Below are 55,147 nucleotides of genomic sequence, written 5' to 3' on the forward strand. Positions count from 1 at the left end.
GACGCGCCGACCATGGCCACGATATCAGGATCGTTTTCCATGTCGTGCGACAGGACGGTCAGCATGACCTGGGTGTCGTTCTTGAAGCCTTTGGGGAAGAGCGGGCGGATCGGCCGGTCGATGAGGCGCGAGGTCAGCGTCTCCTTATCGGTCGGACGGCCTTCGCGCTTGAAAAAGCCACCGGGGATCTTGCCGGCTGCGAAGTATTTTTCCTGGTAGTTCACGGTCAGCGGGAAGAAATCCATTCCTTCCTTGACCTGTTTCATCGCCACGGCGGTCGCGAGCACACTTGTCTCGCCGTAAGTGACCAGAACCGATCCGGTCGCCTGGCGGGCCATACGGCCGGTTTCAATGGTGAGCTGGCGTCCAGCCCAGTCGATCGTCTCTTTTTGAATATTGAACATGTTCTCTCGTACGTACGGACAGGACCATGACCATCATGGCCCCTTAAGGAAACGCCGGTCACCTCTGGGTGACCGGCGTTGAAGGGAAGCAGAGCCTAGCGGCGCAGGCCCAGCTTTGCGATCAGGACCCGGTAACGCGGTTCGTCAATGCGGGCCAGATAGTCAAGAAGGCGGCGGCGCTGGGAGACGAGCTTGAGCAGGCCCCGGCGCGAGTGATTGTCCTTCTTGTGAGTCTTGAAATGCTCGGTGAGGTTGGCGATGCGCTCGGAGAGCACGGCCACCTGAACCTCCGGCGAACCGGTGTCGTTGGCCTCACGGGCATATTCCTTGATGAGCGCAGCTTTGCGCTCTGCAGTGATTGACATAAGTCATCTCCTCAGTGCCGGTCATTTCCGGCCTTGCCAGGGCACCGTCCAGCAAGGTCGGCAGTCATGCGCGGTGCTTATGGACGCAAAGTGTGCCGATAGCAAGGCGTGTAAGGGGATTTCGCTGGTCAACTCCGCGCGAGGATCAGGCACCGGACGCCGCGAATACCCGCCAGGGCGAGAGCTTGCCTGCCTGAAGGTCGCCAATGGCCACCGGATTATCGCCGTCCATGGCCAGCACCGAGCGCGAACAGTCCCGGTCACCTACCCAGCGCTCACAGCGCAGCGCCCGCAGTGCTTCCACCCGGCGCGGCGGCACCACAATGGCCCGGCCCTGGCGTAAGTAAGCCACCTGATCAGGGGTTACATCCAGTACCGGCAGATCGCTGGCAGCGGCATGGACCGGCTCGAGCGCTTGCGCCTCGCGCCCCTCAGCTTTCAGTCCATCGAGATCAGCCAGCGTGAGGGCATCAGCGATATCAAACGGCCCGACCGCGACCCGGCGCAGCGCGGCGACATGCCCCTCCGCGCCCAGCGCCGCCGCGATATCGCGCACCAGAGAGCGCACATAGGTGCCTTTGCCACACTGCATTTCCAGAACAGCCAGGTCCGCCGACGGCGTATCGAGCAGGGACACCGCATCGATGCGCACCGTGCGCGCGTCCAGCTCTACCGTCTCGCCTGCACGCGCCAGATCATAGGCACGCGCGCCATCCACGCGAATGGCCGAGAAGGCAGGCGGTATCTGGTCTATCTCGCCGACAAAGCGCGGCAGGACAGCCTCGATGGCCGCGCGTGCAGGGCGCACATCGCTGGTGGCCGTCTCCTCGCCCTCGGCGTCCAGCGTATCGGTGGAGATGCCCCAGCGGATTGTGAAGCGATAGGTCTTCATGCCGTCCTGCGCGAACGGCACGGTCTTGGTGGCCTCACCCAGCGCAATCGGCAAAAGCCCCGTCGCCAGCGGATCGAGCGTGCCGGCATGGCCGGCCTTGCGAGCGTCAAAAATGCGCCGCACGGCCGACACGGCCTGCGTGGAGGTCATCTCGGCGGGCTTGTCCAGCAAGACCCAGCCATCGACCGGATTACCCTTTTTCCTGCGTGCCATATCCGCTCAGTCCAGATCGCGCTTTACCTGCGGGCGCGAGAGCACCGCGTCCACATGGGCGGCTTCCTCGAAGCGGTCATCGGCTTCAAAGCGCAGCTTGGGCGTGAAGCGCAGATCGATACGGCGGGCCAGCTCGCGCTGGAGATAACCTGACGCATGGTCGAGCGCCTTGGCCAGCTTCACCCGGTCGGCCTGACCCATGGCCGCGACGAAAACAGTCGCATGGCGCAGATCGGGGCTCATGCGCGCCTCGGTGACGGTCACCGGCAACCCTGCCACGGCCGGATCATGGATCGCGCCTTCGGCGATGATATCGGCCAGCGCGCGGCGCACCAGTTCACCGGCGCGCAGCTGTCTCTGGGACTGGGCTTTCATGGATCTGCACCTCGTTTCCGCGCAGGACGGGCCGGGATTGAACCGGGACGCCCTTGAGAAGGGGGCGGGTGATACGCGCTTGCAGGGGCGCTGGCAAGCCGGTCAGCCACGCACCACCATGATAGCACCGGCCACCAGAAGGAGCACGCCACCGATACGCACCAGATTTGCCGGGCGCACATCAAGGCCCAGAAGCCCAAAATGATCCATGGCCAGCGCTGCAATCAGCTGGGCAGCGATAAGGACCGCGAAAAACGCGCCCACCCCGATTTTCGGGGTTGCCCACATGGCAGTTGTCACGAACAGCGCGCCCAGCGCCCCTCCGGCGATCCACAGATGGGGCGGGACCGAGGCGAGAGTTTCCCGGCTCGGCAGACCATTTCTCAGCACAAACACGCTTACCACGGCCAGCATGACAAGCGCCCCGGCACTGAAATTCACCAGCGCGGCGCGCAGGGGCGAGCCCAGCAGAGCGGCGAGCTGGGCGTTGAAGGCAGGCTGCGTCGCCACCGCCGCGCCAGCAACAACAACCATGATGATCGGAAAAACAAGAGAGGCGTTCATGCGGCTTCCTCTGTATTCTGCGGCGGTCTGGCTTCAACACGTCCCGGCACCGGTGCGTTCCCTGAAAGCAGGGTTCGCCCCGCCGCCAAGGAAAAACCCCGCCGTTGCCAGCCGGGGTCTGCCAATCGTCCGTCAAACCCGGAAGGCTCAGAGCTTGCGCTCGATCTCCTCCACGGTGAAGCACTCGATCTGGTCGCCCTTTTGCAGGTCCTGATAGCCGACAAAGCCCATGCCGCATTCGGTACCGGCACGCACTTCATTGACCTCGTCCTTGAAGCGCTTGAGCGTGGACAGCTCCCCTTCATGGATGACGGTGTCATTGCGTAGCAGGCGCACACCGCAGCCGCGGCGCACCACGCCCTCGGTCACGCGGCAACCGGCCACCTTGCCCAGCTTGGTGATGTTGAAGACTTCCAGAATCTCGGCGTAACCGATGAAGGTTTCGCGTTTCTCCGGTGCCAGAAGACCTTCCAGCGTCTTCTTCACGTCATCAATGACATCATAGATGATCGAGTAATAGCGGATCTCGACCTTCTCGGCCTCGGCGAGGTCTCGCGCCTGCTTGTTGGCGCGCACATTGAAGGCAAAGATGGGAGCGCCCGACGCCTTGGCCAGCTGCACATCGGCCTCTGACACACCGCCCGGAGCCGCATGGATGACGCGGGCGCGCACTTCCTCATTGCCCACTTTCTCCAGCGCGCCGGTCAGCGCCTCGGCAGAGCCCTGCACATCCGCCTTGATGAGGACGGGCAGCTCCTGCACCTCGTTCTGCTGCAGGCGGGCCATCATCTGTTCCAGCGATGTGCCGCCACCGCCCGTGCCAGCCGATTTGTCGCGGCGCTGGCGCATGCGGTAATCGACGATCTCGCGGGCACGCGCCTCGCTTTCCACCACCGAGAAGGCTTCGCCGGGCTCCGGCGCGCCATCCAGGCCGAGAATCTCGGCTGGCAGTGACGGACCGGCTTCGCTCATCTGCTGGCCGCGCTCATTGGTCAGCGCGCGCACCTTGCCCCATTGCACGCCCGCCACAACGATATCGGCGCGTTTCAGCGTGCCGCGCTTGACCAGAACGGTGGCAACCGGGCCACGGCCCTTGTCGATCTGGCTTTCGATCACAATGCCTTCGGCGGAACGGTCCGGATTGGCTTTCAGCTCCAGCATTTCTGCCTGCAGCGAGATCGCATCGGTCAGCTCATCAAGGCCGATCTTCTTCAGCGCCGAGACCGGCACGAACTGGACATCGCCGCCCATGGATTCGGTCACGATCTCGTGCTGCAGGAGCTCATTGAGCACCTTGTCCGGCGTGGCATCGGGCTTGTCGATCTTGTTGACCGCCACGATCATTGGCACACCGGCCGCCTTGGCGTGATTGATGGCTTCCACCGTCTGCGGCATCACGCCGTCATCCGCCGCGACCACCAGGATCACGATATCGGTGGCTTGCGCGCCGCGTGAACGCATCGCCGAGAAGGCCGCGTGGCCGGGCGTATCCAGGAAGGTGATCTTGTCACCGGATTTGAGCTGCACCTGATAGGCGCCGATATGCTGGGTGATGCCACCCGCTTCCCCGCCTGCCACATCGGTGGAGCGCAGCGCATCGAGAAGCGAGGTCTTGCCGTGGTCAACATGGCCCATAATGGTCACGACCGGCGGGCGCGGCTGCTTGGTGTCTTCAGGGTCATCGGCCGAGATGAAGCCCTCTTCCACATCCGCGTCCGAGACGCGCTTCACGCGGTGGCCGAACTCTTCAACGATCAGCTCGGCATCATCGGCCTCGAGATAGTCCACGGCGCGGACCATCTGGCCCTGCTTCATCAGGAATTTCACCACATCGGCGGCGCGCTCCGCCATCCGGTTGGCCAGTTCCTGCACCGTAATACTTTCCGGCACGACGACATCGCGCGCAACTTTTTCACGCTCGGTGCCGCCTTGCGTGCGGCGCTGTTTCTCGCGTTCGCGGGCGCGGCGCATCGAGGCGAGCGAGCGCTGACGCCCCTCATCATCCTCGACCAGATTCTGAATGGTCAGGCGGCCCTTATGGCGGCGCTCACCGGAATCCTTGGAGCGCGAAGGCGCGGCCTTGGCAGCCGGTGCCAGCTTCTTCTTGGCGCGGCCCTCATCATCATCGCTATCGCCGCCGCGTGCCTCGTCCTTGGCGCGCGCCTCCTTGTCGACAACCTTGCGCTGGGGCTTGGCGGTGTCAGGATCAACAGGCACAGGAATATCGGCCGGATCGGGCGCTGCAGCACGTTCTGCTTCCGCCTGCTTGCGGGCCTCGGCCTCCTTGCGGGCTTCTTCCTCGCGCTTGCGCTGGTCTTCAAGGGCCTTTCGGTCCTCATCGGCCTTGCGGGCAAGTTCGGCCTCTTCGGCCTTTTTCTTCGCGTCACGCTCGTCCGCTTCGGCGCGGGCGCGCGCAATGGCGCGCTGGCGGCGGATCAGCTCTTCCTCGGAGAGGCCCAGCTGCTTGGCCTTGGCGGCCAGCGCCGCGCGGGCCTTGTCGGCATCGCTGGCAGCAGGCTTGCCAGACGGTGTCCCGGCATCCTTGCCCGCAGGCGCACCGGCAGCGCCCGGAGCAACCCGCTTGCGCTTCTTCTCCACGACAACGGCCTTGGAGCGGCCGCGCGCAAAGCTCTGCTGCACGGTGCCCGATCCGGTACGTGCGCCGAGGGTGAGGGGCTTGCGGCCCGAAGGATTGCGTTCGTCAGCGTCGCTCATAAACGTCTTTCATCGCGGCTCTTGCGTAAAAAGGCATATCGAGGCGCTGCGCCGCAGCAACGCCCACTGCCTTGTCCATCCGGCTCTGGCCAAAGGCCCGCTAACCTAGCGGGCTTGCCTGCCGTTTCAACTCTCTCCTGCCGGGCCGTCCGGCATTTGCGGTCCAACCGGCCGGAACCCGCCCAGTTTTCCCATCAGCACGCCAAACGCCGCCGCCTCCGGTCCCGGCGAAAGCACCAGGTGCACAACGCCGGAGCGTCCCAGTGCCGCGCCAAGTTCTGCGGCGCTGAAACACATCGCCACAGGCAGGCCCGGCGCTGCACGATGCGCCAGCTGGTCCAGCTTGCGCCGCCCGTCCGCCGCGCCGTCACTGGCCTCGATGCGCCAGGCCGGCGAAGGCGATGCCGTGATGGCACCTCTGGCACCATCATACCCCATTGCGAGCCGTCCTGCGCGCCTGGCGAGACCCAAAATTGACAGTGCCCGTGCAGCCAGCTGTCTTTCGATCTCGTCGGCCAGCCCCTCAGGCACCGTCACCGGCCCTTCAAACGCCCGCTGGAAGGCCTTGCGCCGGATCGCGATGGCAACCGCTTCCCGGCCGGCACTGATCCAGGCGCCGCGTCCGGGCAGCTTCGCCGCGATGTCCGGCACGATCACGCCGTCCGGACCGGCCACCACGCGGATCAGGCTGGCTTCGTGAGCGGTTTCACCGCTCGCGATACAGCGCCGTGTCCGGGGCGTCTTCACGCGCGATTCCCGTGCGCCTCGGCTCACTTTGTCTCGTCTTCCTCCGCCGTCTCAGCGTCCTCACCGGCATTGATGAGGGTTTCAAGGTCCACACCCAGACGTTCCGCTTCGGCCTCAAGCGCGGCAAGGTCAAACTCGCCATCCTCGGCCAGCGCCTCCTCGACGGCTTCCTCGACAGCCTCCGCATCAGCTTCGTCAGCCTCTTCAACCGGCAGATCCTCTTCGGAAATCCACCCGGCCGCGACGCGTGCCTTCATAATCATGCGCTCGGCCTCAGCCGCATCGATATCGAACCCGTCAAGAATGCCCGGCTCGCGCACACGCTCACCATCACGGGTCTCATACCAGCCGCGCAGATCGTCCGGCGTCATGCCGGCCAGATCGTCGACCGTGAACACCTCGTTCTCGCCGAACTTCACCGCCATCGGCAAGGTGACGCCTTCAATGGCAAGGACATCGTCCTCGACGCCCAGCTCCTTGCGGCGGGCATCCTGCTCGGCGGCCTGCTTGTCGAGATATTCGCGCGCGCGGGTCTGGATTTCCTCGGCCGTCTCGTCATCAAAGCCTTCGATGACGGCAATTTCGTCCAGCTCGACAAAGGCGAGGTCTTCCACATCGGTGAAGCCCTCTGTGGCCAGAAGCTGGGCAATGACCTCGTCCACATCAAGGGCTTCCATGAAGATCGCCGTGCGCTCGGCAAACTCTTTCTGGCGGCGCTCGCTCTCTTCAACCTCGGTCAGGATATCGATGGACCAGCCGGTCAGCTGGCTGGCAAGGCGCACATTCTGGCCCCGCCGGCCAATGGCCAGCGACAGCTGGTCATCAGGCACCACCACTTCGATGCGCTGGTTTTCCTCATCCAGCACCACCTTGGCGACTTCTGCCGGCTGCAGCGCGTTGACGATGAAGGTCGCCGGGTCGGGGTTCCACGGAATGATGTCGATCTTCTCGCCGGCCAGCTCGTTGACAACTGCCTGCACGCGGCTGCCGCGCATACCGACGCACGCGCCCACAGGGTCGATAGAGCTGTCATTGGAAATGACGGCGATCTTCGCGCGGCTGCCCGGATCACGCGCCACACGCGGGATTTCGATAATACCCTCATAGACTTCCGGCACTTCCTGCGCGAACAGGGCGGCCATGAAATCGGGATGCGCGCGCGACAGGAAAATCTGCGGGCCACGCACCTCGGTGCGCACATCATAGATATAGGCGCGCACGCGGTCATTGGGCTGCAGGGCCTCGCGCGGGATGGCGTCATTACGGCGGATAATGCCTTCGGCCTTGCCCAGATCGATAATGGCATTGCCGTATTCGACGCGCTTGACGATGCCGTTGATGATCTCGCCGATACGGTCCTTGTACTCTTCGTACTGACGCTCGCGCTCGGCTTCGCGCACTTTCTGCGTGATGACCTGCTTGGCGGTCTGCGAGGCGACCCGGCCAAACTCGATCGGCGGCAGCTCTTCCTCGAACACGGTGCCGATCTCGGCATTCGGGTCGATCTTCTTAGCTTCTTCCAGGCTGATTTCCTGGGAGTCGTTCTCGACTTCCTCAACCACCGTGGTGTGGCGGGTCAGCTTCATCTCGCCGGTCTTGGGATGAATCGAGCAGCGTATGTCCAGCTCGCTGCCATAGCGCGAGCGGGCGGCTTTCTGGATCGCCTCCTCGATGGCGGCGAGCACCAGCGGCTCGTCAATCATCTTCTCCTGCGCAACCGCGCGGGCAATCTGCAGAAGTTCCAGCCTGTTGGCGCTGACCCCGATGGCCATGATGAGTATCCTGTTATCTGTTGGTCTTTGAGGTTTTGTCGGTTTGGGTGTCTTCAGTCACGGTTTCGGCCCCGTCCGTCCAGACCGGGGCCTTCCCGCCGCGCCCTTTGAGGCTCTCGGCGATCAGCGCATCGGTCAGCACAAGGCGGGCCTCGGCAATCCATTCAAACGGCAGCATGGCCGTCTCGTCCTCGCCCTCGAGGTCGATCAGCACGTTCTCGCCCTCAATCCCGGCCAGAATGCCGCGAAAGCGCTTGCGGTTCTCCACGAGGCGGTCGAGTTCGATCTTCGCTTCAAACCCGTCCCAGCGCTCAAAATGGGTGAGCATGGTCAGCGGGCGGTCAATGCCGGGCGAGGAGACTTCCAGCACATATTCGCCCGAAATCGGATCGTTCGTTTCAAACACGTCGGAGAGGGCGCGCGACAGCTTCGCACAATCTTCCACATCCATCGTGCCATCGGCTTTCTCGGCCATGATCTGCACGGTCTGGCGCTTGCCCGACAACACGCGGATGCGCACGATCTCATAGCCCATCGCGTCAGCGACCGGGTCCGCGAGCGCGGCAATGATCTCGTCCTGGCGGCTGCGTGTTCTCAAAACGGCTCCGGGGCGGCCAACTGGCCGAAAAGGCAATGAAAAAGGCGGCCCCCGATGAGAGCCGCCCGATAGTGCCATCCGGCACATCGAACCTGATGGGCGCGCTTATACGCCTGTGGCGCGCCAAATGCAATGGGGATGGGCGGCAGCCCTTGACCCCTGCCCCCGGTGCGTGGCGCATTTGCTGCCATGGCCCTTCGTGTCTTTGCCGCCCTGCCCATACCTGACGAGATCGCCGAGCGGGTGAGCCCGCTCCTCAAAGGCGTGCCGGGCGCGAAATGGCGCCCTGAAGAGAACTTCCACATCACGCTCGCCTTCTATGGCGACTGGCCAGAGGACGTAATTGCCGAGCTGGATCACGAGCTGTCCCTCATACGCATTGCTCCGTTCGAGCTGCGCCTGAAAGGCACCGGCCATTTCGGCAAGGCCAGCCCCACCCAGCTCTGGCTAGGGGTCGAGGGCGGCGAGCCGCTCGAACGCCTTGCCCGCCAGTGTCACCGCGCCGGGGTGAAGGCCGGGATGGAGATGGAAAAGCGCAATTATACGCCGCACCTGACGGTGGCCTATCTCAACATGGCCGAGACCCGGCGCGTGCAGAGATTTGAAGAACGGCTGAATTTGTGGGCGTCAGAGCCCTTCCTGGCCGACCGCTTCCATCTCTATTCCAGCCACAGCCGTGGCCGCGGCCCCAATGCCTACGAGATCGAGGCGGAATACCCGCTGGAGGGGTGAGGTCCCCTAACCCTCCAGCTTTTCCAGCGCCTTGCGCCAGCTATCAGGCAGGGAAACCGGGCGGCGGGTCTTGCGGTCCACATAGACATGAGTGAAATGGCCCTCGGCGATGGCCTCCTCCCCGCCCTCGTGGAAAATCGCGATCTCGTAGCGCACCGAGGAATTGCCCAGCCTTGCCACCCTGATGCCCGCCTCCAGCCGGTCGGGGAAGGCCGCCGGGGCGTGATAGCGGCAACCGGTCTCCACCACGAGGCCGATAGGATCACCGGCGGCAATATCGAGAAGCCCCGCCTTGACCAGCCAGCGGTTCACCGCCGTGTCGAAATAGGCGTAATAGGTGACATTGTTGATATGGCCGTAGACATCATTATCCGCCCAGCGCGTTTCGATACGCTCAAACGCGGCATAGTCAGGTCGCCGGGCGGGTGGTTCGCGCCCGCTCACAGGATTTCCTCATACATGGCAACTATATCGCCATAGGCCATGGGCCGCGGATTATTGGGCAGGAGCCGGTCATTGGCCGCCACATCCTCGGCCATGGCGGGAATATCATTATGGCTGATACCCAGCTGGGAAAGGCGGCGCTCAATCCCCACCGCATCGGCGATCCGCTCCATTTCCGCGATCAGCCCCGCAGAGCTGGGATCAAGGCCGATATGGCCGGCAATCTCGGCATAGAGATTCTCCGCGGCGCTGGCATTGAAGCGCAGAACGGGCGGCAGGACGACCGAGTTGGAAAGCCCGTGCGGCACATGGAACATGCCGCCCAGCGGATAGGCCATGGCATGCACCCCGCCCACGGGCGAGTTGGAGAAGGCCTGGCCCGCCAGCATAGCACCCAGCAGCATGCCGGCGCGCGCCTCGCGGTCTGATCCGTCCTTGCACACCCGCTCCAGATTGGCGTGAAGCATTTTCAGCGCCGCCAGCGCCAGCGCATCGGAGACCGGATTCTTGAAGCGCTTGCCGGTAAAGGCTTCGATGGCGTGCACCATGGCGTCAATGCCGGTCGCCGCCGTGATATGCTTGGGAAGCCCCAGCGTCAGATCCGCGTCCAGCACCGCCATATCCGCATAGAGCGGCGCAGCGGCAATGCCCCGCTTGGACGTTGCGCCGGTGGTGATCACAGCCACGCTGGTGACTTCAGAGCCGGTACCAGCGGTGGTGGGAATGAGGATAAGCGGCAGGCGCGGACCCTTCACACGGTCCATGCCATACATGTCGGAAAGCGGCTGGTCTGAGCCGAGCAGCAGGGCGACCACCTTGGCGGTGTCCATCGGACTGCCCCCGCCAAAGCCGATCACGGCCTCTGCCCCAAACGCACGCCCCTCGGCCACGGCTTCTTCGATGACGCTTTCCGGCGGATCGGCCACCACCTTGTCATAGACATGGACCTGAAAACTTTTCGCTTTCAGACCCTCCAGCGCGCCATTGAGCAGGCCCAGCCCCATCACACCGTTGTCGGTGATGACCAGCAGGCGTCTGGCGCCTTTCAGGGCAGGCGCGGCGTGACGCGCCAGCTCAGTGGCAGCGCCGGGCGCGGAAACAATGTGGGGAACAGTGCGGAACTGGAACGGAGTCATGGCGCGGCCCTGATGCTGAACGGTGAAGTTCAGCAAGGCTGGCCGCTTGCGGCGTCCAGTTCAAGTGGAAGGTTTAGCTGTGCCGGGGCCGGCTCAGGCGACGCCGATACGCGGCGGGCCACCATGGGCCGATTCCGAAGGGCCAAACGCCCGGTCCAGAAGATGGGTGGAATCCTGCGCCAGCTCGATCGCTGCCGACAGATGCTCCAGTATCTTCATGTTATTGCCCATGACGTGCAGGGCTTCGGGGCGCGTATCCTCGGAGATTTTCGTCGAGCGCGCCAGCACTTCGGCCCGCAGCTGGATGAGGATATCCTCAAGCTTGCGGCCGCCGGGGTTGGTTTCGGATACGAGAAAGCGGGTCATTTCCGCCGCCTCCTTTCTTGTTGCACCGGAACCGACTATGCCAGCGATGAGTCTTTTTTCCGTAAACAGCAATAGGAGCGATGATATGGCCCCGCAAAAGATCGGCGCGGACGCCGCCCTGAAACAGCTTGAAGGCTGGACCAGGGCTGACGGCACGCGCGACGCCATTACCCGCACGCTGAAATTTGATGATTTCAACGCCGCTTTCGGCTTTATGACGCGCGTCGCGCTGAAAGCCGACAAGATGGACCATCACCCGGAATGGTTCAATGTTTACAACAAGGTGGAAGTTATTCTCACGACGCATGACTGCGATGGCGTCAGCGCGCTCGACGTGGAGATGGCCAGATTCATCAACGCTGCTGCTTCCGCCTGAGCCGGGTTTTGGTTAAGCTTTCGTTAACCATGCCGGAGCGGGGGCAAACGGCCTCTATGTCGCCAGGAGGCATGGGCAATCAACGGGAGATTTATTCATGCTGACCATGCTTGCTGCCAGTCTTGCACTTTTTGGCGCTGACGATCACGCCATGTCGGTCGATGCGCTGATTGAACATGCGCTTCAGGTCCAGTCCGGCGACGTCACCTACACGGTGATGCTGAACGAGGACGGCACCTATTCCAGCGATGTAGGCATTTCGGGCACCTGGGAAGTGCAGGGCGACGAGCTGTGCACAAGCCGCGCGACCGGCGAAACCAATTGCCAACCCATTCAGGAGGGCTTGAGCCTTGGCGATAGCTGGGAAGGTGAGAACACGGCTGGCGAAACCGTCACCTTCACCATCGTCCCGCGCGCCTAGACAGATCTGCGCGGAGCCTATGGCTCGTGCAGCGCGATCGCGCGGATCAGGACCTCGGCGCCCCGCGTGCCGAGCGTCCTGTCGGTCGATTGCTGCAACAGGCGTGTAATCCTGACAAAATCAGGCACATCGCCCGCCCAGTAGCCCAGCCCCCCATAGCTGGTCAGCACGGTGGTATAACCATCGCGCAGCCGCAGCATGCTGGCGCGCGCCTGCTCGCGAAGCGTCTCGTCGGGAATATCCAGCGAGAACTGGACCTCCAGCACACCGCCAATATAGCCGCCCGCCCGCACCGAGGCCGATACCGGCTCCATGCGCACATAGCTTGGCGATGTCGACAGCACGCGGTCCGACGGCCCGGACTGTATCTCCGGCTCGTCCGCTGGCGGGCCTGACAGGGCAAGGGCGGCAGTCGCCAGAAGGGTCGCAAGCAGGGTTTCCATGACAGGGATACTAGCCCGTCATGCGTAAACAAGCGGTTGGCAAGGCGTGGCTAGAAGTCAGCACTGAGGCGCGACAGGGACGGATCAAGCGTGACGGCCTGCCGGTAATAGCCGCGCGCGGAGGCGGTTTCGCCACTGGCCCGGCTGGCATAGGCCAGCGACACAAGGATGCTGGCATTATCCGGCGCGCCGTGATGCGCGCGCTCCAGCGCATGGGCCGCAGAATGGTGCATGCCCAGCACCGTCATCACCTGGCCCTGTTCATACCGGCGCCATGGCGAGTCTTCTGCGGCAATCGCCCGGTCGATATGGGACAGGGCTTCACGATTGCGCCCCGCCCGGCGGGCATGGCTTGCCTGCTCATCATGCCAGATGGCCGCCAGTTGCGGTGTCAGCGCTCCGGGATTGAGGCCCGCCAGCTCTGTCTGCGCTGCGCCATGCTCTCCGGCAAGGCGGGCGCCGCGCGCAGCCATCAGCCGGTCCTGTGCAGCGCCCGACAGCACCGCCGCATCCTGCCATGCCTGACGCGTACCCGCCCAGTCGCCGGCCGCTTCTGCGCGGTAGGCATAGCTGCGCAGGGCGAAAAGCTGCTCATCGACGCTCAGCGTATGACGCTCGGCCAGCACGGCCTGCAGCGCCGTCACCGCGCGGTCATTATCGTCAACGTCAATTGCGCAGGTTGCAGCCGCCAGCCAGTCGCGCACATCCCCGCTAGAGCGGGCCAGCTCCACGAAAGCGCTATGGGCGGCCCGGCACTGCCCCTCTGCGGCCAGCGCATAGGCGCGCTCGCGCAGGGCATAGTCCTCGGCCACCTGCCCCGATACGCTCAGGCCGGCAGCCACCAGCACCGCGCCAAACGCGGTCTTGATAACGCCGCCAGCGTGAATGGAAGCGAGAAGCGCCATGTCCTGCCTCTGGCCTTAACCCTAAGACGGCAAGGTTTATACGCCTGCTGGCGCTTGTCTTCCAGAGAAATCGAAGCGGAATGCACAAATCGTGAACTGTCAGAAATTGACCACCACACGCCCAATAACGCTCTGGCCGGGCGTGTCGCCCATGCCTGCCCGGTATTCCAGCTCGAAATCGACCCGGTGGCGGTAGGCCCGGTACTGATCCTCGCCAAACCAGCGCGAGACCATCACCCCGGCGCCCGCTTCCAGCCGCTCACGCGTGACCAGGCTGTCATTGGAGATCTGGCCGACAGCGGTGAGGTAGGGCGTGACGGCCCAGCCTTCGCCTGCCCGGAAGCGCAGGCCATGGCGCACCGACGCATAAGCCGACGTGAACTGCGGATCGTCCGGTATCCAGGCCAGATCGCCATAGAGGCTGGTATAGGTCCAGCGGTCGGCAACCGGGTTCCAGTCACCCCCTTGCGTCCAGCCATAGGAGGCCCGCAGGAGCCAGGCATCGCGCGCCAGATCACCGCCAGCGATCAGGCGTTCGCCCGCCAGGTTGAAATCATGGCTGGCAAAGGGCTTCCAGCGCACGCCGAGACCAAGCTGCAGCGTATCATCGGCAAGCGAGAGCGCCCCGGCCTCAAGGCTCTGATAGGCGCGCCCATAAAGCGTCAGCCCCCGGCCTGCACGGTACAGCCCCTCCGGCCGCCAGCCCGCCTCCATGCCGATCTGGCTTTCAAAACTGCCCTGCTCAGGCAAGGCAAACCCGCCCGGAGCCACGTCATCGCGATAGGTCAGATAGCCGGTGAAATATGTGGTCCGCTCCAGCGTCTCCACCTCGCGGCGCAGGCGGTAGACCCGCATCGGATCCTCATTGCCGGTCTGCGCAACGCTATGACGGTCAATGGCATCGCGAAAAGCAGTGGCCGCGGCGCTACGCTGTCCGGCCGCCGCGCGGGCATAGCCCTCTTCCTCGCGCACGGTGAGATTTAGCTGCTCGCGGCCTGCCACATCGGCAAAGATCAGCGCCGCATCCTCATGGCGGCCTGCCCGCCGGTAGGCATAGGCATTGGCCAGCGCAATCTCGCGACTGTGCGGATCGGCGCTATAGGCCGCCTCCAGCGCGATGAGCGCCCCGGCATCATCGCCCGCCGCCTGCAGCCAGAGTCCCTTGTCGAAATGCCGGAAAGCGGCCGGTTCGATGGCAATGGCCCGGTCCATCCACATTGCCGCCTCGCGCGGCTGGTCAGCGGCAATCGCGCGCGCACGTTCCTCGAAAAGAAGCGCCAGCTCACTGCCGTCGAAAGCCGTTTCATCGAGCGCAGACAGCCGCGCGCGCGCTGCGCCCTCCTGGCCTGCAAGGCGTAAAGCCCGTGCGGCGCGCAAACCATCGCTGGCAGAGCGCGACAGGCTGGCCGCCTCCGCCCAGGCCCAGCGCGAGCGGTTCAGATCACCGGCAGCTTCAGCCTGGAAGCCGATGGAGCGCAGCACATAAAGCAGCGCGTCTGAGTCCAGGCCGCCAATCGTGTGGGCATAGAGATAGGCTTCCAGCGCCGTGGCCGGATCACCCAGCGTCACGGCGCAATCGCCTGCCATGATCCAGCCCTGCGCGGTACCGGCGTTGACGGCCTGCTGGCGCAAATGCTCATAGCCGCAAGCCGCCGGCTCGGAGCTGCTGGCAAAGGCCGTAACGGCGCGGGTCAGGTCCGGACCGGACTCAAACAGGAGACCGGCAGCCAGAAGGCCAAGCGCGGTGTTGAACCGCAGGCGGGTCAGGCGGGGGCGGGCGTGTCTCATGACATGGTCTCCAGTATGCGGGCCGGAACAGGCATGGGCGGCGGGGCAGGTATAGCCTGTTTCGGCGCGCCGGCGCGTCTGTCCAGATTGAAAGTGATATGGGCTTGCGAGGGAGGAGGCAGCGCGGCACGTACCGGCGCAGGCGCAGGGCTTGCCAGCTCTGCGGTGAGCGTATCGGGCAGGGTGCGCGCAGCCATGGGCCGCTCATGGGAGGCAAAGCTCGACTGGGTGCGGCGTATCTCCTCTGGCGAGGGATAGGAGTGCATGGTCTTGTCCCAGGTGATCGCCACGCCGGTAACCAGGTGGACGATCCAGCGCCGGTTGGCCCGCGCTGCGGCGAGAAAGCCGATATAGTTGGCAACCACCATGCGCACCGGCACCAGCACCATGTATTTGATCCCGTGTGTGGTGCCGGTGAAGATCAGCCGGTGGACCAGCCGGTTCACCAGGAACCAGAAATTGATCAGCACGATCGACCACACCCAGCTTTTCGGATCGATCAGCGGCGGCAGCCCGCCTGTTTCAGGAATAGTGGCAGAGATTAACCAGTACAGCGCCCACTGGACAGTGATGAAATAGGCCAGCATGCCCGTGGGCGCGGTCCAGATCGCCTTGCGGTCACGATAGAGAAAATAGCGGTGAACGAGCGGCCCGACCCATCCCAGCTGGCGCCAGCCCATATAGGAAATGCCCAGCATCCAGCGTGATTTCTGCCTTACCGACACCTTCATCTGGTCGGGGAAAAACTCGCGCGTGCACACCAGCTCGACGCGCGTGCGGCGCTTGCCTTTGGGCGTTGTCACGCGCACGCGGGCGAAATAGCGCACGAAGGCTGACTTGAACCCGGCCTCGTAGAGGCGGTGACCGATATCATAATCCTCGGTCAGGCTGTCGGTATTGAAAGGCAGGTTCTCGCGCTCGGCATTGAGCAGATCAATGACCCGGCGCGACAGCGCGGTTGCCACCCCGGCAGAGGGCACTTGCGCGGTCATGTGGGAGCGCACGACCAGATCCTTGGTATGCCACTCGGCGAACTCGTCCATGTAATGGCCCGCCACCAGCGCATTCCAGGCACGCGGCATGGACAGGACCGGCAATTGCACCATGTCGGCCCGGTCCAGCCACGCATTCATCACCTTGAAGGACAGGGGATGGATGACATCCTCGCTGTCATGCATGACGAACGCGTCATAGCGCCTGCCGGTCTGCGCCTCGCGCGCAATCGCGTTCTGGACGATCCAGTTCAGGCAATCGGCTTTCGAGGTCGGGCCGGGATGGCCGACATTGGCCCGGTAGACATTGCCATGACGGGCCACCAGCGCGTCGGCCTCGCGGATCGTGTCCGCATCGTTGGGGTAGACCCCGATAAAGATGTCATAGGCGGTGTAATCGAGCTCCTGAATGGTGTGGTCCACCATGCGGGCGATGACATCAGCCTCGTGCCAGGCCGGAATGAGTATGGCCAGGCGCTTTTCAGGCATGGCACGCAGTTTTTCCACCGAGGGGATGCGCCGGAAGGGCCGCAAGACGAGGTTCTGCGCCGTCAGCACCCAGTAATAGAGGTCCAGAAACGTGTCATCGATGGAAGAGACGAAGATCACCAGAGCGGCGTAGACCGTCGCCCAGGACAGCACCATCCAGTAGAGGCGCGCCGCTTCGCCCAGGCTTTCGCGGGTTGCCGGGTCGGCAAACCAGTCACCAAAGCCCCCGATCAGGCCCGCAGCCACCTCGATGAGAGAAAACCAGTCCATCCCCGCCCCGCTCGTCCCGCGCCCGGCACGTGCCAGGCAGCTCTAGGGGTAGGGGTGGAGTTTGCTGAAAATTAATCCTGATTAAGGCGATAAAAGGCCAACAAATACAGTCAGATCGCGTTCATCTCCGGTTCATCTTGGGGGTCCGGGCGCCGTTAACGCGTTGAAATTACGTAGCCCGGACCGGGCACCGGCGACAGGTCCGCTGAAAGCCGAGTGCCTCATTACCGCCGTTTTAGGCAAAGCCTGCCCGAAAGCGCCTGCACGGTTCGCAAGGCACGGCCGCGCGCCCGCAAGCGCGAGCGGGGGCCGGCTGAGCGGACACAAAGAAGAACGGGAAGAAATGGTGGAGCCGAGCGGGATCGAACCGCTGACCTCGTCATTGCGAACGACGCGCTCTCCCAACTGAGCTACGGCCCCACTTCTCGAAGAGGTCAGGGAGGTAGTGCCGGGCAGGCCGTCTTGTCAAGCAGCGGATGGAGCGGCTTTGAAAATCGCTAGCCGTCCGCTTGACGCCCGCCCCGCCGCATAGATAGTGCGAGGCAAATCGGGGGAGGCATGACGCGCATGGAAGCCTTGACGCATTCAATGTCCACGCACGGCTTCATGCCCCACGGCATGTGCTATCTGTGGGAACCCTCCATTTTGTGGACCCATGTGCTCTCCGACGCCGCCATCGCGCTGGCCTATTTCTCCATTCCCGCCGCGCTGGCCATTTTTTCGATACGCAGACCCGACCTGGTCTACCGCCCGGTCATGTGGCTGTTCGTGGCGTTCATCCTGCTATGCGGCACGACACATCTGTTCTCCATCTGGACGGTGTGGAACCCGCATTATCAGATTGAGGGACTGCTCAAGGCCATGACAGCAGCGGTGTCGCTGGCGACCGCCATCGCGCTATGGCCATTATTGCCACGTGCGCTGGCCCTGCCCTCCAATATCCAGCTGCAACGCTCCAATCAGGCCCTTCAGGCCGAGATCGGGCGCCGGGACGAGGCCGAGGCGCGCCTGATGGCGGTGACAGGCCAGCTTGAGCACCGTGTCATCCAGCGCACGCGCGATCTGGAACGCGCCAACGCGGCCCTGCGCCAGTTTGCCGCCGCCGCCGCCCATGATCTCCAGGCACCCTTGCGCCACATCCATATCTTCTCCCAGCTCATCGAACAGGAAGAAGCCGCCACCATGAGCGCGGACGGTCAAAAGCACCTGCTCAAGGTGCGCGAGGGCGCACAGCGCGCGCAGACCCTGATCGGCGTGCTTCAGGAATACGCGCAGCTGGTGAACCGGCTGCCGCAGGCCGAGACGGTGGAGCTGACGCGTATCCTTGCCAGCGTGAGCTCGTCACTGGATGACGAAATCGAAGCCAGCGGCGCGTCCCTGGATTTTGACGGCTTGCCCGCCGTGGAGGGCGATACCGTCCTTCTGACCCAACTTTTTCAAAATCTGGTTTCCAACGCGATAAAGTACCGCTCCGCCCTGGCACCGGTCATTACCGTACGCGGCAGGCAAGCCGATGACGGCATGATCGAAATTTCCATTGCAGACAATGGAATCGGGATCGATCCGGCTCACGCCCAGACCATTTTCCAGATGATGAAACGCCTCCATGACGACACCCGCTATCCCGGCATGGGAGTCGGTCTGGCCTTCTGCAAGGAGATCGTCGAGAGCCATGGCGGCGAAATTTGGCTGGACGAAACCCACCTTCACGGCGCACGCTTCTGCCTGACCCTGCCAGCACCCGGCTCTTCGCCCGCTGGCGGCGTTGCCCGGAAAGCCAGCGAGCCAGAGGGCTCGGGGGGAGAAAATGGCGAAAAGCATCCGTCTCCTGCTCGTCGAGGACGATGAGAGTGACGCGTTCCTGACCAAGCGTGCCTTTGCCGACATGAAAGGCACCAATCTCATGCATGTGCCGGGCGGACAGGCGGCGCTGGATGCGCTGCAATCGGGCCGGTTCGACATCATGCTGCTTGATCTGAACCTGCCGGGCCTCTCCGGCCACCAGGTCATCACGGCCTTGCGCGAACGCGAAGAGCCGGAGCTGGTGCCGATCATCGTGTTCACGTCGTCAAACCATCCCGGCGACGTCAACAGGGCCTATGAGGCCGGGGCCAGCGCCTATGTGCGCAAACCCGACAGCCTGGGCGGCTACCAGCAGGTGGCCGACGCGGTATGCCGCTTCTGGCGGGATCATGCCGAGATACCCGGCCGGCACTGACCACGCCGCACATGGCACGCTTGCGGGACACCCTTGCGTGACCGGGCTTTGCCCGTCTAGACAGTCGCCACCCCTTGCTACGCCACGGCGTGCGTCCAGACGGAGACAGCGATGACCTTTGGTCAGGCCCTGATTATCTATTTCATCATTCCGGTACTGAATATTCTGGTACTGCTCATCTTCGTGAACGTGGTGCTGAGCTGGCTCGTCGCCTTCAACGTGGTCAATCCGCAAAACCAGTTCGTCAACACGATCTGGCGGGTAACCAGCGCGCTGACCGAACCGGTCCTTGCACCGATCCGCCGCATCCTGCCGCCTCTGGGCGGGATTGACCTCTCGCCGCTGGTCCTGCTGCTCATCATCTTCTTCGTGCGCGAATGGGTGATTATGGGGCAGATATTCCCGGCTCTGGGCTAGCGTCCGTGATCACACCTGATTTCATCCGGCATCGCGAAGGGCTTGCCAGCCTGATTGACGGCAAGCTCGCCTCGGCAGCACTGGACGCGGCCGTCGCCTCGCAGGCCGCCAGCCTGACGGCCCGGATCGGGCGCAAGCCCTGCCTCGCCGTCGTACTGGTGGGCGATGATCCGGCCAGTCATGTCTATGTGCGCAACAAGGTGCGCCGCACTGAAGCGGCGGGCATGATCTCGCAGGAATTCCGCCGCCCCGATGACCTGCCCGAAGCTGAGCTGATCGCGCTGGTTAAGACGCTCAACGCCGATCCGGCGGTGGATGGTATCCTGGTGCAGATGCCGCTGCCGTCTCACATGGATGCCCGGCGCGTCGTGGAGACGATAGACCCGGCCAAGGATGTCGACGGCCTGACCGCCACCAGTGCGGGCCGGCTTATACTGGGCGCTGAGGGCTTGCGCCCCTGTACGCCATCGGGATGTGTATGGCTGGCAAGAAAGGCGCTCGGCGATCTGTCCGGCCTCCATACCGTGGTGATCGGACGCTCCATCCTGGTCGGCAAGCCGGCCGGCCTGCTCTTCCTTGAACAGAATTGCACGGTAACGCTCGCCCATTCGCGCACGCGCGACCTGCCGGGCGTGTGCCGGTCGGCCGACATTCTGGTCGCTGCCGTCGGCAGGGCGCAAATGGTACAGGCCGGCTGGATCAAGCCGGGCGCGTGTGTACTTGATGTCGGCATAAACCGCACCGATACCGGACTGGTTGGTGATGTCGCCTTTGAGGCGAGCGAGCGTGTTGCAGGCCATATCACGCCTGTTCCCGGCGGCATCGGCCCCATGACCATCGCTGTCCTGCTGGCCAATACGCTGAAAGCGGCCGCCGCCCGCACGGGCCAGTCAATCGACGATCCCCTCGCAGGATAGGACGCGTCTTTACGCTTTGCTAAGCGCACGGGACTAGCTTGAAAGCATGAACGCTGTTGCACAAACAACCCAGACCCTGCGCGTCCTGCATGTCGAGGATGATTTCGCCGACGCCATGTTGCTGCAGCAGGCTCTGTGCGATGCAGGCGGCTATGAGTTCGAGCTGGAAGTGGTGCGCACGCTGACCGATGCCAAGCGCAAGCTGGCCCGGCGCCAGTATGATCTCATCATTGTTGATCTGCGCCTGCCGGACTCAATAGATCCCGCCGACACGGTGCGCACGGCAGAAAAGATCGCGCGCGGCACGCCGGTTCTGGTGCTGACCGGCTCGGCGCGAGTGGATGCCGAAGCGCTGGGTCCGCACCTGACCATTCTGGACAAGAACGAGTTCTTCAACGGCAAGGACCGCACGGCGAGCTTCCGCCTGATGCGAAAAGTCCAGGACGCCGCCAACGACGCGCTGCATCTTTAAGGGCTTGCCAGCCCTTTCCGTGAGGCACCACCGCTCTAGCTCATCTCGCCATGAGCAATACGCTTGCATCCCTGCCTGAAAACTATCGCGCGCTGGTCATTGGCGCGTCCGGCGGCATTGGCGGCGCGTTTGTACGCCATCTGGCTGCCGATCCGCGCTGCGGCGAGGTTCACGCCCTGTCGCGCTCGGGCGAAGTGCCGGACAGCCCAAAGGTCCGCCCCGGATCAATCGATCTGGAAGACCCGGCCAGCATCAGGCGCGCGCTGGCACCTGTGAGCGACGACGGCCCGGTGCATCTGGTGATCACCGCCAGCGGTATATTGCACGGCGAGGATTTCGGCCCGGAAAAGACCTGGCGTCATCTCGATGCAGACAGCATGGCCAGGCTGTTCGCCGTCAATACCACTGGTCCGGCACTTGTGGCCGCCGCGCTGCTTGACGCCCTGCCGCGCGAGGGCAAATCGGTCTTTGCCGCCCTCTCGGCGCGCGTCGGCTCGATATCGGACAACCGGCTGGGTGGCTGGCACGCCTACCGAGCATCCAAGGCCGCGCTGAACCAGATCATCCGCACACTCTCCATCGAACTGGCCCGCAAGCGGCGCGAAGCGCTCATCGTCGGCCTGCATCCCGGCACGGTGGAGACGGCCCTCTCCGAGCCCTTCCGGGGCAATGTCCCAGAGGGAAAGCTCTTCACGCCGGAATACAGCGCTGGCCGCCTGCTGGCGGTCATCGACACGCTGACCCCTGAACACTCCGGACGCTGCTTTGACTTTGCAGGCGATGAGGTGATGCCCTAGGGCGACTCTAATACAGAAACCAACTCGTGGTTAACGTGTATCAATATTGTTTGATTCCAAAGGTTGTATTTTGTAGGGTGTAATATTGAGGGGCTGCGCAGCGTTGTGAGGCTGGCTTGCGCACTACACCATTATCCATGGCGGTTACCGCTTTAGCTGTGGGTCTGTTGCTGGCAGCTTTTGTGGCTCTGGCATGGCTGTCATATACGCCTGCATCCTTGCAGAGTCAGCCAGAGCCCGGTCTTGAGCGTTATGCGCTGATCATCGGCGCGGCGCAGTATCGCAGCCTGCCATCCCGCTCAGACTATGCGCGCCAGGCCAGGGCCATGGCACGTCATGCCGAGCAGTCGGGCTATGCCCTGATCAGTGGCGGGCCGGTGCTCAATCCCACCGAGTACGAGTTGCGCCGTGCGATCGATATTCTGGGCAGGCTGACAGAAGGCGGGGCGGAGGCATTCATCTACTTTGCTGGCCACGCCATCCCCGGACAGGATACGATCTTCCTTCTGTCCACCGATTCCGAGCCACCGCCGCTGGTGCTCTATGCCGAGGGCGGCATGCGCCTTGAGGAAGCCTGGAGCCATCCCATTGGCAGCGGGCCGTCCAGCACGGTCATCGTCATCGAGACCGAGGGTGTGGGCGGACTGTTCAGCGGCGGGATATCGGCCTTCGGCACCGGATTTGACACGCTTGAAGTCCCAGACAGCGTCACAGTGGCGATCAGTGACCGGGGCGGGCCGGTGACGGTCGAGGGCAATGCGTTCCACCGTGTCAGCCCCGCCCGGCCGCGCCTGATCTTCGAGGCCCGTGACCGCGAGGATGTCCGCCCAGCCTTCTTCACGCCCTCGCTGGTGGAGCTGCGCCTGCTGGAGGAAGCCGACCTGACGGCGGCCCTCGAACTGGCAAGCCTGCACGTGCACGAATACACATCCGGACAGCTCAGCCCGGTAATTTTTGACCGCAGCTTGCTGGATGTCGCCCCGCCAGCCCGCAGCGAACCGCCGGCGATCGTGCTGGCCGAAACCGAACTCCTCATAGACGAGGCTCCACCCCCCGACCTGCCCGGCAGTGCCAGCGTCACCGCTGATCTCGTCTTGCATGACACCACTGACATCATCTTGCCGGCCGCGCGCTCCGAGAGTCAGGCCGGCCAGTCCGTCATCGAGTTGATACAGATGTTCGAGGCGTTCCGCGGTGAGACCTATCTGGACGCTGCGGGCATTCCCACCATCGGGTACGGCCATACCGGCCGCGAGGCACGCACAGGCAATGTGATCACCCATGGACGCGCGGTCGAACTGCTCATGGAGGATATCGACATCGCGGCGGCGGCGGTTGACGCAGCCGTCACCCGGCCCCTGACCGATAATCAGCGCAACGCCCTGATATCGCTTGTATTCAACATAGGCGGCCAGGCGTTCCGCAATTCCACACTTCTGCGCCTGATCAATAGCGATATCCATTCGGTCAGCGCCGCCCAGTTTCTGCGCTGGGTGCATGCGCGCGTGCCCGGCAGCGGGATGCGGGCCTTACGCGGACTGGAAAGCCGCCGCCAGCTGGAAGCCTTCCTTTTCCTCGTCGAGGAGGACAGCGTTACCGCGCGCGAGCTGATCATCTCGTTCGAGCCCTTCCGCGCCAGCGCCACACGCGTGCGCAACTGTTCCGTCATCGGATATGGCCGCGCGCTCCGGCCCTGCGAAGAGGAGTTCGACACTCAGATCAGCCAGGTGGAAGCGCTGCAGTATCTGCGCCGGGAGCTCGTGCAGATAGAGAGCGAGCTGCGCGCCCTTGTCGGCGTTCCGGTATCGCAGGCGCAGATGGCGGCTCTGGTATCCTTCGTACATCAGAACGGGCTGGAAGCCTTTGAGCGCTCGCGCATCCTCGCGCGGCTCAATCAGGGCGACTATACCGGCGCGGCCAATGCGCTGCGCCTGCATAACGCCTTTACTGGCGCCCCGGCCATGCAGGTCGGTCAGAGCCAGATCGAGCGGCGCGCCGCCGAAGCCGCACTCTTCTTCGCCCATGGCGGGGATTATGTGGTCATGCCAGGGGAGGCCGCATCCTGACCCGCATGTTGATGATATTTCTCGCCCTTGGCCTGACCGGTCTGGTCTTCCTGACCGAGAGCTGGACACCGCTCGGCTTCGCTCACGGGCTTCTCTATCTCGTTCCCCTCATCCTGTTACGCCATGAGCCTCTGGCCCTGCAGGCTGGCATGGCCGTGCTGGTCACGATAATGATCGTGATCGGCTATCTGGCTTCACCGCCCGGTTTCCGGGAAGACTATGTCCTGCTCAACCGGGCGCTGTCCGTGCTGGCGGCTTGGGCGATGGTAATCATCCAGGCCGACGGACGGGCGGCGGCACTGGTCAACTCACCGCCCGGTCGCGGCCCTGCCAGTAAGGCTCGCGGAGAACGCGTTTGAGGATTTTGCCCGTGGGATTGCGCGGCAAAGCTTCGATGAAGTCGACCGTTTTGGGCACCTTGTAGGCCGCGATGCGCTCCCGTGCGTGCGCGATCAGCGCTTCGGGCGTCACATCCGATCCCGGCGCCTTCACCACCACGGCCTTCACCGCCTCGCCCCAGCGCTCGTCCGGCACGCCGATCACGGCCACATCCGCCACGCCCGGATGGGAGAAGAGCGCGTTTTCCACCTCTGCCGGGTAGATATTCTCGCCGCCGGAAATGATCATGTCCTTCACCCGGTCATGGATGAAGAGATAGCCATCGGCATCGAGATATCCGGCATCGCCCGATTTGAACCAGCCATCTGCATTGATCGCCTCTGCCGTGGCATCAGGCCGGTTCCAGTAGCCTGTCATCAGGCTGGTGCCGCGTATCCACACCTCACCCACCTCGCCTTGCGCGACCGGCTGGCCGTCCTCGCCCGCGACGCGGATCTCGATACCGGCATTGGGCTTGCCGGCGGCGCGCAGCTTGCCGCGCGCAGGATCATGGTCGGCCGGCGGCAGGTGCACCGCCGCCCCATTGGTCTCGGTCAGGCCATAGAACTGGATAAAGCCGCAATCGAAAATCTTCACTGCTTTCAGCAGCAATTCCTCCGCAATCGGCGAGGCACCATAGGCGACAAGCCTGAGCGAGGAGAAATCACGCGGTTTCGCCGCGCTCGCCTGCACCAGGAACAGAATCACCGCCGGCACGAAGAAGCTGGTCTGGACCTTGTGCTGCTCGATGAGATCAAGGATCGCGACCGGGTCCACTTCCTTGACGATGATGTTCGTCGCCGCCTGATAGAAGCCCAGCAGTGCCCAGTTCGTGCCCGCCACGTGGAAATAGGGCATGGCGATGAGGTTCGGGTCGCCCGGCTCCCAGCGCACAAACCCGTCATGCAGACCCTGCTCGAAGAGCGAGAGATAGGCCCCGTGCGAGAGCACCACACCCTTGGGATGGCCCGTCGTGCCGGAGGTGTAGAGCTGTAGCACGTCCTCTTTCGGGTCGGTCTTCAGCATCGGATCGGTGTCGGACTGCCCGTCCCGCCAGCCCGTATAGCCTTTCCATCTGGCATGCCCGCCATCAAGCGCGATCACCGTGCGCAGCGAAGGCAAAGCGGGCAGAAGGCTCTCCACCAGCGGATAGTATTCGGCATCGACAAAGAGCGTGGTGACGCCGGCATCCTTCAGGATGAAGAGGATTTCCGGGGCCGCCAGCCGCCAGTTCACGCCGGTCAGCACGCAGCGCGCCTTGGCCGCCCCAAACAGAAGCTCGGCGAAAGAATCGCTATTCTTGCCAAGATGGCCAATGCGCGTGCCGGGCTTTGCTTCCAGCGCGATCAGCCCGTTGGCGACCCGGCTGGCATGGCCATCCAGCGCAGCATAGCTCGTGGTGCGATCCTGGAATATCTGCGCCGCTACTGCGCCGTTCACGCGCGCCTGCTGGCGCACGATATCGGCCATGGATACGAGCTTGCCCGCATCGATCATTCGCGTCTCCTCCCTCATTGCGCGCGGGAGCTTTGCCCCTAACGCCCCGGCCACTGACGGGCCTTTTATGCACGCGATGATAGGGGAAGACGCGCGAAGGGGAAGGGGGTGGGTGGATGCTTGCCTTGACCGAAACACCACCCGATCCTAGTGGCCCAAGCCAAACAGCAAATTACCAAGCTTTAGAAGCGTGACTAAACCCGCTTTTTATAAGCAAGTCGTAAAATGACTTGCCTTTCTTCTGAATTTTATACTTCCCATCAGAAAAAGTTATTAAATCGTTTACCATAAGAAAATTCAACCATTGGTTCACGTTGGAAAAGGTAAGGCCCCCAGCAAGCTTCTGATGTTTGTGGAAGAGTTGCATAAGATCTTGTTCTGATCTCGGCGCTTCAACCAATAAGCTAATCGCTTCAATTTGAGTGCCAAAAATAAGCCTAAAAATATACTCACTAAATGCTCTACGGTTTGCGCTTGCAATGGCCTGAACCATGACATCATCATCTGGGCAGTTATTTTCTTTCCACGCCTTCACCTCATCAGTCCAAGGCTCAAGCCCTTTTTCAACCAACAGGTTTCCGCCGGTTGAACTTAGAGGGCTGACACCGACAGCACCCTTAGGATTTTGTGGGTTTAATTCGACACCATTAAACCCGGCTTTTTTAATACGCGATAGCAAATCTATTATTTCTGTTCGAAATATGACGACTAAAAAAGCAATGAGTGCTGGCCACATCGCCGCCACTATAATATCCGAGATTATTTGCAATATGGCCATTAGAATTAAGCTTCCGAATTTTATGCAAATTAAAACCCTTGCCGACGGGCAAGTACATGGAATTTACTGATTCTCTTATTATGAAGCAATGGTGCCGCTTGCGTGACTCGAACACGCGACCTACGCATTACGAATGCGTTGCTCTACCAGCTGAGCTAAAGCGGCTTTGCCACGTCGTTTAACGGGCGGGTGCGGGGGCGAGGCGGACGGCCCCTTCCCGGCGGCGCGCAAACTATCCGCGAACGCGTGTCTTCGCAAGCGCGCTTGTGCGTGTGGTGGTGGCGGCGCGGTTTCGGGGCGCGCAGCCGCAGCCTGACATGCGTCTACCCATCAACCGGGTTCCCGGGCTTGCCTGTCCCCGTGAAAACGGGGAACCCGGGATCCAGTCTTTCTCCCGCCTCAACTGGCAAAGTGCGGCGCTCCTGGACTCTGGGTCCCCGCTCGGGGGCGGGGACCCCGGCGGAAAGGCCAGAGCACCCCCTGCAATACCAGATACCAACACCCCAACCTCGTCATCCCCGCGCAGACGGGGATCCAGAGATCGTAGAGCGAGGACAGTGCCAAGTGGCTCTGGGTTCCCGCCTGCGCGGGAACGACGAAAGGTAAGACGGTCTGGCTCTCCGGCGCGCAGCGCCGCAAGCGCGACCGCGCGCCCGCGACTTTTCGCGGAACACCGCAACGCGGACGCGTTGCGAAAACTAAAGACGTTCCCGTATCGCCTCCACAACCGGCTTGGCCAGTGCGTCGAAAAACGCTTCCAGATGGTCGGCCGGGCGGGCCGCCGCCGCGTCATTGCCGATGATGATATCGGCGCAATCGGCATTGGGGTGCGTCCATTCATGGTGCATGGGACGGACCGTGCCCAAATACTGGCCAACGACCGACTGGGCGGTGCGTCCGCGCTCGTTCACATCGCGCAGCAGGCGCCGGGCGAGGCGGATATCGTCGGGCGCATCGACATAGACGCGGATATCAAACAGCTCTTTGAGCCGCGCATCGCAGAAGAGGTGAATGCCCTCCACGAAGATGATGTCACACGGCGCGATGCGGCGCGTATCGGCGCGCCGGCGATGGATGGTGAAATCATAGATCGGCGCATCCACGCTCTCGCCGCGCCGCAGCGCGTCCAGATGATCGGCCAGAAGCGCATGGTCGCGAGAGGCCGGATGATCGAAATTGAAGCGGGCCGCATCAAAGTCCGGCGAGGCACCGTGATCGCCATAATAATCATCTTCGGCCATGACGAGCGCGCTCAGGGGCGCAATGGCGCGGGCGGCGGCGCGCGCAATCTCGGTCTTGCCGGAGGCTGATCCCCCGCTTACCCCCACGATCAGCCGTGCCATACGCTAGCCCTTTAGCCCTTGCCGTCTTCGTCATCGACGCCCGGATCATCGGGCGCAAAGCGCGGACCCGCAGCCGGGGTTTCCTCGCGCTGTCTCGTTTCCCGGTCTGGTAAAGGCGCAGGGGCGATGATGACAGGCCCAGACTCAGTAGAGGGGTCAGTGGCAGGCGGTTCTTTTGCAGCAGGCTTTGGGGCCTCAAGGAGAACCCGGTCCGGGATGGCCTCGGCGATCATCTCAAAGCGCTCATGGCGCGGATGGATCAGCCGCTCCTCATCGCCCCAGGCATAGACCAGGCGCTGCCAGTCGCTCTCGGCAAAATTGAAGGCTTCACCGTCGCCATCAATGTCCGACCAGTCCGGCTCGCCCGGCGCATGGGCGGCGCGGGCGAGATAGCGCTGGGCGGCGTCCTCATCGCCTTCAAGGCGGGTCAGGCGAGCTGCCAGCGTACACACACGCGCCGATAGCGGCGTTTCGGCCAGCAGCGGCGTGATGGCACTGCGCGCAGCCTCGATATTGCGCTGCTGCAGGGCGATGCCGGTGAGCAGCAGGCGCGATTCCCGGTTATCGGGATTGAACTCGGCGAGCGCACGCAGGCGGGCGGCTTTCTTCGTTGCCGTGTCGGACTTGCGAAGCTCGCCATAGACGCGCGCAATCGCCGGGTGGGGGCGCAGCCGCCAGGCGGTTTCAAGTATGTCAGCCGCCTTGCGGTGGCGGCGGCGCGAAGGCAGGAGATCGCCTGCCAGCACGGCGGCGGGCGCAAAGCCGGGCGAAGCGAGCGCCGCCTTCTCGGCCAGCTCTGCGGCCTTTTCTGCGTCGCTCTGGCGGGTCTGGCGCGCCTTGACGGTCAGGATGACGGCACGGCGGCGCGCGGCGCTGTCCGGCGCGATATGGCGGCGCTTCTCGCCCTCGGAGAGGGTTTCCAGCGCCTCATCCCAGCGCGCGGCCGCCACTTGCGCGTTAAACAGGCTGTCAAACGCCCAGCGGGCCGTGCGCGCTTCCGCAAAGGCCTTGCCCGCATGATTGATTACATTGCCGGTCTCGCCTTGCGTTTCGGCCAGCACGGAGAGACCCCGGTGCGCGACAAGGCGGGTCTTGGGGTCTTCCAGCAGGGCCTCGTAATGCCCGCGCGCCGCCAAGAGGTTGCCCGCCGCCTCTGCGGCTCTGGCAGCCAGCAGGCGTGACAAGGCCGGCCGCTCCAGCAGGGCATCGGCGCGTGCGGCCTGCCGCACGGCCAACTCGCCTTCGCCTGCAGCAGCGGCGATCAGCGCGCGTTCGAGCGCATCCACCCCCTGCTCGCGGCGGCGGCGCTGGCGCAGCTTGCGCCAGGCATCGGGCGCGCCCCACATCTTGGCGATCAGCCACCACAATACGGTCAGCAGGAAGGCCGCAACGATCAGCACACCCATGAAGAGCGCAAAGCTGGTCTCGGCCTGCCAGCCAAGAAATTCAAAGCTGGCCGTACCGGGATTGAGGGTCAGCCAGACGGCAAGGATCGCCGTGACGACGCACAAGGCAACGGTGAGGATAAGGCGGATCATGGCGTGCTCCTGCCCGGGGTGGCGTCGCTGCTGAGCGCATTGCGCAGTGTGATGAGACCGGCCTCGATTTCAAGGCGGGCGCGGGCGCGAACCAGCCAGTCAGAGGCCGCTTCAGCTGCCGGGCCTTCCAACCGCCCTGCCGCTTCCACCGCGCCGGAAAGATCGCCGCGCGCAAGGCGGCTTTCAGCCTGACCCACCAGAGCCAGCGCGCTATCGGGGCTGGTATCGGCGGGACGGATTTCAAACAGGCCCAGAAAGCGCCGCGTCTCGCCAGAGGCGGAACGTATGGCCGCTGCGGGGAAGCTCTCTGCCAGCTCATCGGCTGATGGCACACCCCGGCGCGCATGGGGCTGCAGGGCGGCAAGGCCCGGCGCGTTTGGCCACAGCCGGGCCATGTTGGCGCGCTCGGCCTCAAAACTCTCTGAGCCTTGCGCCGCTTCGCGCAAAGCCGTGAAGGCCAGAATGCGCGCCGCCGACCGCTCGACGGCCTCGGCCTCGCCGCCAGCGCTGGCTTCGGCCTCGCTCAGACGGGCTTCGAGCGCATCAAGGCGGGCCGAAAGCCTTTCCCCCGCCTCCTCTATCGCTTCGGATGTGGTGCGCGACAGCTGGCGGTAGGCTTCGCTCTGCCGGTCTTCAGCCGCCGCAAGCTCTGTATCCATGCGGCCATCCTGAGCGGACAGCCGGGCCTCCAGCGTCCTCAGCGCTTCTTCCAGCGGGGCGAGATCAGCCGCTCCGCCGCCAGCCACAGGCCGGTTTTCAATGGCGCTGCGCAGGACATCGATCTCGGCCCGAAGCCCCCCTTCGCGTTCATCCAGCAGGGCTTCCAGCGCGGCCTCATCAAGGCTCGCGCCTGTCTCACCCGCCGGGCGGGCCTCCACCGCCTCCACACGTTCTTCCAGCGCGCGTATCTCGCTGTCGAATGTGCGCAAGGCTTCGGTGGGCACCATTTCGGTCATGGGCCGGTCTTCTGCCGCGTTCAGGCGCGCGTCCAGCCCTGCCAGCTGGCTTTCCAGACGGGCGATCTCTGCGCTGGCATCTGCCGGTTCGCCCTCCTGGTTCAGGCCAGCTGCAAACCAGCCCGCTACCCCGCCAACCCCGCCTGCCAGCACCAGCGCCAGTACAAAACCGGCAAAACGCATCACCGCCTTGCCGCCGCCGGAGCGCTTTTCAGGCTTTGCCGGTTCAAATTCGGCATCGATCGGCTCTGCCTCGCCGGGCGGAGGGGTGTTCTCGGGGGAGTCCGCTTGCATGATCGGGTCTTCGCGCCTTTGGTTCTGCGTCTTGCCCACTCTAGGGTGCGCCGCGCCGCTTCGCCAGTTCATCAAGCGCGGCTAGAAGACTGTTTTCGGCGGGTTGCGCCGCGATATGCGCTTTCAGACCGCGCGTATGCAACGGTACGGCGGCACGCTCCGATATGGCGATGAACTCCAGACGCGCGAGGGCAGCAGTCAGTTCCGCCGCATCCACCAGCGCCAGAAAGCGCGCCGCACCCCGCGCCGAATGGATGAGCACAATGGCCGGACCATCTGCAAGCGCCGCTCTGGCACGGGCGGTCAGCCCGCGCGCCAGCCGTGTGCGGTAAACGGTGTGGGTCGTGGCGCTGAGACCCAGAACCTCCAGCATGCCTGCCAGATCACCGGCCCTGTCCTCGCCGCTCAAATGCAGGACATGACAGCCCGCAGGCAGGGCTCGCGCGATGGTCCGCGCCAGCGCTTCGGCATCCCCGTCAGCGCTGGTGACAGACGCAAAGCCAGCCTCGCGCGCAGCCTTTGCCGTGCCTTCTCCGACTGTAAAAACAGGCAGGTGAAGCAGTGGTCCGATATCGCGGAGGGCCTGCAGCGCATTGGCGCTGGTCAACGCCAGCGCATCCGCGCCATTGGCATGGATGAGGCTGCGCGAGCGCACCACTTGCGAAACCGGGCAGGCAATCGCGGTGAAGCCCATTGCCCGGACGGCCCGGGCGGTGCGGGCATTGCCCGGCTGGGTGCGCGTGATGACGACCGGTCGGCCGGGTTTCATGACCCGGTGCCGGTGAGGATGGCTTCCACCGCCGCCCCTCCATCCTTGCGCAGGGCCTCTCCCAGAGACAGGCCGAACGCGCGGGCCGCTTCAATCTTATCGATCCCGGTTCGCGCATCATCCATGCGCCAGCGCTGCGAGCCGTCGGGTTTGAGCACTTCGGCGGTGAGGTGCAGACTGCCATCGCTAAAAGCTCCATAGGCAGCCAGCGGCGTACGGCAGGAGCCATCCAGCGCTTCCAGCACGCCGCGCTCGGCCGCTATGGCAAGCGCTGTGGGCACATGGTTCAACGGGGCAAGGGCTGCACGGGCCGCATCATCATCGCTGCGGATCGTCACACCGATAGCGCCTTGCGCGGGCGCGGGCAGGCTGTGCGCGAAATCAAGGCCCGGCCAGTCGCCTTCCGGGCGTCCCAGCCGTTTCAGCCCCGCCTTGGCCAGAAACGTCGCAGCGATAGGGCCATCTTTCAGTTTTTGCAGGCGGGTGCCGACATTGCCGCGTAAAAGCGTGATCTGAAGATCAGGCCGGGCATGGAGCGCCTGTGCCTGACGGCGCAAGGAAGCCGTGCCGATCAGCGCACCTTCCGGCAGGCTCTTCAGCGTGCCGGGGCCGGTGGCAGTCAGCAATATGTCTGACGGGTCTTCGCGTTCGAGCACACAAGCCAGCTCCAGCCCGTCCGGCAGATGGGTGGGCACATCCTTCATCGAGTGGACAGCAAAAGCCGCCTTGCCGTCCAGCTGTGCTCGGTCGAGCTCGCGGGTGAAGAGCCCCTTGCCGCCAGCATCCAGCAGTGCCCGGTCGGTGATCTGGTCGCCCGTGGTGACAAGGCCGAGGATCGGAAAACCCCCTTCGATGTCCTCCACACCATGCGCGGCCGCCAGCTGTGCCTGCACCATCAGCGCCTGCGCCATGGCCAGCGGGGAGGTGCGGGTAGCTATCGCCATGACGGGCCGGGAAGCGGTCAAGATGATCTCCGTGAGTTGTCAGCCTGCCGGAGCGGCGCTAACGGATGGGTATGGCGTTATCCCATACCCACCCCGGCGCGCAAGAAGCCCAGCCCGTTACCGTGCTGGGCCTGGAATCGAGCTGTGATGACAGCGCGGCGGCAATTGTGCGCCTGAACCCTGACGGAAGCACGCAAGTTCTGGCCGAGCGCGTCATCAACCAGAATAGCGATCATGCCCCCTTTGGCGGTGTGGTGCCGGAGATTGCCGCGCGCAGCCACGCCGAACGCATGGACCATCTCGCCCGCGAGGTGTTGGAGGAGGCGGGGCTAGGCTTTGACGCGCTCGATGCCATCGCGGCCACCGCCGGTCCCGGCCTCATTGGCGGGGTGATGGCCGCGCTGATGACGGCCAAGGGACTGGCGCTCGGTTCGGGCAAGCCGCTGATCGCGGTCAATCATCTTGAAGGCCATGCGCTTTCGCCACGCCTTGTTGAACCCCTCCCCTTTCCCTGGCTGCTCCTGCTGGTCTCTGGCGGGCATACCCAGCTTTTGAGCGTGGAAGGCGTGGGGCATATGACCCGGCTCGGCTCCACCATCGATGACGCGGCGGGCGAAGCCTTCGACAAATCCGCCAAGGTGCTGGGCCTTGGCTTTCCCGGCGGGCCTGCGCTGGAAAAGCTCGCCGCGCAAGCAACCGACCCGTCACGCTTCCCCCTGCCGCGCATGCTGGCCCACGACAAGTCCTGCAATTTCTCGTTCGCGGGCCTGAAAACAGCCGTGAAGCGCAGCTTTGACGCGCTGGACGCACCGGCAGACGCAGACAGAGCCGACCTTGCCGCCAGCGCTCAGGCCGCCATCGCGGCGCATCTGGCCGAGCGCACGGGCCGGGCGCTCGATCTGTATGCAGAGCAAAATCCTCAAGGCCGGGTGCTGGTCGCGGCAGGCGGTGTAGCCGCCAACCGGGCGGTACGCGAAGCGCTGGTGAAAGAGGCTGAGGCACGCGGCTTCCGCACGCTCTTCCCGCCCTTGAAATACTGCACGGACAACGCCGCGATGATTGCGCTGGCGGGCGCAGAGCGTTTGCGCCTCGGTATCACTGATGATCTTACCGTACCGGCCCGCGCGCGCTGGCCGCTGGATTCCGGTGCAGCCAGTGACGATCCGCTGCTAGGGTCTGGCAAGAAGGGACCAAAGGCATGAGCGCAGGACTGGGCATTATCGGGGCGGGCGCATGGGGCACGGCGCTGGCGCAGGCAGCCGCGCGCGCCGGCACGCCCTCTATCCTTTGGGCGTTCGAGCCGGAGGTGGCAAAAGCCATCAACGAAACCCGCGAAAACCCGGTCTTCCTCAAAGGCGTGACGCTGGATGCAGCCATCCGCGCCACCAATGACGCCGCGGACCTCTCGGCTTGTGATGCCTGGCTAGTCGTCACCCCCGCCCAGCACATGCGCGCCAGCCTTGAAGCCTTCGGCGCACATCTCAAACCCGGCACGCCGGTCGCCCTGTGCTCGAAAGGCATTGAGCGCGGCACACTCAAACTGATGAGCGATGTGCTGGCTGAGACCCTGCCAGAGGCCATTCCGGCTGTCCTCTCCGGCCCGTCCTTTGCCGCCGATGTGGCGCGCGGCCTGCCGACCGCGGTGACGCTGGCCTGCACCGATGCGGGCGCGGGCGAAAAGCTCATCGCCATGATCGGGTCAGCCAGCTTCCGCCCCTATCTGGCCGATGATCTCATCGGCGCGGAGATTGGCGGCTCGGTGAAGAATGTGCTCGCCATCGCGGCAGGCATTGTCGAAGGACGCGGGCTTGGCAAGTCGGCCCATGCCGCCCTCATCGCACGCGGGTTTGCCGAGATGACGCGCCTGGCCGTGGCGCTGGGCGCGCAGCGTGAAACCCTCACCGGGCTTTGCGGGCTGGGTGATCTGGTGCTCACCTGCTCCTCGCCGCAATCGCGCAACATGTCGTGCGGTCTGGCGCTGGGCCGGGGCGAGGCGCTGGCAGACATCATGGCCGCACGCAATTCGGTGACAGAAGGTGTCGCCACCGCGCCCGCCGTCATGGAGCTTGCTGCGCGCCATGGTGTCGACATGCCGATCTGTGAGGCCGTGGCGGCGATTGTGGGCGGGAAGGCCAGCGTCGATGATGCCATCAACGCCCTGCTCTCACGTCCCTTCACCAGCGAGGGCGCGTGAGCATGAGCGATATGCCCCCTCCCGGCACCGTGCTGGGCCGTCTGGACGCCTTAAGTGATCCCGGTGCCTTCCCGTCAGACTATGAGCCTCTGCCCATATTGCTGGTGCGCAAGGGCGATGACGCCTTTGCCTATGTGAATGTCTGCCCGCACCAGGGCCGCCCGCTCTGCCTGCCTTCAGGACGGACACTCATCAGCGAGGAAAGCTTCATCGTCTGCCCGTTTCACGGGGCAAGCTTTGCCATTGAGAGCGGCGCGTGCACGGGCGGGCCCGCCGGAAAGGCAGGTCTCAAACCTGTGCCGGTGGAAGTGAGAGACGGCGAGATCGTCGCCGCCTGACCACTTCCTTCTCCCTATTCCGCCGAAGCGTTCTGCGCCAGCTCACGCAGCTCGGTCGAGGCAATGGCGATCTTGGAGAGCGTCCACCCGCCAGACGCCGACAATTGCTCGATCAGATGATCGGTGCGGTCCACCTCATGGGCGTGCGTCACCTGCCAGGAAGAGACCAGCTCGCCGGCCCATTCCTCTGACGGCTCCTCCACCCCCGCTTTCAGCTTGCCGCCTGCTGCATCGGCGTAGCGGGCAATGGCGGTGGAGATGGCCAGCTGGCTGGCAAACAGATCCTCCACAAGGCGGCGCGTGGCTAGCCTGTCCCAGTGCTGGTCCGAGGTCAGATAGCTGGCGGCAGAGCGCAAGGGATCGAACCCGAAACGCTCCCCGATGGCATGATAGGTGCGCGCCGCCGCCGCTAGCGGCCAGCCTGCCCTAGCGGCCAGATCGATAATGTCCGTGGCGGGGATAAGCGGCTGCAGCAGTGCCGTCTCGCCCGCCAGCTTTGCCGGCGCGCCCTCATCGGTCAGACGCGACCGGCGGCCGGCCACACCGGCCCGCTCATGGCTGGAGAGGATGCTCTCGCCCCATTCGCGCAGCTGGTCAGCGCCTTGCAGGTAACGCGCGATCATGTCGCCGACCGGCGCGGCCTTGCCCGCTTCCTCGGCGCGGGCGCGCCGGGCGAGCCACACCGTCTGCTTGAAGAGCAGGCGGCGCACCTCCTGGTGCAGGCTGGTCTGGGCGCTGGCAGACACCTTGTTGTCGAGCGCATTGATCTTCGCGGTCAGATCATCAATGCGGAAAATCTCCCGCGCCGCGGCAAACGCCTTGGCAATGGCCGGAACATCAGCCCCGCTCAGCTCCAGCGCCCGCTGCAGGAAGTCCGGCCCACCCATATTCACCAGATCATTGGCGATGCGCGTCGCTATGATTTCCCGCTTCAGCCTGTGCCCGTCCATGGCATCGGCAAACTTGTGCAGGGCTTTCGGGAAATAGGTGACCAGCGTATCGGTGAAATGCGGATCGTCCGGCACGTCACAGGCCACGATCTTGTCGAACAGGGCGATCTTCACATAGCTCGTGATGATGGCGATTTCCGGCCGTGAAAGCCCGTCATTCTGGTCTTTCAGCCCTCTTATCGTCTCTGTCGATGGCAGGCCCTCAACCGCCCGGTCCAGACGCCCTTCGGCTTCCAGGCTCTCCATGACGCGCTCATGCACATCAAGATCCTCCGCCGCCCGGTCACGGGCCAGCGTCAGGGTGAGTGTCTGGTCGTAATTATGGCGCAGCACATGCTCGGCCACATCGTCCGTCATGGATTCGAGCAGCTTGTTGCGGTCCTCCCGGCTCATATCGCCCGCACGCATCATCGGATTGAGCAGGATCTTGATATTCACCTCATGGTCGGAGCTGTCGACACCGGCCGAGTTGTCGATGAAATCACCATTCACGCGGCCACCCTTGCGGGCAAAGGCAATGCGGGAGGCTTGCGTCATGGCAAGGTTTGCTCCTTCGCCAACCACACAAGCCCTCATCTCTTCGGCATCAACCCGGATGGCGTCGTTATTCTTGTCACCGACCTGATAGTTCTGCTCAGCGGCGGCCTTCACATAGGTACCGATCCCGCCAAACCACAGAAGTTCCACCTCGGCTTTCAAAAGCGCATGCAACAGCTCGTTTGGCGTCGCGCTCTTGCCTTCAAGCCCGGTCAGACAGCGTATCTCGTCATTGAGCGGGATGGCTTTGGCAGAGCGCGAGAACACGCCCCCATCCTTCGAGATCAGCTTGGTGTCGTAATCCTGCCAGCTGGAGCGCTCCATATCGAACAGGCGCTTGCGCTCCTTCCAGCTGGCTTCGACGTCCTGCGGATCAGGATCGATGAAGATGTCGCGATGGTCGAACGCGGCCAGCAGACGGATCTGCTTTGAAAGCAGCATGCCATTGCCGAACACATCGCCGGACATGTCACCGACGCCGATAACGGTGAAGGGCTCGTTCTGGATATCCTTGCCCCGCTCGCGGAAATGGCGCTTGACCGATTCCCACCCGCCGCGCGCGGTGATCGCCATTTTCTTGTGGTCATAGCCAGCAGAGCCGCCCGACGCGAAGGCATCGCCCAGCCAGAAATCATATTCGTCCGTGGCGACCGCGTTGGCGATATCGGAAAAGCTGGCCGTACCCTTGTCGGCGGCCACCACCAGATACGGGTCTTCCCCGTCCCAGCGCACCACATCCTTTGGCGGCACCACATTGCCGTCCGCATCAAGATTGTCGGTGATATCAAGAAGCCCGCGCAGGAAGGTGCGGTAGCTCTCCTTGCCTTCTGCCATGAAGGCATCCCGGTCAGACGGTTTGGGCAATTGTTTGGGATAGAAGCCGCCCTTGGAGCCGACCGGCACAATGACCGCGTTCTTCACCTGCTGGGCCTTTACCAGACCCAGAACCTCGGTGCGGAAATCCTCGCGCCGGTCCGACCAGCGAAGTCCGCCGCGCGCAACAGGGCCAAAGCGCAGATGCACGCCCTCCGCGCGCGGGCTCCACACGAAAATCTCGCGATAGGGCTTGGGCGCGGGCAGGTCACGCAGCTTGCGGCTGGCGATTTTCAGCGAAATCCAGGGCTTGGGCTGACCGTCCTTGCCCGTCTGGTAGAAATTGGTGCGCAGCGTGTACTTGATGAGCTTGACCAGCCGGCGCAGCGCCTTGTCATGGTCAAGGCTGGAGACCGCGTCCAGCTTGCCGCGCAATTCCTTCTCCAGTGCCGCCGATTTTTCCTCACGCGCCTTGTGGTCAAGATCAAGCGAGGGATCAAAGCGCAGACGGGCAAATTCCAGCAGGCAGCGCGCGATCTCGGGGTGCCCGCTAAGCGCCTCTTCCTGGATGGATTGCGACGGGTCCATGCCCGATTGCTGGCGGTAGCGCGCGCAGGTGCGCAGGAAAGCCGCCTCGCGCCAGCTCACCCCGATAGCCGGCACCAGCGTGTTGAACCCGTCATCTTCGGTGCGCCCGTCCAGCACGGCCAGCACCGCATCCTCAAACAGCGGGGCCAGCGTTTCCAGCTCTGCAAAGGTCCCCGAACGCGCACCTACTTCAAACTCGTGCACCCACAGTGTTTCGCGTTCCTCGCCCTCACGTGCACGCTGAACCGGATAGCCCGCCTCCGCCTCGACATGCAGGCCGAGATTTTCCAGCACGGGCAGCACCCGCGACAGGGCCAGCATCTGGCTGCGGCTATAGAGCTTCACGCGCAGATGCGCCTCGTCATCATCGGCGTCGCGATAGACACGCGCCTCGCGCGGCTTGTCAGCCGACAGCCTTTCAAGCCGCGCAATATCAGCGAGCGCCGCAGCAGGCTCGTAACGCTCGCGATAGCCAGCCGTATAGCCCTCCAGATAGGTGCGTACCGCACGCAGGGAATCGGCATCGCCATCGCGGCGCGCCTCGGCTTCCAGCTCGTCTTCCCAGGTGCGCGCCAGCAGCGCGATCTCACGCTCGAGCTCGGCCGGATCGGGCTCTGGATGGTTGAAGGGATCAAGACCGATGATGAAGTGGACACGCGCCAGCGCCCCGTCGCCAAACATCGGATAGAAGGCCGACAGACGGCCATTGAAGGCTTTGCGGATCAGCTCGCCTGCCTCCACCCGCACCCGCGTGTTATAGCGGTCCCGCGGCACGTAGAGCAGAACCGACACGAAGCGGTCAAACTGGTCACGGCGCAGGAAGAGCCGGGTACGCGGGCGGTCAAACAGGTGCAAAATGCCCTGGCTGATTTTCAGCAAATCCTCTTCAGAGGTCTGGAACAGCTCGTCGCGCGGATAATTCTCGACAATGTGCTGGAGCTTTTTCGCCGAGTGCGAGCCGGGTGCCTTGCCCGCCTTGTCCAGCACGCGCCGCACTTTTCGCCGGATCAGCGGGACATCGCGCGCCATCTGGTCATAGGCTTCAGCCGTGAACAGGCCGACAAAGCGCGTCTCGCCAACCACCGCACCATCATCGCGGTAGCGCTTGACCCCGATATAATCCATGTAGACGCGCCGGTGGACGCGGCTTTTCATATTGGCCTTGGCCACGATCACCGGGCTGGGCGCGCGCAGGAAAGCCTCGATTGCGGGCACGATGACCAGCGGCTCGGAGGTACGGCGCAGCACCGTGCGGTCAGGATCGCGCAAAATGCCCTTGCCGCTGTCTTTGAGAATTTCCGGCTCGCGCGAGCGCAGATTGCCCGCCTCATCGACATCAAACCCGTAGGCCCGGCAGCCAATGAAGGCGAAATGGTCATCACGCAGCCAGCTCAGGAAGGCGAGCAATTCCTCCACCTCCTCGCGCGGCGCAAGGGTGTTGGCCGCTTTGAGATGCTCCAGGCATTCATCCATGCGCGCGCGCATGTCGCGCCAGTCCTCGACCGCCTCGCGTACATCGCTCAAAGTGGCGCTCACCTCGGCTTCCAGCGCCTCGCGGGCTGCCTTGTCGAGCACATCGACATGCACCTGGATCATGGATTCGGCCACGACGCGCCCGGACCCGTCAGAGCGCTTGCCATCCTCGTCCCGGCGCACCTGCACGATCGGGTGAACCATGGCGAGCACATCAAGGCCCTGTGAGGCGATCTCGCCCATCACCGAATCAACCAGGAAGGGCCGGTCCCGCCCGATAACCTCGACGATATCGCGCCCCAGGGGCTTGCCGTCCTTGCCGGTGCCCTCGCGCACGCGCACCTTGATCTTGTCGCTGGTGCGGGTCGCGGCGAACTCCCAGAAATCCCCGGAAACGGTCAGCGCATCATCAAGCGCAATGCCCTGCAGATCGTCAGAGAGCGAGTCTTCCCAGACCTGTCCGGCAAAGCTCTCCGCCGCATCATCCAGCGCGCCGAAGCGGGCCTTCCACTGCTTGCGGGCGGCTTTGAGGAACTCATCACGATCAAAGGCATGGGCGGAACTGACGACGGCGGTCATGCTCGGGGACGCTCCGTTTCAAACAGGCAGGTGCGCACCAGAGCGGCGCGCCGCAAATTATGCTGCCAGCCTAGCTGCACCGTTGCGCCATTCAAGCGATGAACGCCACTGCCGCATGATGAACACCAAGGCTGGACCAATTGGCGCGCGGTGTGGTTCGTTGCGAACCTGAAAACAAGTCCTTTTTCTGCGGAGACTGTCGAAACATGCCCCACATGCTCATCACCGGCGCCAATCGCGGCATTGGTCTGGAACACACACGCGTGCTGCTCTCGCGCGGCTGGCATGTCAGCGCGGCCTGCCGCAACCCTGACAAGGCCAGCGATCTGAAGGCGCTTGATCCAGGCGACGGGCGCCTGAAAATCCTTGCCTATGATGCGGGCAAGGCCGGTGCGGCCGACGCGCTGAAAGCCGAAGTGAGCGGCCCGATCGACATTCTCTTTGCCAATGCGGGCGTATTCGGCCCCAACGACCAGAGCTTTGGCAATAGCGATTTTGACGCCATCACCCGGACCCTGCAGGTCAATGCCATCGCCCCGCTGAAACTCGCCGAGGCGTTCGCAGATCAGGTGGCCAAGTCCCAGCTCAAAGTGATGGCCCTGCAATCAAGCCGCATGGGCTCCATCGCGGACAATACCAGCGGCGGCTACTACGCCTACCGGGCATCCAAGGCAGCGCTTAACGCCATCGGCAGGTCGCTGAGCGTTGATCTCAAACCCAAGGGCATCATCACCCTCATCTTCCATCCCGGCTGGGTGAAGACCGATATGGGCGGTGCTGGCGGCACGCTGACCGTCAATGAATGCGTGGAAGGCCAGCTTGATCTCATCGCACGCGCCAATCCGGCCATGAATGGCCGCTTCTTCCATGTCAGCGGCGAAGATCTCGATTGGTAAAAGGAAAAGCGGGCGCTGCCAGACGGGGACAGGACAGTCCGGCAGCGCCCTTCGGGTCTCACGATGGCAGGCTGGGGACGCACAAACGGAGACCCGCCTGTCTATACGCCGACCGCACGCAGGCGGATCAGTGGCGGAACAGAAAGCCGGGCAGACGGGTTCTTTAAAGCACGTAACGCTCACAGGAGCCCGGCATGACCGGCCACAAACCCCGACCAGTACCGACGCCCAAACCCGTTCCGCCATCAAAACGGCGCCCCCGCAAGTCCGCCCGTGAAAAGGCGCTCGACGAGGCGCTGGAGGAAAGCTTCCCGGCCTCTGATCCGCCCTCCATAACCCCGCCGGCAAACCGGGAACCGGATGACGGCAGCCGGGAAAAGCGCACGAAGGATTGAGGCGCAGGCGGAAATTGCACCCGGTTCACACAAGCAGGTATAATGGCTTGCACGAAAGCTCTGCCTCACGCCGGCAGACGGAATTCACAAAATTTCGGGATCAGGTCTGAGCGACCTGAGAGATAGGTGACGGAACGTACCGGACACATGGGTCACACTTTTGGCTTTGGGCTGGAGGTGGAGATGCCGTGGAAGGAGTGTTCGGTAATGGATGAGCGTGTTCGGTTTGTCGGCCGTCTTCTGGATGGCGAGAGCATGAGCGAGGTCTGCCGCCAGTTCGGCATCTCGCGCAAGACCGGCTACAAGATATGGGGCCGCTACAGGCAAGAGGGTCTGGAGGCGCTGTGCGACCGCTCGCGCCGCCCGGTGCGCTACGCCAACCAGCTGCCTGACCAGATCGAGCGGCTGATCGTGGAAGCCAAGCGCGAGAAGCCTCACTGGGGCGCCAGGAAGATCCGCGAGTTGCTGGTGCGCAAGCTGGCCGGTGATGTGCGCATCCCGGCCAGGAGCACCGTCCATGCGGTGCTTGACCGGCACGGCCTGGTCAGCCGGTCGCGCAAGCGGCGCACGGCCAACAAGGCCGTGGGCACGGCGCTGTCGCAGGCCTTTGAGCCCAACGATCTGTGGTGCGCCGACTTCAAGGGTGAGTTCAAGCTGGGCGACGGGCGCTATTGTTACCCCCTGACCGTCACCGACCAGGCCTCGCGCATGATCCTGGTTTGCGAAGCCCTTGAGAGTACCAAGGAGCGGCCCGTCATCGAGACCTTCGTGAGCGTGTTCAGGGAGCGCGGCCTGCCAGCCGCCATCAGAAGCGATAACGGCCTGCCCTTCGCCAGCCCCAACGGGCTCTACAACCTGTCGCGGCTGTCCGTGCTCTGGCTCAGGCTCGGCATCGCCATCGAGCGCATCAGGCCCGGCCATCCCCAGCAGAACGGCCGCCACGAGCGCATGCACCGGACCCTGAAGCAGGAAACTGCCCGCCCGCCGGGCATGAACGCCCTTCAGCAGCAGGCCCGGTTCGACGCATTCGTCAGCGAGTTCAATACAGAACGCCCGCACGAAGCCATCGCCATGAAGACGCCGGGCGAACTCTACACGCCCGCCTCAAGGCCATGGCAGGGACTGCAGGAGATCGACTACCCCCTCCACGACAAGGACATTCTGGTCACCGCATGCGGGCGCATCTGCATGCACCGCAAGAAGATCAACATCTCAACCGTGCTCGCCGGCCAGAAACTCGGAATCAAGGAAGTCGACGACGGCATCTGGCTCGTCAGCTTCATGACCTACGATCTGGGATATATCGACCTGGAACAGAAAACCCTGCAGACTATCGACAACCCGTTCGGCACGCGGGTGTCACCCATGTCTTAGGTACAATCCGTTACCTATGTCTCCGGGTCGTACAGTCCGGCAAATGGAGCGGGCGATGAGATTCGAACTCACGACCCTCACCTTGGCAAGGTGATGCTCTACCCCTGAGCTACGCCCGCTCATATGCGTTACCGGGGCTGGCCACTAGGACCAGAGGGCGCGGTATATCGCGCATCGCTGATCGTTTGGCAAGCCTTCACTGCCGCGTTCAATTCATCTCTTGCATTCGCGCCGCCGGACGGGGCAGGAAGGAGGCCATGACAGCTTCGCTTACGCCCCTGCCGCTGCCCGCCCCGCCCGTGACCCGCGAGAGTCTGCTCAGCTTTCTCGATGCGCTGGGCATTGCCCACACCACGCACGATCACGCGCCGGTCTTCACTGTGGCCGAGAGCGACCAGATCAAGGCGCACATGCCCGGCGGCCACACCAAGAACCTGTTTCTCAAAGACAAGAAGGGCAATCTCATCCTCATCTCGGCAGAGCACTCGACGACAATCGAGCTAAAACGCCTGCATGAGCGCCTCAGCTGCGGACGGCTCTCCTTCGGGTCGGCAGAACGGCTGGAAGACTCGCTGGGCGTAACCCCCGGCTCGGTGACAGCCTTTGCCCTCGTCAACGACCCGGAGCGCCGCGTGCGCTTCATTCTCGATGCCGCGCTGATGGCGCATGAGACGCTGAATTTCCATCCGATGAAAAATGATGCCACCACGGCCATATCGCGCGCCGGACTGCTGGCCTTTCTGGCCGCGCTGGGCCGGGAGCCTGAAATCATGGATTTCACGGCCGGGGCCTGACGGCCCACTTGCAGTCTTGCCTCTGTCGGTCCACCTAAGGCGCGACACACCGACACTCCGGGATGCCCCTTTTGCGCCCCGGACAGGAACTCCAGGGATCAGACGTCATGCAGATTTTCGGCAATCAGCCTGCTACCGGCCCAGCAGAACCCGCCGCCACCGGCCATGTGAAGGACTCCACCGACCAGAGCTTCATGGCCGATGTGGTTGAGGTCTCAAAGCAGGTCCCGGTCCTGGTCGATTTCTGGGCGCCCTGGTGCGGTCCGTGCCGCCAGCTGGGCCCCGTCATCGAAAAGGCCGTCAACGCGGCGGGCGGCAAGGTGAAGCTGGTCAAGATCAATATCGACGAGAACCCGCAAGTGGCAGGTCAGCTGCGCATCCAGTCCATCCCCGCCGTGCTGGCCTTTGTAAACGGCCAGCCGGTGGACGGCTTCATGGGCGCGCTGCCTGAAAGCCAGGTCACCGACTTCATCAAGCGCATAAGCGGCGAGATCGATGAAGCCGCGCTCGACGACGTGCTGGCACGCGCCGAAGAGGCGCTGGCACAAGGCGATGCGGGCGGCGCAGCGCAGGATTTCGCCGCTGTCCTGCAGGCGGCCCCGGAAAACACCCGCGCGCTTGCGGGCATGGCGCGGGTATTCCTCTCGCAGGGCGACCGGGAGGGTGCTGAAGGCGTTCTGGCACAGGTGCCGCCAGCCAAGGCCGGCGATCCGGCCATCGCCGGGGTGCGCGCCGCCATGGAACTGGCCAGTGAAGGCGAGGATGCGGGCGATCCGGCCGATGCGCGAGCCGCGCTTGAGAAAGCGGGCGGCAAAGGTGCGGCCCTGCGCTATGATCTCGCCCGCGCGCTGATCGGTGCAGGCGATCTGGAAGGCGCTGCCGCCCAGCTTCTCGACTCCATTGCCGAGGACCGCGAATGGAATGAAGGCGCGGCCCGCCAGTTATTGCTGCGCGTCTTTGATGCCGCCGGACAGACATCAGAGCTGACAAGGGCCGGGCGCAAGCGCCTGTCCTCCATCCTGTTCAGCTAGCAGGCTGGCTGGAGGCGCGCGTCGGCCTATCTCTCTGAGTAGACGCGCCGCGAAGATCAGGAGGCCCGCGAAAACACATGCCCGTACATCCCGCCCTGCCGGACACGCTGCCGCTCTTTCCCATACGCGGCTGCATACTCCTGCCCGGCGAGGCTCTGCCCCTGAACGTGTTCGAGCCGCGCTATCTCAACATGGTCGATGATGCGATGAGCGGAAACGGGTTTATCGGCATGATCCAGCCGCGCGAAACCGGCCCTCGTGACCTGCCTGATCTGGAACGCGTCGGCACGGCCGGGCGCATCGCCAAACACTCCGAAACCGAAGATGGCCGCTATCTCATCGTACTGGTGGGCGTATCGCGCTTCACCCTCACCGCCCAGCCGCGGATGAAGACACCCTACCGCGTCGGGCGGGCAGACTATGCGGGATTTGAGCACGATATTGACGGGCCGCAGGCCGACGAGGCGGGCGTGGACCGGGCAGGTTTCCTCGCGCTGCTCAAACGCTTTTTCGATCATGCCGGGATTGAGGCCGACTGGGCCTCCATGGATGGGGCGCCCCTGTCAGCCATTACCGGCAAGGTGGCCATGGCCGCGCCCTTCGACGCGGCGGCCAAGCAGGCCCTCCTGCAGGCTTCCAGGCCCTGTGTGCGGCGCGAACTTCTGGCCACGCTGATGAGGCGCGTGCTTGAACAGGCCGGACTGGCCCCGCCCGATGACCCCTCAAACCGGCTGCACTAGACTTGCCGGACACACCGGCTTTGCCTTAAACACGCTGGCCATGAGCACCGAGAAAACCACCGACACACCCAATCCGCGCCGGTCCGCCCATGTGGACCCGAAATTGCTGGAAATCCTTGTCTGTCCGGTCACACGCCAGACGCTGGAATATGACCGCGAGGCAGGCGAGCTGATTTCCCGCGCGGCGGGCCTTGCCTATCCGGTGCGCGAGGGCGTGCCGGTCATGCTGCCCGAAGAGGCGCGCCAGATAAATGGCTGACCCGGCCCGCTCGCCCTGGCCGGTCCGGCTGGCCTTCCAGGCACGGGCAAAAAACCTGCGTGCCAGCTTTGATGATGGCGCGGTGTTCGACATTCCTTACGCGCTCCTGCGCCGCGAAAGCCCCTCTGCCGAGGTGCAGGGCCATGGTCCCGGCCAGAAGCGCGCCGTCCCTCATGCTGATCGCGTCACCATCACCGCGGCAGAGCCGGTCGGGCGCTATGCGGTGCGGCTGGTCTTCGATGATGGCCATGATAGCGGGATCTATTCATGGACCCTGCTGCGCACGCTGGGCGAAGCGGCGCAAAGCGCCCCGCAATCCTGATTTGCCAGCACGGACCTGAGCCGTCACACTCCCTCGGCAGCAGCTTGCAGGACATGCACATGACCCTGATTATCCGCGCCCTTCTGGCCACGGCCGTTGTTGCTGTGTGTGCCACACCGGCGCTCTCACAAGACACCCATCCGGTGATCGAGCGTATTGATGCGCAAGGTCTGCGCGCACTGGTCACAGGACTTGGCCACGACGTCACCAACGAGGCGGTTACCGAGGAGGGTCAGCCAATCCTGACAGCCACAACCGGGAATATGAATTACATGGTAGCCGGCACGGTCTGCGAGAACGGGCAGTGTCAGGGGCTTCTCACCGAGCTGGTCTTTACCAACACCCCGGCCAGTCTCGAGATCGCCAACCAGGTCAATCAGACCTATGCCGCGATCAAGCTGGTCGTTGTGGATGATGATAGCGTCGTCTTCTCACGCTATGACGTGCTGAACGGGGGAACGACACTCGGCGCACTATCCACTTCAGTCAGCACGCTGCTGGATATAGCCGCCAGCATCGTTCAGACCTCTGACGAATAGCCGGCCCGCCGTCAGGACGGGGCGTCGGCCATGGCGGCCATTTCATCATCATCAGCAGGTTCAGGCGCCGGGGCAGGCCGGGGAGCGGGCTGTATGCGCGCCAGCAGGCTTTGCAGTTCCTGCAGCTTGGCCGGACCGTTCTCGGCGCGCGCTTCGGCCCGTCCCATTTCTGACGACAAAAGCCGCATGGCGCGCGCCTGTGCGTCCTGCTGGCAGCGCCCCAGGGGCAAAATGTCCTGCGCCGCCAGACGCAACAGGCCGGCGGCCCGGTCAAGGGCTGGCAGGTTTGACGCAGTGATGCGCTCAAAAAGCTGGTTGTCGTGAATGATGGCAATGCCCAGCTGGTCGAACACATCGCTCATTTCCAGCTTCGCCTCTTCGGGAAACGTGCCTTTCAAGGCCCGCTTTTGCAGCGATGAGAGCGTTGCCAGGCGTTCAAACGGCTGGCCGGGTCCCTTGGTAAACCAGCTTACCGATTTTTGTGATGAGAGTTTTGCCCGCACGTAAGCAGCAAGCTTCACCTTGTTCTGCTCGCCCACCAGATTGTCTTCCATCGACAAAAGCCGGGTGATCTCGTCAGCTGGCGTGACGGCATCTTTGAGCGCCTCTTCAATGGATTCAGGCGCAAGCAGGCGCGCCGAGCGCACCGTGAACGCCTCCACCAGCGCCTCGGGATTGAGGTGTTCGCCCGATGCCGCGATCAGGCGCTGGGCCAGAGACCGCGCCAGCGCGATCTCCTCAAGGACATTGTCAGGCTTGAAGCGTTTGGGCTGGCGCAGGGCATCAAGCACACGCCGCGCAATCTCGCCCTTGCTGCCGGGCAATTGCCTTGCCTCGAACTTTGACGCCAGCCGGCGCGCATTATCGGGCGCGCCGGTCATGCTGGGATGGGTCTGGGTGCCGGCAAACACGCTGGTCAGGCGCTCGACATGTGCGCCCAGATCCCGGCTCTGGCCGAGAATCTGGTTTAGCGCCCGGTCGAAGGACAGCATCTCGGCCAGAAACGCGTCCGCCTCTTTGGCCGCGAAGGCGCGCGCGTCAGGGTCCTCAGGCAGATCATCATGGAAATCGAGCAGCATCTCGGCCTTGCGCGCCATGCCGGACGCATTGGCAAGACGTTCGGCGATGGCCCGGCGCAGGCGCGTCTCCGCGCTGCCTTCGGCGTGGATTTTCTCCGTCAGCTCCCGGAAACTGGCCGTCTTGGGGTCCTGCGCCTTGCGCTTGGCATCCTTGCGCGCCTTTTCGATGGCCTTTTCGACCAGCTCGGTCAGCAGGCGGACATAGGCGTGAACCGACGCGTCGGAGTTTTGCGAGCGCGCAATCGCCACTTTCTGGATGGCGTGCTGCAGATCGCTCTCGCACGCATCGAGCGCCTCAGCCATGTCAGGCCGGTAGAGCAGCTCCAGCGGGCAGATTTCCTGGCGCTCCAGCCATTGGGCAAGAGCGCGGCGCATGGTGTCGCGTGCGGCAGGCCCCGCCAGGTCTTCCGGCGTCACGCAAGGCAGGGTCGCTTCGCCGGTCTTGGCGTCGGGCACGCTGAAGCGCTCCGCGCCCACTTCGTGAATCGTCACCGAGGAGAATGTGCCGCTTGCCTCGCTCCAGGTCTCGCGGGCCACCCGCGACGAGCCACGCGGCGCCTTGGCGACCAGCCTGTCAGCCAGCGCAATCGCGTCGGTGCGCTCGTTGACGGCTTCCACCAGCACCCATTCAGCCTTGGGATGCTTCTTGAAGAAAACCTCGAAATGGACTTTTCCGGAGGCCATGAAGTCAGCCTGCCCCTGATTATTTCCCCGCAGCTTGCCACACTGGCGCGTTATGCTTAACCGCTCGTAACCACCAGGATCGTTTCAAGCCCCTTGCTCCCGCCGGGCAGCGCTGTAGGTTTGGGGTGACCTGCTCGTGTCAGAGGAACACAACCCGCATGGCCCAGATCGCCCTTGTCGATGATGACGAGAACATTCTCACCTCGGTCTCTCTCTTTCTGGAGGGCGAAGGCTATCAGGTCCAGACCTTTACCGATGGCGTCGACGCGCTGGGCGTGCTGGCCGACAACCCGCCCGATCTGGCCATTTTCGACATCAAGATGCCGCGCATGGACGGGCTGGAATTGCTGCGCCGCGTGCGCCAGAGCTCAAACCTGCCGGTCATCTTCCTGACCTCGAAGGATGGCGAGTTTGACGAGGCGCTGGGGCTCGATCTGGGCGCCGATGACTATATCGCCAAGCCCTTCTCCCATCAGCTTCTGGCCAAGCGCATCAAGGCGGTCCTGCGGCGCGCCCAGCCCGATGATGCCGATCTGCCGGCCGGCGAGACCGACCAGAAGGCGCTGGTGCGCGGCTCGCTGACCCTTGATCCCAACCGTCACGCCTGTCTGTGGAACGGCAAGCCGGTGCGCCTGACCGTCACCGAGTTCCTGATCCTGCAGGCGCTGGCCAACCGGCCGGGCTATGTGAAGAGCCGCGATAATCTCATGGACGCGGCCTATGACGATCAGGTCTATGTCGATGACCGCACGATCGACAGCCACATAAAGCGCATCCGCAAGAAATTCCGTGTCGTGGACGACAGTTTTGACGGGATCGAGACCCTGTATGGCGTCGGATACCGCTACAAGGAGGCGTGAGCCGGGGCGGTTGCGCGCCCGGCTGGCCCAGCTTCCCTCGACGCTGCGTCAGGCGCTGTTTTCGCGCCTTGCAGCGAGCATTCTCGTTGCCAATCTGTTTGCGCTGGGGCTTCTGGCGCTCGGCACGCTGGCGCTCATCGAGAACCGCACCGGCCTGATCGATGCCAAGGTCGACTCGCTGACCCAGCAGGCCGACATTATCCGCAATGTCATCACCGAGACAGCGGTCGAAGGCTCGCCTGAACCTGTGCTCAATGCGCGTATCGCCGCTGAGGTGCTGGCCCGGCTCTACGTGCCCGAAGGCACGCGCGCGATGATCCATGGGCCGGAAGGACGCCTCGCGGCCGACAGCTATCTGAGCGCCGGGCGGGTCAGTGTAGAGCTTCTGCCGCCGCCCGGTCATCGCGATGTGGAGGGCTTTTTCACCGGTCTCTGGCGTATGGCGCGCGACTTTGTCGGCGGCTTCTTTCTGCCTGCAGAGGAGCGCGAAGCGCGCGAACGCTCGCTGGGTGAGGAAATCGCCCTTGCCCAGACAACCGGAGAGGCGGTGGCCGGCGTACGCCGTGGCCGCTATGGCGAGCGCGTCGTCTCGGTGACGCTGGCCATAGCGCCGGTCCAGACCATTGTCGGCTCGGTGACCTATGAGTCCTATGACTATGACGCGCTCATCGCCGCTGACCGGGTGGCCATCCTGCCCTATCTGGGCTTTGCCGCGCTCATCATTGTCGCCTTCGGGGCTTTGCTGGCCTTGCGTATCGCTGGCCCGGTAAAGCGCCTGTCTGACGCGGCGCGCAGCGTTCAGTTGGCGGGCGGCAGGCGCGTACCCCTGCCGGACTTCTCGCGCCGGGGCGACGAGATTGGCGATCTGGAGCAGGCGTTCCGGGCGATGACCGATGCGCTCTATGACCGGCTGGATGCGATTGAGAGCTTTGCCGCCGATGTCGCCCACGAGATCAAGAACCCGCTCACCTCCATCCGCTCGGCCGCCGAAGTGCTGGTGCGCGCGCGCGATGACAGCGCCCGCGAGCGCCTGGTCAGCGTGATCCAGAAGGATGTGCAGCGCCTCGACCGGCTGATAACCGACATTTCCAACGCCTCAAGGCTCGATGCCGAGCTGGCACGCGATCAGGTAAGGCCGGTGGATCTGGTACGCCTGATCCGCGATATCGTGCGTGTCTACGTGGATGGAGAGCGGGCCTCATCGTCCCAGCTCGTCGTTGAAACCAGTCTTGCCGAAGCCTTTGTCGGCGCGCGCGAGGAACCGCTGGGCCGCGTCTTCACCAATCTGATCGACAATGCGCTGACTTTCTCGCCGCCCGGCGGCACGGTGAGCATCACCATCCGCCGTGGTCAGGGTCAGGCCCGCGAGCGCTTTATCGTCACGGTGGAGGATGAGGGGCCTGGCATCCCGCCCGAAGCGCTGGAGACCATCTTCAACCGCTTCTACACACAGCGCCCGGCTGGCACGGCCTTTGGCACCCATTCCGGCCTGGGCCTAGCCATTGCCCGCCAGATCATTACCGCCCATGGCGGGACGATCCACGCAGAAAACCGGACCGCCCCGGCGAGCGGCGCGCGCATGGTGATCCAGCTGCCAGGCGTGTCCTGAAAGGCACGCCTGTGGCCGCGTTACAAGAGGCCCCTTTCACATATCTGAAATGCAAGGTTACATAGCGGTCACGTACGTTTCGCCCCCTGCTCCTTTTTTCGAGTTTCCATGATCGGCCTCGTCATCGTCACCCACGGTCAGCTTGCCCAGGAACTGGTGGCAGCGACCGAACATGTCGTGGGCCGTCTGGCGGCATGCGTGGCCGTCTCCATCGGCGCCGATGACGATATGGAGCAGCGCAGGAGCGATATCCGCGCCGCGGTGGAGACCGCCGATAGCGGCGATGGCGTCATCATCGTGACCGATATTTTTGGCGGCACCCCCTCCAACCTCTCCATGTCCCTGCTGGAAAAATGCAAGGTGGAGGTGATCGCAGGCGCAAACCTGCCCATGATGATCACGCTGGCAGAGGCGCGCGGGCGCATGAGTCTCGCCGATCTGGCCGCCAACGCCTCCAGCGCAGGCAGGCGCTATATCACCGTTGGTTCCCACCTGATTGACGGGCTGTCGTGAGCACAGTCACGGCGGACGTCACCATCGTGAACAAGCGCGGCCTGCATGCACGCGCGGCCGCGAAATTTGTCGGCCTGGCGCGTGAATATACCGCTTCGTTGAGTGTTGAGCGCGATGGCGAGCAGGCCGATGGCCGCTCCATCATGGACCTGCTCATGCTGGGTGCCGGGCCGGGTACCCAGCTGACGCTGAGCGCAGAAGGCGACGACGCTCAGGCGCTGACCGAAGCCCTGCGCACGCTCATCGAAAACGGGTTCGACGAAGGCGAGTAATCAGCCCTCGCGCGGACGCTCACCGGTTTCGCCGCCCGCATCCTCGCTGACAAAGGCATCATCCGCCTCTATCGCCGCATCCTCTGGCGTATCGGTATCGGCCTGTGCTTCTGTCTCAGAGCTCAGACGGGTATCATCACCCTCCGTTTCCGGCTGCACGATCCCGGCCGCCTCGACAGGCGCTTCGGGCTGCAGGGTTTCGGTCTCGGTGACCACCGGGCCGGCTTCAGCTTCCGCTTCCGCATCCGCTTCAGTATTGGCATCGGCGCCCGCTTCGACGCCGGCGCCAGAGCCGGCGTCCACGCCTTCGGCATCCCGGTTGACGCGCTCGGCCGAAGCATCGCCCGACAGGGCCTCTGACGGCATGGGCGGCGGCGGCGCGATATCCATGGAGCGCGCTTCAGCGCGCGGATCATGCGCCGCATCTTCGCCAGCTGCCTCCGCTTCGGGTGCCGCCATCTCACTCGTGCCTTCAGACGGCGCGCTGGCCTCGGCCTCGGGCAGTTCGCCCGCCTCCTCTTCAGAGCCGTCGGCAATCGCGCTTTCTTCACTCTGGCCGTCCGCCGCACGCGCCGAAATGGCCGCCGCCGCAACAGCAGCAACAGGCGCCGCTACCGCCGCGGCCGGTACGCCCTGCGCCTCTTCATCTTCGGCCGTTTCGGCCTCGGCTTGCGTCCCGGCAGCATCGCTAAGCTCGGCGGGTGTCTCGCGCCGGGTCACCATTTCCTGCGGCGGATGACGCAGCACATGGTCGGCCAGCCGGGCAATGCGCGCTTCGAGCCGCGCTGCATCGCGCCAGCGATTGACCATGCCCGCGACAATGAACAGGGCCGCGCTGCCCGCCAGAGCCAGCAGGGCCGGAATGGCCGCCATTTCGGGGCCATTAATGGCAATCGCGCCGGCCAGCGTGAGCACCAGGAAGACAGGCACCCAGGCAAACCGCCAGGAGCGCGCCGCAAAAGCCAGAAGAGCGCCTGCCGCTACAATACCGGCAAAGATCGCAGCGCCCTCTTGGCCGGAGAGCTGCGGCGCCAGCGCGCCAAGGCTTTCCGCTACGCCGGGAACCGTTTCGGTCAGGCGGGCATCGGCGAGTCCTGGCTGAACGCTGACAAGCGCGGCAAAGATATCAAACGCGGGCAGGCCCGCAGCCAGGGCCGGCGCGAAAAGCCCCAGCACAGCAAGCAGTTGCGGCCAGACAATCAGCACCGCCAGAGCCGCCATCACTACCATGGTGAGAATCCAGTTGGCATTGCGCGACACCCCGGCGCGGGACAATACACGGGTATTGTCCTGGCTGGTGCGCGTCCAGCTATTGGTGCGGTAATTGACGACCGCGACCGGGCTGGAACGGCGCTTGGGACCGGGCTGCATGCGGATCACGGCGGCATAATCGCCTGCGTCCAGCGCAAAGTCGCGCTTGCCGATCCGCACAGGATGGCGCTCGCCATCGAGATCCTGGATACGCCGCTCGTCTGCGCGCGCGCGCGGGTCCGATCCAATGACCTGTCCCGGCGCCACGTAGAAATCGATCGCCCGGCTGCCAAATCGCTGGGTTGCGTGTGCTGTCGGCAGTATCGCCATGCCTCTTAATCCCCTCATCACGCGCCATGTTCGTGCTCGTCACGGCTGTCAGCCAATGGCACAGACGCCCCTCGTTAAGAGAGTGTATACAAAAAACGGGCCGGTTTAACCTCTTGTTTGCAAATTCCCTGTGTCAGAGCCGTGACAGTGGGCAGCACGCCGTTTGCGATGTATCTGCGAGGGGTTTATACAGCGCGCTCACCAAGCACTCCAGTTTTCGAACCCTGCGCAAAAAGAAGGATCATCCATGACCCTGCTGTTCAACACGCCCGACGGCAAAGACCATCTCGTCAAGGACCTCTCGCTGGCCCGCTGGGGCCGGATCGAGCTGGACATGGCCGAGATCGAAATGCCGGGCCTGATGGCGCTGCGCGAGGAGTTCGGCAAGTCCAAGCCCCTGAAAGGCGCCCGCATCGCGGGCTCGCTGCACATGACCGTGCAGACCGCCGTACTGATCGAGACGCTGACCGCCCTTGGCGCCGAAGTGCGCTGGGCCTCGTGCAACATCTTCTCCACCCAGGACCATGCCGCTGCCGCCATTGCCGAGACCGGCGTGCCGGTCTTCGCCGTCAAGGGCGAGTCCTTGCAGGAATACTGGGATTATGCCGACGCCATCTTCCACTGGCCGGACGGCGAGACCGCCAACATGATCCTGGATGATGGCGGCGATGCCACCATGTATCTCCAGCTGGGCGAAAAAGCCGAAAAAGACCCCTCCATCCTCGGCGAGCCGAAATCGGAAGAGGAGCGCTGGCTGTTTGACGCCATCCGCCGCCGCATCAAGGCGAGCCCCGGCTGGTTTGCCAAGGCGAAAGCCAGCATCAAGGGCGTATCCGAAGAGACCACCACCGGCGTCATGCGCCTCTACCAGATGGCCAAGCGCGGCGAGCTCGCCTTCCCGGCCATCAACGTCAATGACTCTGTCACCAAGTCGAAATTCGACAACCGCTATGGCTGCCGCGAAAGCCTGGTCGATGCCATCCGGCGCGGCACCGACGTGATGATGGCCGGCAAGACGGCTGTGGTGTGCGGCTATGGCGATGTCGGCAAGGGCTCGGCCGAATCCCTGTCACAGGCCGGTTGCCGGGTTTCCGTGACCGAGATCGACCCGATCTGCGCCCTGCAGGCCGCGATGGACGGCTATGGCGTTGTCCGCCTTGAGGACGTGATCGGCGAAGTGGACGTCATCGTCACCGCCACCGGCAACAAGGACGTCATCACCGTCGACCATATGCGTGCCATGAAGAACATGGCGATTGTCTGCAATATCGGCCATTTCGATAACGAGATTCAGGTCGAGGCGCTGCGCAATTTCCAGTGGACCAATGTGAAACCGCAGGTCGATCTGATCGAGTTCCCTGAAGGTCACAAGATCATCCTCCTGTCCGAAGGCCGACTGGTGAATCTGGGCAATGCCAATGGCCATCCGAGCTTCGTGATGAGCGCCAGCTTCACCAATCAGGTCCTGGCCCAGATCGAGCTGTGGACCCGGGGCGATCAGTACAAGAACGATGTCTACATCCTGCCCAAGCATCTCGACGAGAAAGTCGCGGCGCTGCATCTCGACAAGCTGGGCGCGAAACTGACCACGCTGTCACCTGAACAGGCCGACTATATCGGCGTGGAGCAGAAAGGCCCGTTCAAGGCCGAGCACTACCGCTACTAGGCATCTGTCTCATGCGCATGAAAAGCCCCGGCGGATCCCTCCGCCGGGGCTTTTTTTTACTACCGGCCCCAGGCCAGCGCCTCGGCCTGTTGGAGGATTGAGGCGGTGGCTTCGGCCTCGCTGCCCGGTATCTCGCGGGCGGGGAGAGGATCGGAAAAACGCAAACGATAGGTCTTGCCGCGCTGGCGCATCAGCCCGTGAAAGAGCGTGATATCGCGCAGCTCCTCATGGATCTGGTCCAGCGCATAGAAGGCAAGCGGCATGGACTGGCGTACGCCCAGCGTCACCACCGGCGTATTGAAGCGCCGGGCGAGCGAGATCGCCGTCGGCGCCCACGGCTCCTCCACCAGCCCCCAGCGTTTCCAGCGCCAGCGCGCCATGCGCCCTGACGGGAAGATGGCAAGGCAGCGGCCATGATTGAGCGCCTCCATGGAGCCACGCAGCGTATCGCGGGCATTGGCCCGGCTGCGCGCATTCTTGCGCCATTCCACCGGGATCAGCATGTCTTCAAGGCCGGGGCAGACCCGCAGCGCATCCCGGTTGGCCAGAAAGCAAAGATCAGGGCGCTTCTCCCGGATCGCCTGCCACAGCGCGATACCGTCGGCGATGCCGCCGGGATGATTGCCGATAATCACCACCGGGCCAGTATCAGGAATGGCATCAAGCCCGT

The 55,147-nt window shown here is 63.8% G+C and carries 55 protein-coding genes and 3 tRNA genes (2 of these 58 only partly in view); 28 read left to right on the forward strand and 30 right to left on the reverse strand.

What is annotated here, in order from left to right; all coding sequences use genetic code 11:
* The 9 genes from pnp to rimP form a co-directional block, all read right to left on the reverse strand.
* Window positions 1-404 carry the beginning of a polyribonucleotide nucleotidyltransferase gene (pnp, locus tag AB6B38_RS10640; RefSeq protein ID WP_371392831.1) on the reverse strand. The gene continues 1,726 nt to the left of window position 1, outside the view, so 404 of the gene's 2,130 nt are visible here — the first part of the coding sequence; its start codon is at window positions 402-404; its stop codon lies off the left edge, out of view.
* 95 nt (window positions 405-499) lie between these two features.
* Window positions 500-769, reverse strand: a complete 270-nt coding sequence (rpsO, locus tag AB6B38_RS10645; protein WP_188450554.1) for a 30S ribosomal protein S15 — start codon at window positions 767-769, stop codon at window positions 500-502.
* Between the two features lie 145 nt (window positions 770-914).
* Window positions 915-1,874: a tRNA pseudouridine(55) synthase TruB gene (gene truB, locus AB6B38_RS10650; protein ID WP_371392832.1), complete on the reverse strand. Its 960-nt coding sequence runs from the start codon at window positions 1,872-1,874 to the stop codon at window positions 915-917.
* Window positions 1,875-1,880: 6 nt separating this feature from the next.
* Complete coding sequence (gene rbfA / locus AB6B38_RS10655) at window positions 1,881-2,249, reverse strand: 30S ribosome-binding factor RbfA (RefSeq protein ID WP_371392833.1); 369 nt, start codon at window positions 2,247-2,249, stop codon at window positions 1,881-1,883.
* A gap of 102 nt (window positions 2,250-2,351) precedes the next feature.
* Complete coding sequence (locus AB6B38_RS10660) at window positions 2,352-2,813, reverse strand: DMT family transporter (RefSeq protein ID WP_371392834.1); 462 nt, start codon at window positions 2,811-2,813, stop codon at window positions 2,352-2,354.
* A gap of 147 nt (window positions 2,814-2,960) precedes the next feature.
* Window positions 2,961-5,528, reverse strand: coding sequence for a translation initiation factor IF-2 (gene infB, locus AB6B38_RS10665; RefSeq protein WP_371392835.1), 2,568 nt, complete (start codon window positions 5,526-5,528; stop codon window positions 2,961-2,963).
* A gap of 126 nt (window positions 5,529-5,654) precedes the next feature.
* Window positions 5,655-6,275: an RNA-binding protein gene (locus AB6B38_RS10670; RefSeq protein ID WP_371392836.1), complete on the reverse strand. Its 621-nt coding sequence runs from the start codon at window positions 6,273-6,275 to the stop codon at window positions 5,655-5,657.
* A gap of 23 nt (window positions 6,276-6,298) precedes the next feature.
* Entirely contained in the window at window positions 6,299-8,047 is a 1,749-nt protein-coding gene (gene nusA / locus AB6B38_RS10675; protein ID WP_371392837.1) for a transcription termination factor NusA, read from the reverse strand.
* Window positions 8,048-8,060: 13 nt separating this feature from the next.
* Window positions 8,061-8,645: a ribosome maturation factor RimP gene (rimP, locus tag AB6B38_RS10680; protein WP_371392838.1), complete on the reverse strand. Its 585-nt coding sequence runs from the start codon at window positions 8,643-8,645 to the stop codon at window positions 8,061-8,063.
* A gap of 189 nt (window positions 8,646-8,834) precedes the next feature.
* Between rimP and thpR the strand changes: the two genes are divergently transcribed.
* The gene (gene thpR, locus AB6B38_RS10685; RefSeq protein ID WP_371392839.1) at window positions 8,835-9,377 is read left to right on the forward strand and encodes an RNA 2',3'-cyclic phosphodiesterase; all 543 of its coding nucleotides are present in this window, start codon (window positions 8,835-8,837) and stop codon (window positions 9,375-9,377) included.
* A gap of 6 nt (window positions 9,378-9,383) precedes the next feature.
* Here thpR and AB6B38_RS10690 read toward each other — a convergent pair whose 3' ends face one another.
* The 3 genes from AB6B38_RS10690 to AB6B38_RS10700 form a co-directional block, all read right to left on the reverse strand.
* Window positions 9,384-9,821, reverse strand: coding sequence for an acyl-CoA thioesterase (locus AB6B38_RS10690; RefSeq protein ID WP_371392841.1), 438 nt, complete (start codon window positions 9,819-9,821; stop codon window positions 9,384-9,386).
* Entirely contained in the window at window positions 9,818-10,957 is a 1,140-nt protein-coding gene (locus AB6B38_RS10695; protein WP_371392842.1) for an iron-containing alcohol dehydrogenase, read from the reverse strand. Before AB6B38_RS10695 ends, AB6B38_RS10690 begins: the two co-directional genes overlap by 4 nt.
* Before the next feature lie 93 nt (window positions 10,958-11,050).
* Window positions 11,051-11,323 carry a histidine kinase gene (locus AB6B38_RS10700; protein ID WP_371392843.1) on the reverse strand — a complete coding sequence of 91 codons (273 nt, stop codon included), beginning with the start codon at window positions 11,321-11,323 and terminating at the stop codon, window positions 11,051-11,053.
* An 85-nt stretch (window positions 11,324-11,408) separates the two neighbouring features.
* Between AB6B38_RS10700 and AB6B38_RS10705 the strand changes: the two genes are divergently transcribed.
* Together AB6B38_RS10705 and AB6B38_RS10710 are read left to right on the forward strand one after the other, a co-directional pair.
* Complete coding sequence (locus tag AB6B38_RS10705; protein WP_371392844.1) at window positions 11,409-11,699, forward strand: 4a-hydroxytetrahydrobiopterin dehydratase; 291 nt, start codon at window positions 11,409-11,411, stop codon at window positions 11,697-11,699.
* A 97-nt stretch (window positions 11,700-11,796) separates the two neighbouring features.
* Window positions 11,797-12,120, forward strand: coding sequence for a hypothetical protein (locus tag AB6B38_RS10710; protein WP_371392845.1), 324 nt, complete (start codon window positions 11,797-11,799; stop codon window positions 12,118-12,120).
* Between the two features lie 17 nt (window positions 12,121-12,137).
* Here the strand turns inward: AB6B38_RS10710 and AB6B38_RS10715 are convergent, their stop codons facing one another.
* The 5 genes from AB6B38_RS10715 to AB6B38_RS10735 form a co-directional block, all read right to left on the reverse strand.
* Window positions 12,138-12,563: a hypothetical protein gene (locus AB6B38_RS10715; RefSeq protein WP_371392846.1), complete on the reverse strand. Its 426-nt coding sequence runs from the start codon at window positions 12,561-12,563 to the stop codon at window positions 12,138-12,140.
* A gap of 50 nt (window positions 12,564-12,613) precedes the next feature.
* Window positions 12,614-13,468 (reverse strand): hypothetical protein, encoded by an 855-nt coding sequence (locus tag AB6B38_RS10720; RefSeq protein ID WP_371392847.1) that lies wholly within the window; start codon window positions 13,466-13,468, stop codon window positions 12,614-12,616.
* 99 nt (window positions 13,469-13,567) lie between these two features.
* Window positions 13,568-15,256, reverse strand: a complete 1,689-nt coding sequence (locus AB6B38_RS10725) for a hypothetical protein (protein ID WP_371392848.1) — start codon at window positions 15,254-15,256, stop codon at window positions 13,568-13,570.
* Window positions 15,253-17,007 (reverse strand): glycosyl transferase family protein, encoded by a 1,755-nt coding sequence (locus AB6B38_RS10730; protein ID WP_371392849.1) that lies wholly within the window; start codon window positions 17,005-17,007, stop codon window positions 15,253-15,255. Before AB6B38_RS10730 ends, AB6B38_RS10725 begins: the two co-directional genes overlap by 4 nt.
* A gap of 344 nt (window positions 17,008-17,351) precedes the next feature.
* A tRNA-Ala gene (locus tag AB6B38_RS10735) sits at window positions 17,352-17,427 on the reverse strand.
* A 147-nt stretch (window positions 17,428-17,574) separates the two neighbouring features.
* Between AB6B38_RS10735 and AB6B38_RS10740 the strand changes: the two genes are divergently transcribed.
* The 8 genes from AB6B38_RS10740 to AB6B38_RS10775 all read left to right on the forward strand — a co-directional run bounded on the left by AB6B38_RS10740 (window position 17,575) and on the right by AB6B38_RS10775 (window position 24,253).
* The gene (locus tag AB6B38_RS10740) at window positions 17,575-18,855 is read left to right on the forward strand and encodes an ATP-binding protein (RefSeq protein WP_371392850.1); all 1,281 of its coding nucleotides are present in this window, start codon (window positions 17,575-17,577) and stop codon (window positions 18,853-18,855) included.
* Window positions 18,815-19,225, forward strand: a complete 411-nt coding sequence (locus tag AB6B38_RS10745) for a response regulator (protein ID WP_371392851.1) — start codon at window positions 18,815-18,817, stop codon at window positions 19,223-19,225. The genes AB6B38_RS10740 and AB6B38_RS10745 overlap by 41 nt, the downstream gene beginning before the upstream one ends.
* A gap of 111 nt (window positions 19,226-19,336) precedes the next feature.
* Window positions 19,337-19,642 carry a YggT family protein gene (locus AB6B38_RS10750; RefSeq protein WP_371392852.1) on the forward strand — a complete coding sequence of 102 codons (306 nt, stop codon included), beginning with the start codon at window positions 19,337-19,339 and terminating at the stop codon, window positions 19,640-19,642.
* Window positions 19,643-19,647: 5 nt separating this feature from the next.
* The gene (locus AB6B38_RS10755) at window positions 19,648-20,559 is read left to right on the forward strand and encodes a bifunctional 5,10-methylenetetrahydrofolate dehydrogenase/5,10-methenyltetrahydrofolate cyclohydrolase (RefSeq protein ID WP_371392853.1); all 912 of its coding nucleotides are present in this window, start codon (window positions 19,648-19,650) and stop codon (window positions 20,557-20,559) included.
* A 46-nt stretch (window positions 20,560-20,605) separates the two neighbouring features.
* Window positions 20,606-21,031, forward strand: a complete 426-nt coding sequence (locus AB6B38_RS10760) for a response regulator (RefSeq protein ID WP_371392854.1) — start codon at window positions 20,606-20,608, stop codon at window positions 21,029-21,031.
* A gap of 50 nt (window positions 21,032-21,081) precedes the next feature.
* On the forward strand, window positions 21,082-21,828 hold the full coding sequence (locus AB6B38_RS10765) for an SDR family NAD(P)-dependent oxidoreductase (RefSeq protein ID WP_371392855.1): 747 nt from the start codon (window positions 21,082-21,084) through the stop codon (window positions 21,826-21,828).
* Window positions 21,829-22,046: 218 nt separating this feature from the next.
* Complete coding sequence (locus AB6B38_RS10770) at window positions 22,047-23,894, forward strand: glycoside hydrolase family protein (protein WP_371392856.1); 1,848 nt, start codon at window positions 22,047-22,049, stop codon at window positions 23,892-23,894.
* Window positions 23,895-23,899: 5 nt separating this feature from the next.
* Window positions 23,900-24,253 carry a hypothetical protein gene (locus AB6B38_RS10775; RefSeq protein ID WP_371392857.1) on the forward strand — a complete coding sequence of 118 codons (354 nt, stop codon included), beginning with the start codon at window positions 23,900-23,902 and terminating at the stop codon, window positions 24,251-24,253.
* On the opposite strand, the gene AB6B38_RS10780 is transcribed toward AB6B38_RS10775, so the two are convergent.
* The 8 genes from AB6B38_RS10780 to hemC all read right to left on the reverse strand — a co-directional run bounded on the left by AB6B38_RS10780 (window position 24,198) and on the right by hemC (window position 32,412).
* Window positions 24,198-25,769, reverse strand: coding sequence for a long-chain-fatty-acid--CoA ligase (locus AB6B38_RS10780; protein ID WP_371392858.1), 1,572 nt, complete (start codon window positions 25,767-25,769; stop codon window positions 24,198-24,200). The genes AB6B38_RS10775 and AB6B38_RS10780 overlap by 56 nt on opposite strands.
* 172 nt (window positions 25,770-25,941) lie before the next feature.
* Window positions 25,942-26,547, reverse strand: coding sequence for a winged helix-turn-helix domain-containing protein (locus AB6B38_RS10785; RefSeq protein WP_371392859.1), 606 nt, complete (start codon window positions 26,545-26,547; stop codon window positions 25,942-25,944).
* Between the two features lie 89 nt (window positions 26,548-26,636).
* Window positions 26,637-26,712, reverse strand: a tRNA-Thr gene (locus AB6B38_RS10790).
* Between the two features lie 533 nt (window positions 26,713-27,245).
* Complete coding sequence (udk, locus tag AB6B38_RS10795) at window positions 27,246-27,890, reverse strand: uridine kinase (protein WP_371392860.1); 645 nt, start codon at window positions 27,888-27,890, stop codon at window positions 27,246-27,248.
* Window positions 27,891-27,901: 11 nt separating this feature from the next.
* On the reverse strand, window positions 27,902-29,428 hold the full coding sequence (locus AB6B38_RS10800) for a heme biosynthesis protein HemY (protein ID WP_371392861.1): 1,527 nt from the start codon (window positions 29,426-29,428) through the stop codon (window positions 27,902-27,904).
* Window positions 29,425-30,678 carry a hypothetical protein gene (locus AB6B38_RS10805; RefSeq protein ID WP_371392862.1) on the reverse strand — a complete coding sequence of 418 codons (1,254 nt, stop codon included), beginning with the start codon at window positions 30,676-30,678 and terminating at the stop codon, window positions 29,425-29,427. Before AB6B38_RS10805 ends, AB6B38_RS10800 begins: the two co-directional genes overlap by 4 nt.
* Before the next feature lie 40 nt (window positions 30,679-30,718).
* Window positions 30,719-31,447 carry a uroporphyrinogen-III synthase gene (locus tag AB6B38_RS10810; protein WP_371392863.1) on the reverse strand — a complete coding sequence of 243 codons (729 nt, stop codon included), beginning with the start codon at window positions 31,445-31,447 and terminating at the stop codon, window positions 30,719-30,721.
* Window positions 31,444-32,412 carry a hydroxymethylbilane synthase gene (gene hemC, locus AB6B38_RS10815; RefSeq protein ID WP_371392864.1) on the reverse strand — a complete coding sequence of 323 codons (969 nt, stop codon included), beginning with the start codon at window positions 32,410-32,412 and terminating at the stop codon, window positions 31,444-31,446. Before hemC ends, AB6B38_RS10810 begins: the two co-directional genes overlap by 4 nt.
* Window positions 32,413-32,462: 50 nt before the next feature.
* Here hemC and tsaD point away from each other — a divergent pair, with 50 nt between their 5' ends.
* Genes tsaD through AB6B38_RS10830 form a run of 3 tightly spaced genes read left to right on the forward strand, consistent with a single transcriptional unit; the run spans window position 32,463 to window position 34,923 of the window.
* Window positions 32,463-33,593 (forward strand): tRNA (adenosine(37)-N6)-threonylcarbamoyltransferase complex transferase subunit TsaD, encoded by a 1,131-nt coding sequence (gene tsaD / locus AB6B38_RS10820; protein ID WP_371392865.1) that lies wholly within the window; start codon window positions 32,463-32,465, stop codon window positions 33,591-33,593.
* Window positions 33,590-34,585 carry an NAD(P)H-dependent glycerol-3-phosphate dehydrogenase gene (locus AB6B38_RS10825; protein WP_371392866.1) on the forward strand — a complete coding sequence of 332 codons (996 nt, stop codon included), beginning with the start codon at window positions 33,590-33,592 and terminating at the stop codon, window positions 34,583-34,585. The genes tsaD and AB6B38_RS10825 overlap by 4 nt, the downstream gene beginning before the upstream one ends.
* Before the next feature lie 2 nt (window positions 34,586-34,587).
* A complete protein-coding gene (locus AB6B38_RS10830; RefSeq protein ID WP_371392868.1) occupies window positions 34,588-34,923 on the forward strand; it encodes a Rieske (2Fe-2S) protein in 336 nt (111 codons plus the stop codon).
* A gap of 14 nt (window positions 34,924-34,937) precedes the next feature.
* Here the strand turns inward: AB6B38_RS10830 and AB6B38_RS10835 are convergent, their stop codons facing one another.
* Window positions 34,938-39,863: an NAD-glutamate dehydrogenase gene (locus tag AB6B38_RS10835; protein WP_371392869.1), complete on the reverse strand. Its 4,926-nt coding sequence runs from the start codon at window positions 39,861-39,863 to the stop codon at window positions 34,938-34,940.
* A gap of 206 nt (window positions 39,864-40,069) precedes the next feature.
* On the opposite strand from AB6B38_RS10835, the gene AB6B38_RS10840 reads away from it, so the two are divergent.
* The 3 genes from AB6B38_RS10840 (at window position 40,070) to AB6B38_RS10850 (ending at window position 42,528) form a co-directional block, all read left to right on the forward strand.
* On the forward strand, window positions 40,070-40,759 hold the full coding sequence (locus AB6B38_RS10840) for an SDR family oxidoreductase (protein ID WP_371392870.1): 690 nt from the start codon (window positions 40,070-40,072) through the stop codon (window positions 40,757-40,759).
* Between the two features lie 194 nt (window positions 40,760-40,953).
* Window positions 40,954-41,154, forward strand: coding sequence for a hypothetical protein (locus AB6B38_RS10845; RefSeq protein ID WP_371392871.1), 201 nt, complete (start codon window positions 40,954-40,956; stop codon window positions 41,152-41,154).
* Window positions 41,155-41,337: 183 nt separating this feature from the next.
* Window positions 41,338-42,528: an IS481 family transposase gene (locus AB6B38_RS10850; RefSeq protein WP_371395064.1), complete on the forward strand. Its 1,191-nt coding sequence runs from the start codon at window positions 41,338-41,340 to the stop codon at window positions 42,526-42,528.
* Window positions 42,529-42,572: 44 nt separating this feature from the next.
* Here the strand turns inward: AB6B38_RS10850 and AB6B38_RS10855 are convergent.
* Window positions 42,573-42,647, reverse strand: a tRNA-Gly gene (locus AB6B38_RS10855).
* A 138-nt stretch (window positions 42,648-42,785) separates the two neighbouring features.
* On the opposite strand from AB6B38_RS10855, the gene AB6B38_RS10860 reads away from it, so the two are divergent.
* The 6 genes from AB6B38_RS10860 to AB6B38_RS10885 all read left to right on the forward strand — a co-directional run bounded on the left by AB6B38_RS10860 (window position 42,786) and on the right by AB6B38_RS10885 (window position 46,213).
* Window positions 42,786-43,322, forward strand: coding sequence for a prolyl-tRNA synthetase associated domain-containing protein (locus tag AB6B38_RS10860; protein WP_371392873.1), 537 nt, complete (start codon window positions 42,786-42,788; stop codon window positions 43,320-43,322).
* A 107-nt stretch (window positions 43,323-43,429) separates the two neighbouring features.
* A complete protein-coding gene (trxA, locus tag AB6B38_RS10865) occupies window positions 43,430-44,353 on the forward strand; it encodes a thioredoxin (protein WP_371392875.1) in 924 nt (307 codons plus the stop codon).
* 77 nt (window positions 44,354-44,430) lie between these two features.
* The gene (locus tag AB6B38_RS10870) at window positions 44,431-45,093 is read left to right on the forward strand and encodes an LON peptidase substrate-binding domain-containing protein (RefSeq protein ID WP_371392876.1); all 663 of its coding nucleotides are present in this window, start codon (window positions 44,431-44,433) and stop codon (window positions 45,091-45,093) included.
* Window positions 45,094-45,133: 40 nt separating this feature from the next.
* The gene (locus AB6B38_RS10875) at window positions 45,134-45,352 is read left to right on the forward strand and encodes a Trm112 family protein (protein ID WP_371392878.1); all 219 of its coding nucleotides are present in this window, start codon (window positions 45,134-45,136) and stop codon (window positions 45,350-45,352) included.
* Complete coding sequence (locus tag AB6B38_RS10880; RefSeq protein ID WP_371392879.1) at window positions 45,345-45,674, forward strand: gamma-butyrobetaine hydroxylase-like domain-containing protein; 330 nt, start codon at window positions 45,345-45,347, stop codon at window positions 45,672-45,674. Before AB6B38_RS10875 ends, AB6B38_RS10880 begins: the two co-directional genes overlap by 8 nt.
* A gap of 59 nt (window positions 45,675-45,733) precedes the next feature.
* Window positions 45,734-46,213 carry a YbjN domain-containing protein gene (locus tag AB6B38_RS10885; RefSeq protein ID WP_371392880.1) on the forward strand — a complete coding sequence of 160 codons (480 nt, stop codon included), beginning with the start codon at window positions 45,734-45,736 and terminating at the stop codon, window positions 46,211-46,213.
* Between the two features lie 11 nt (window positions 46,214-46,224).
* Here the strand turns inward: AB6B38_RS10885 and AB6B38_RS10890 are convergent, their stop codons facing one another.
* The gene (locus AB6B38_RS10890) at window positions 46,225-47,976 is read right to left on the reverse strand and encodes a hypothetical protein (RefSeq protein WP_371392881.1); all 1,752 of its coding nucleotides are present in this window, start codon (window positions 47,974-47,976) and stop codon (window positions 46,225-46,227) included.
* A 158-nt stretch (window positions 47,977-48,134) separates the two neighbouring features.
* Here AB6B38_RS10890 and AB6B38_RS10895 point away from each other — a divergent pair, with 158 nt between their 5' ends.
* The 4 genes from AB6B38_RS10895 to AB6B38_RS10910 all read left to right on the forward strand — a co-directional run bounded on the left by AB6B38_RS10895 (window position 48,135) and on the right by AB6B38_RS10910 (window position 51,230).
* Complete coding sequence (locus tag AB6B38_RS10895) at window positions 48,135-48,836, forward strand: response regulator transcription factor (protein WP_371392882.1); 702 nt, start codon at window positions 48,135-48,137, stop codon at window positions 48,834-48,836.
* 10 nt (window positions 48,837-48,846) lie between these two features.
* The gene (locus tag AB6B38_RS10900; RefSeq protein ID WP_371392883.1) at window positions 48,847-50,445 is read left to right on the forward strand and encodes a stimulus-sensing domain-containing protein; all 1,599 of its coding nucleotides are present in this window, start codon (window positions 48,847-48,849) and stop codon (window positions 50,443-50,445) included.
* Between the two features lie 108 nt (window positions 50,446-50,553).
* The gene (locus AB6B38_RS10905; protein ID WP_371392884.1) at window positions 50,554-50,958 is read left to right on the forward strand and encodes a PTS sugar transporter subunit IIA; all 405 of its coding nucleotides are present in this window, start codon (window positions 50,554-50,556) and stop codon (window positions 50,956-50,958) included.
* Window positions 50,955-51,230, forward strand: coding sequence for an HPr family phosphocarrier protein (locus AB6B38_RS10910; RefSeq protein WP_371392885.1), 276 nt, complete (start codon window positions 50,955-50,957; stop codon window positions 51,228-51,230). Before AB6B38_RS10905 ends, AB6B38_RS10910 begins: the two co-directional genes overlap by 4 nt.
* Here the strand turns inward: AB6B38_RS10910 and AB6B38_RS10915 are convergent, their stop codons facing one another.
* On the reverse strand, window positions 51,231-52,811 hold the full coding sequence (locus AB6B38_RS10915) for a hypothetical protein (protein WP_371392886.1): 1,581 nt from the start codon (window positions 52,809-52,811) through the stop codon (window positions 51,231-51,233).
* A 247-nt stretch (window positions 52,812-53,058) separates the two neighbouring features.
* On the opposite strand from AB6B38_RS10915, the gene ahcY reads away from it, so the two are divergent.
* On the forward strand, window positions 53,059-54,477 hold the full coding sequence (gene ahcY, locus AB6B38_RS10920) for an adenosylhomocysteinase (protein ID WP_371392887.1): 1,419 nt from the start codon (window positions 53,059-53,061) through the stop codon (window positions 54,475-54,477).
* A gap of 59 nt (window positions 54,478-54,536) precedes the next feature.
* On the opposite strand, the gene AB6B38_RS10925 is transcribed toward ahcY, so the two are convergent.
* Window positions 54,537-55,147 carry the 3' portion of a 1-acyl-sn-glycerol-3-phosphate acyltransferase gene (locus tag AB6B38_RS10925; protein WP_371392888.1) on the reverse strand. The gene runs 259 nt beyond the window's last position, so the window shows 611 of its 870 coding nt (coding positions 260-870); its start codon lies beyond the right edge, outside the window; its stop codon occupies window positions 54,537-54,539.

The sequence above is a fragment of the Glycocaulis abyssi genome (assembly GCF_041429775.1).
Taxonomy (GTDB): Bacteria; Pseudomonadota; Alphaproteobacteria; order Caulobacterales; family Maricaulaceae; genus Glycocaulis; species Glycocaulis abyssi.

Excerpts from the sequence above, each read along its gene's own strand:
- AB6B38_RS10750 (WP_371392852.1), top strand. The coding sequence starts at position 19,337 with ATGACCTTTGGTCAGGCCCTGATTATCTATTTCATCATTCCGGTACTG.
- AB6B38_RS10785 (WP_371392859.1), bottom strand. The coding sequence starts at position 26,547 with ATGGCCATATTGCAAATAATCTCGGATATTATAGTGGCGGCGATGTGG.
- AB6B38_RS10850 (WP_371395064.1), top strand. The coding sequence starts at position 41,338 with ATGCCGTGGAAGGAGTGTTCGGTAATGGATGAGCGTGTTCGGTTTGTC.
- AB6B38_RS10840 (WP_371392870.1), top strand. The coding sequence starts at position 40,070 with ATGCCCCACATGCTCATCACCGGCGCCAATCGCGGCATTGGTCTGGAA.
- AB6B38_RS10905 (WP_371392884.1), top strand. The coding sequence starts at position 50,554 with ATGATCGGCCTCGTCATCGTCACCCACGGTCAGCTTGCCCAGGAACTG.
- udk (WP_371392860.1), bottom strand. The coding sequence starts at position 27,890 with ATGGCACGGCTGATCGTGGGGGTAAGCGGGGGATCAGCCTCCGGCAAG.
- AB6B38_RS10745 (WP_371392851.1), top strand. The coding sequence starts at position 18,815 with ATGGCGAAAAGCATCCGTCTCCTGCTCGTCGAGGACGATGAGAGTGAC.
- AB6B38_RS10835 (WP_371392869.1), bottom strand. The coding sequence starts at position 39,863 with ATGACCGCCGTCGTCAGTTCCGCCCATGCCTTTGATCGTGATGAGTTC.
- AB6B38_RS10830 (WP_371392868.1), top strand. The coding sequence starts at position 34,588 with ATGAGCGATATGCCCCCTCCCGGCACCGTGCTGGGCCGTCTGGACGCC.
- AB6B38_RS10705 (WP_371392844.1), top strand. The coding sequence starts at position 11,409 with ATGGCCCCGCAAAAGATCGGCGCGGACGCCGCCCTGAAACAGCTTGAA.
- AB6B38_RS10660 (WP_371392834.1), bottom strand. The coding sequence starts at position 2,813 with ATGAACGCCTCTCTTGTTTTTCCGATCATCATGGTTGTTGTTGCTGGC.
- AB6B38_RS10860 (WP_371392873.1), top strand. The coding sequence starts at position 42,786 with ATGACAGCTTCGCTTACGCCCCTGCCGCTGCCCGCCCCGCCCGTGACC.
- infB (WP_371392835.1), bottom strand. The coding sequence starts at position 5,528 with ATGAGCGACGCTGACGAACGCAATCCTTCGGGCCGCAAGCCCCTCACC.
- AB6B38_RS10895 (WP_371392882.1), top strand. The coding sequence starts at position 48,135 with ATGGCCCAGATCGCCCTTGTCGATGATGACGAGAACATTCTCACCTCG.
- AB6B38_RS10845 (WP_371392871.1), top strand. The coding sequence starts at position 40,954 with ATGACCGGCCACAAACCCCGACCAGTACCGACGCCCAAACCCGTTCCG.
- AB6B38_RS10775 (WP_371392857.1), top strand. The coding sequence starts at position 23,900 with ATGTTGATGATATTTCTCGCCCTTGGCCTGACCGGTCTGGTCTTCCTG.
- thpR (WP_371392839.1), top strand. The coding sequence starts at position 8,835 with ATGGCCCTTCGTGTCTTTGCCGCCCTGCCCATACCTGACGAGATCGCC.
- AB6B38_RS10740 (WP_371392850.1), top strand. The coding sequence starts at position 17,575 with ATGGAAGCCTTGACGCATTCAATGTCCACGCACGGCTTCATGCCCCAC.
- trxA (WP_371392875.1), top strand. The coding sequence starts at position 43,430 with ATGCAGATTTTCGGCAATCAGCCTGCTACCGGCCCAGCAGAACCCGCC.
- nusA (WP_371392837.1), bottom strand. The coding sequence starts at position 8,047 with ATGGCCATCGGGGTCAGCGCCAACAGGCTGGAACTTCTGCAGATTGCC.
- AB6B38_RS10760 (WP_371392854.1), top strand. The coding sequence starts at position 20,606 with ATGAACGCTGTTGCACAAACAACCCAGACCCTGCGCGTCCTGCATGTC.
- AB6B38_RS10720 (WP_371392847.1), bottom strand. The coding sequence starts at position 13,468 with ATGGCGCTTCTCGCTTCCATTCACGCTGGCGGCGTTATCAAGACCGCG.
- AB6B38_RS10715 (WP_371392846.1), bottom strand. The coding sequence starts at position 12,563 with ATGGAAACCCTGCTTGCGACCCTTCTGGCGACTGCCGCCCTTGCCCTG.
- AB6B38_RS10870 (WP_371392876.1), top strand. The coding sequence starts at position 44,431 with ATGCCCGTACATCCCGCCCTGCCGGACACGCTGCCGCTCTTTCCCATA.
- AB6B38_RS10805 (WP_371392862.1), bottom strand. The coding sequence starts at position 30,678 with ATGCAAGCGGACTCCCCCGAGAACACCCCTCCGCCCGGCGAGGCAGAG.
- AB6B38_RS10810 (WP_371392863.1), bottom strand. The coding sequence starts at position 31,447 with ATGAAACCCGGCCGACCGGTCGTCATCACGCGCACCCAGCCGGGCAAT.
- AB6B38_RS10695 (WP_371392842.1), bottom strand. The coding sequence starts at position 10,957 with ATGACTCCGTTCCAGTTCCGCACTGTTCCCCACATTGTTTCCGCGCCC.
- rbfA (WP_371392833.1), bottom strand. The coding sequence starts at position 2,249 with ATGAAAGCCCAGTCCCAGAGACAGCTGCGCGCCGGTGAACTGGTGCGC.
- AB6B38_RS10825 (WP_371392866.1), top strand. The coding sequence starts at position 33,590 with ATGAGCGCAGGACTGGGCATTATCGGGGCGGGCGCATGGGGCACGGCG.
- AB6B38_RS10800 (WP_371392861.1), bottom strand. The coding sequence starts at position 29,428 with ATGATCCGCCTTATCCTCACCGTTGCCTTGTGCGTCGTCACGGCGATC.
- AB6B38_RS10765 (WP_371392855.1), top strand. The coding sequence starts at position 21,082 with ATGAGCAATACGCTTGCATCCCTGCCTGAAAACTATCGCGCGCTGGTC.
- AB6B38_RS10890 (WP_371392881.1), bottom strand. The coding sequence starts at position 47,976 with ATGGCCTCCGGAAAAGTCCATTTCGAGGTTTTCTTCAAGAAGCATCCC.
- AB6B38_RS10915 (WP_371392886.1), bottom strand. The coding sequence starts at position 52,811 with ATGGCGATACTGCCGACAGCACACGCAACCCAGCGATTTGGCAGCCGG.
- AB6B38_RS10730 (WP_371392849.1), bottom strand. The coding sequence starts at position 17,007 with ATGGACTGGTTTTCTCTCATCGAGGTGGCTGCGGGCCTGATCGGGGGC.
- AB6B38_RS10710 (WP_371392845.1), top strand. The coding sequence starts at position 11,797 with ATGCTGACCATGCTTGCTGCCAGTCTTGCACTTTTTGGCGCTGACGAT.
- tsaD (WP_371392865.1), top strand. The coding sequence starts at position 32,463 with ATGGCGTTATCCCATACCCACCCCGGCGCGCAAGAAGCCCAGCCCGTT.
- truB (WP_371392832.1), bottom strand. The coding sequence starts at position 1,874 with ATGGCACGCAGGAAAAAGGGTAATCCGGTCGATGGCTGGGTCTTGCTG.
- AB6B38_RS10725 (WP_371392848.1), bottom strand. The coding sequence starts at position 15,256 with ATGAGACACGCCCGCCCCCGCCTGACCCGCCTGCGGTTCAACACCGCG.
- rpsO (WP_188450554.1), bottom strand. The coding sequence starts at position 769 with ATGTCAATCACTGCAGAGCGCAAAGCTGCGCTCATCAAGGAATATGCC.
- AB6B38_RS10780 (WP_371392858.1), bottom strand. The coding sequence starts at position 25,769 with ATGATCGATGCGGGCAAGCTCGTATCCATGGCCGATATCGTGCGCCAG.
- AB6B38_RS10700 (WP_371392843.1), bottom strand. The coding sequence starts at position 11,323 with ATGACCCGCTTTCTCGTATCCGAAACCAACCCCGGCGGCCGCAAGCTT.
- AB6B38_RS10875 (WP_371392878.1), top strand. The coding sequence starts at position 45,134 with ATGAGCACCGAGAAAACCACCGACACACCCAATCCGCGCCGGTCCGCC.
- AB6B38_RS10885 (WP_371392880.1), top strand. The coding sequence starts at position 45,734 with ATGACCCTGATTATCCGCGCCCTTCTGGCCACGGCCGTTGTTGCTGTG.
- AB6B38_RS10880 (WP_371392879.1), top strand. The coding sequence starts at position 45,345 with ATGGCTGACCCGGCCCGCTCGCCCTGGCCGGTCCGGCTGGCCTTCCAG.
- ahcY (WP_371392887.1), top strand. The coding sequence starts at position 53,059 with ATGACCCTGCTGTTCAACACGCCCGACGGCAAAGACCATCTCGTCAAG.